The sequence below is a fragment of the Acinetobacter guerrae genome, from assembly GCF_009372255.1.
GTDB lineage: Bacteria > Pseudomonadota > Gammaproteobacteria > Pseudomonadales > Moraxellaceae > Acinetobacter > Acinetobacter guerrae.
On sequence record NZ_LXGN01000009.1, the window covers coordinates 1 to 47652 of the forward strand.

Below are 47652 nucleotides of genomic sequence, written 5' to 3' on the forward strand. Positions count from 1 at the left end.
CTAAGCCTAGATGTTCTAATAATGGGGGTAGATTGTTTGACATCATGTTTCTTCATTTGTAATTTTATTGATATAAATCGCGTCTAAGTTTAAAAAATGAAGAAAGTACAGTCTTGTCAGATTTTTATATTTTTTTTAGCAAAAGAAACAAAAAAAGAGCCGAAGCTCTTTTCTCGATCAGGCATCAATCTAATTTGAAAATAAATTCAAATTAAAATGGTACACGCTTATAGGTTCGATATTCAGGTTGCCAGAATTCCTTTTCAATATTGATCTGAATTTGTTCATCACTTAAAGGAACAGCAACTCCATCTGCAATCGCAGCCTGAGCAACTTTTAATGCAATCACTCTGGACACTTTCTGAATATCTGAGAGTGGTGGAAGTAAATCCGCCTTAGCGTCCTGTAGCAATGGTGAACAATCAGCCAGTGCATTACTAGAAGCCATCAGCATATTATCAGTCACACGTTTAGCACCAGAAGCAATTACACCCAAACCAATTCCTGGAAAAATATAAGAGTTATTACATTGCGCAATATTATACAGTTGCCCCTTATAATTGACGGGGGTAAATGGACTACCCGTAGCAATCAATGCTTGACCATTAGTCCATTGAATAATATCAGCAGGCACTGCTTCTACGCGCGAAGTCGGATTTGATAGCGGCATTACAATCGGACGCTCACAGTTGGTATTGAGTGCTTCAATCACTTCCTGTGTAAATAAGCCCGGTTGACCAGAGACACCAATCAATACAGTGGGCTGAGCATGCTTGACGACATCGAGCAAAGAAATAACCTCTTCCACATTGCCCCAATCTGAAATCACCTCAGCTTTTTGTGCAAGTTTACGCTGGAAATCCAGTAAATTTGGCTGATTCTCTGTGATAAGTCCAAAGCGATCTACCATAAAGACTCGTGCACGGGCTTCGCTGTCACTTAGACCCTCCGCCACCATTTGTGCAACAATCTGCTCCGCAATACCACAACCCGCAGAACCTGCGCCCAGAAAAGCCACAATTTGATCTTTAAGTTGTTTACCCGCAGCACGACTTGCTGCAATTAGACTCCCCACCGACACCGCAGCTGTACCTTGAATATCATCGTTAAAACAGCAGAACTTATCGCGATATTTGGTCAATAAAGGCATCGCATTTTTTTGTGCAAAGTCTTCAAACTGAATTAAGGCATGTGGCCAACGACGACGAATCCCTGTTAATACCTGATCGATAAAATCATAGTATTCATCACCACTAATACGTGGCTGACGCCAACCCATATACAATGGATCATTGAGTAATTGTTGATTATTGGTTCCTACATCAATAGTAATAGGCAAAGTATAGGCAGGACTAATACCGCCACATGCCGTATAAAGCGAGAGCTTACCAATCGGAATTCCCATGCCACCGATGCCTTGATCGCCCAATCCCAAAATACGTTCGCCATCGGTAATCACAATCACTTTAACGTTACGTCGATTAATATTTTGCAGAATATCATCAATATGTTCACGGTCTGGATAAGATACAAACACACCGCGGTGACGACGATAAATATCAGAAAAACGCTGACATGCTTCGCCCACTGTCGGCGTATAAATAATCGGCATCATTTCTTCTAAGTGATCTTCGATTAAACGGTAAAACAGGGTTTCATTGGTATCCTGAATATTTCGTAAATAAATATGCTTATTGATGTCATCGTTAAATGCAGTGAACTGTTGATAAGATCGTTGACTTTGTTCTTCGATCGTTTCGATCACATGTGGTAGCAAGCCATGTAAATTAAAATAGCCTCGTTCTTGTTGAGAAAAAGCCGAGCCTTTGTTGAGCAGTGGGAGTTCTAGAAGAGTATAGCCAGCGTAGGGAATATAAAGTGGAAGTTTTTTGGTGGTATTTTCAGCAGTCATTGCCCATCTCATTGTTCAGCTTAAATGCTAAACGGTTATTCATTCAATTCATCGGTTCGATATAGCTTACGCCTTTTTTAAACAAATTTGGTATTTCTAAAATTGATAATGCTGTGGACAATATTTTATGTTCAAATATGATTATTTTTTAGCCTCTCTGTTTGTGCGTTTTTATCTGTTGCAACAAATGTTCTTAAAACTCTTGAAATACTGAACATTTAACATGAGACATCTAAAAAATGCGATTCTGAGTAATTTATATAGCGTCTCCAATTCTTATAACTTCTATTGCACTCAAAACTTGAGATATTAAAAAAAAGAGTTTGTCACCGCTTAGTTCACTAGGATTTATCATGAAGAATATTTATATCGTATTAAAAATCAACATGCTGAACGATTAAAAAATCGAGCTCTAAATCATGCGTCATTCAAAATAAATCATTCCATGATTGCCTTTGATGCTGTCATTTAAATTAAATCGGCTTGCAGCTAAAACAGCCTCACCTAAAGCGGACAAAATTTGCTATATTTAGCGTTTTTCCGCGAACATTCGTTTTAGATAGATATGAATACCGCCATACAAGCAGCTCTTGATCATGCCGTGCAATCTCTTCAACAAGCAGGGATTCTTCCTTCGGATTGGACTAACAACAGTGTGTTAACCCGAACCAAAGACCGAAGTCATGGTGACTTTGCTTCCAACATTGCAATGGTTGGTGCAAAAGCTGCGGGTATGAAACCACGCGATTTGGCTGAAAAAGTATTGGCTCATCTGCCAGAAGTCGCAGACATTACTAAAGCTGAAATTGCAGGTCCAGGGTTTATCAATTTCTTTTTAAATGCAGATCAGCGTTATGCCATATTAGATCAAATTCAGGCACAAAAAGACCAATTTGGCCGTAGTCAGGTCAATGGCGCACAAAAAATTCAAGTGGAATTTGTTTCTGCCAACCCAACTTCGAGCTTACATGTGGGACATGGTCGCGGTGCCGCTTATGGCATGACCGTAGCGAACTTATTAGAAGCAACAGGTGCCAAAGTCGATCGTGAATATTATGTCAATGATGCAGGTCGTCAAATGGATATTTTGGCGACTTCGACGTATTTACGTTATCTTGAATTACTTGGACAAAACCTTGTTTTTCCTAAAAATGCTTATCAAGGTGATTATGTCAAGGAAATTGCACAAAGCATTATCGACAAAGATGGTGATGCTTATGTTCGTGCTGTAACCAATGTTTATCAAGATGTACCAGAAGATGTGCAATATGCTGCTGAACTGGATGCAGAAGGCAATAAAGTTGTTCTTTCTGGTGATAAAGAAAAACATATTGATGGCCTGATTGCCAATTCACAGCAGTTACTCGTCGAAGGTTATCGTGTTTTTCATCAGGCGGCACTTAAAGCTATTTTAGATGATATTAAAGATGATCTTGCTGATTTCGGTGTCACCTTTGATCGTTGGTTTAGTGAAGCTTCACTGGCCGATAAAATCGAAGAAGCCTTACAAACACTGGATCAACGTGGTTTTCTCTATGAAAAAGACGGCAATATCTGGTTTAAATCGACTGAATTTGGTGATGAAAAAGACCGCGTGGTAAAACGTCGTAATGGGCAAACCACATATTTTGCTTCCGACATCGCCTATCATTTAGATAAATTACAACGTGGTTATACGCATATTGTAGATATCTGGGGGTCAGATCACCATGGTTATATCGCACGTGTAAAAGCTGCGATTGATGCGCTGGGTTATGACTCTGCGAAACTTACCGTACTTCTAGTTCAGTTTGTAAGTTTATGGCGTGGTGGTGAAATGGTACAAATGTCATCACGTTCAGGGCAATTTGTGACTTTACGTGAACTTCGTGAAGAAGTAGGCAACGATGCAGCACGTTTTTACTACGTGATGCGTAAATCTGAGCAACATATTGACTTCGATTTGGATCTTGCTGTATCACAAAGCAAGGACAATGCGGTGTATTACATTCAATATGCCCATGCCCGTATTTGTCGTATGCTAGAAAAAGCCGCGGCTAATAATATCAACTTTGACTCAGTTCAAGCACGTCAATATGCGTCACGTCTGGAACTTGATGCAGAAACAGAAGTTTTATCGAAACTTGCAGCTTATCCAGATATTATTGTACGTGCGGCAAATGCTTACGAACCGCATCAAATTGGTAATTATTTGAAAGAGTTAGCAGCATTATTTCACGGTTGGTACAATGAGCATAAAGTCTTGAATGATGATGCGACATTAACTCAAGCGCGTCTTTTGTTGTCAGTCAATGTACAACAAGTATTGCGTAATGGCTTAGAATTGCTTGGCGTATCTGCGCCAAAATCAATGTAAATCATCTATCGTTTGACTTACACCTCAGACCAATATCTTTTTGGTCTGATGACCTAATTTGAAGAGGATTTCACGTGTTTGGAAAAACGCAGCGCGGTGTATCTGAGCGACCAAATAAACCGAAGAAACCACTGATTCCAAAGTGGTTAGGAACATTGGTGGCTATTTTGGTTCTCATGTGCATCGCCGTAGTATTGATGCTGTGGAAGCCGTGGAAGCCTGTTTCAACCAAAAATGAAGTGACTTCTCCACATTATCAGGAAGAAGAAACTAATCATGACTACCGTTTCTATGATTTGCTACCACAGCAACAAGTCACTCCTATCCCTGAACAAGCGGTGCCAGAGACTAAGCCACAACAACCTGTGGTAATTGTAGAGGCTCCACGTGAAACCAGTGCACCCGTTAGCAGCGATCCTGCGGCTGCCGTAGCTGCTGAAGAAAGCGTACAACAACCGCACCAAACATCATATATCCTACAAGTCCGCAGCTATCCTGATCCAGACAGTGCTGATGCACGGCGTGCAGAAATCATTCTTAATGGTTTATCTGCCGATGTAGTGAAAAGTATAGAAAATGGAAAAACATGGTATCGCGTGGTTTCTGGACCTTATGATTCGCAAGAAGCAGCCGTTGCAGCTCAACAGACTTTGCAGCATAGTGGCATTGATTCTATTGTGGTGAAGCGTTAATACCTTCATAGCATCAAAAAAGAACGCTGATTGCGTTCTTTTTTATCTCAAATGTTTTGATCAAATGCTTACCAGCCCCAACATGTTCCCGTAGTCGGTTTACCGCATTCACGATAATGAACAGCATACCAGACACTGCCACCTGATCTTGGTGTTCCATCTTTTTTTACTTCATCCCGATTAAGCTCATCAAAAGTGCTTATCGCATTCGCTGTTACCGAACCTTTATCTGCATTTTTTTGCAAACTTAAACTACCCAGACTTTTTGCCGTCTGATTCTGATAAATCATAGTTTCTGGCGCTGCTGTTCCGATCAATAAGGCATAGTTGGCAACTGCCGCCGTATAACCTGTAGCACTACCCGACAAAGTTAAATCCTTTTTGATGGTGGTGCTTGCCAATACATCTGCCCCGCCATAAGTTTTTGGATCAAGATGATAAAAGCTTAAAGGCTGCACAATGCCTGATTTAACCTGAGCTTCTAACCAGTCTTGCCATAAAAATTCCAGAAAGTCAGTGGCATTGTCAGGTTTGCTATAACCAACATCTCGAATAAAATACATCAGTGAACGGTACTGATTTTCTTCCATGCCTGTTGGATTAGCTGTAGATTTTATTCCTAAATTTTTTGGTAATTGTTGATATGTAATGCTTTGGTTTTGTCCATTTCGCAACCATGCACGTCCATTGCTCACCATTTTTGCCCAGAACTCATCTGCAGTTTTAATATCACTGTAATTGTCCACAACACGTACCCAAACAGCTAAAGACTCTCCGCCATCGGGTAACTCACGTAATTGGGTCATGGTATGATGACCATCTGTCAAATATAAATGACCATCATAGCCAACGACCACTGTTTTCAAATCAGCGGTTTCTGTACCTGGTTTTTCGACACAGCCAAAACTATCTAGTTGTTTTAAATTTGCAGCTTTGAGTTGATCAAGACTATTAAAGTCATCACGACTTTTCGCCCCAATCGCTTCACAGTAATCACTGAATTTTTTGCCAATGGTTTTATTCAAATAACTAAGTTGATTAGTCGGATCTGCTTGCCATGTCTGACGATTCCAATCGCCTTGCCAACGACCCAATTTATAATAAATCTGGTCATAACCCACTGCGCCTTGAGTCGGAGTGAGATCGGCAATTTTCACCTGAAGAATATCGCCAGCTTTTGCATTTAAGAATCGTTGATCGCGCTGATCCGTTTGAGTCGATGCTGTATTCTGGCTTTGATCATCATTTGAATCATTACAAGCCGTTAATGCTAAAACTGCACAGATACCCAGTGACAAAAAAGTCATATTTCTAGTCAATAATTTCATAAAACATCAATTATCTAAAGCTTGCCCGAAAAGATGCATATTGACGAGAAATTATTCAAAACAAATGACAAATGCTATTTCTCATTGATGTTTTAAGGATTTAGACCAATATGGCAATTTTAAGATCCATTGAGGCTGACGAAATAAAATGAAATTTCCAAACAAAATTAGAATAACGCCAAATCCTGCACTCCATGTCCATTGATATCCCTCCCAAAATGTAGACAAAGTCAGCGCAACCAAAGGAAATAACAAAGTGGTATATGCCGCTTGACCTGCGCCTATACGTCCAACCAACAGAAAATAAGCGCTAAAACCAATTACTGATCCAACAACAGCCAGATATAATACAGCACTGATCGCAATCCCTGATGATGTCGCTAAGAAGCTTTCTCCGCGCAGTACAGCCACAATTGCCATAACAATAGCGCCATACAGCATGCCGTAGGCATTGGTACTGAGTACATCCAATTTATGTCGTTGATGACGAAGACTAATCATATTGCCCAAAGAAAAGCCATACGTCCCTAATACACATAATAAAATCGCAAAAACTGTCTGCGAATGAATATGCGTTACTGTCAAGTCATGCCAAAATAACGCCAACATTCCAAGCAATCCGCATATTACTGCGGGGATAAAATAAACTGAAATACGCTGCTTAAAAAATAAATAACTATTGATGGCATTAAAAATCACTGCCATCGAGAAAACCACCGATTCCAAGCCACTGTTTACATAAGCTACAGCGCTATAAAAACAAATAAAGTTAAGCCCAAAAATACATAAACCTTGTAATAGACAAAAGAAATGATCGATAAATGTGAGCTTCTTTAAACGTTTAGATAAGCATAGTCCAACAAATAAGATCAGTGCCGCGATACAAAACCGCCAGAACACCGCAATAACTGGCGTAATATGTCCATGCTGAGCACTAATCGCAATCCATGTTGTTCCAAAAATGAAGACTACAATTGTGTATAACGCCACGTTCATGACCAAACTCCTCTCATTTATAAGACAATTTTGGTTTAGATTAGCTTGAACTGCTTTTAGGACTTTGTCGTGACTTACATAATCTTGCGGTTTTTTGATGGTCTTATTTGGGTTATTACAAAGAAACTAGATAAACTCATCCTATGTTCTAAATACTCAAATAATTGATATCACCTAATGAAGTACCAGACCCTTGAGCAACTGCAACAGCATAAAACTCAACTGCTTGAAACGGCGCGATTAGGCTCGGGGATGCAAATTGCAGCTTGGAAAAACCAACACGATCTGGTCAGTGTTTGTAGTAATCATCATACCTTGAGTCTATATGTAAAAGGTGGGTATGAAAGTTATCGCAAAACACCTCATGGTTGGCGCAATGGTGGCGCACCAGATCGATTTTGTCTAATGCCACAAGGACTAGAGTCGACTTGGGATATTCGTGGTGATCTTAGTTTTGTACATTTGTACTATACAGATCAGCATTTGCGCAGTCTGGCGACAAAAATCTGGGACAGAGAACCCGCACAGATTCAGCTTCAAGAGCAAAGCTTTGTTGCAGATACCAAAATCAGTAGCTTGTATCGACACTTTTTATTGGGATGCGACTGGCAGGAACCGAGTAATCATTTACAACTCAGTAGCACTGCCAATTTATTGCTTAATCATCTATTACAACACTACAGCAATGTTCAATGGCAACTTCCACGTGTAACAGGCGGTCTTGCACCTTACCTGTTAAAACATCTGAAACAATGGATTGAACAACATCTCGATCAAGCCATTACTTTGGCAGATCTAGCAGCACAAACTCAATTGAGTGAATACCATTTTGCTCACATGTTTAAGCAGTCTATGCGCATTTCACCGCATCAATATGTGTTACAGCAACGTTTGCACAAAGCGCATACGCTTATTTTATCTAGCACAAATGATTTGACGGACATCGCCTTGCAATGTGGTTTTAGTTCCGCCAGTCATTTTAGTACTCGATTTAAACAGTATTATGGCTACCGCCCTTCACAACTTCGGCAAGGACGTGGCTAAGATTCGACTGAAGTTATTCAATGCCTTTTTGCTTGGCACGTTGATAAGCAGCACGGGCATAAATCCGAGCGAGCAAAGCCTGAATATTTGGATATTGACCTGTGGTACGAGTCAAAATAGCTTCTAGCGGAAAACTCATCTGAATATCAGCAAAACTAAAATCCCCTGCAAAATAGTCATGCCGAGATAAATAATCCTCTAAAAAAGCAATGTGGTCTTTTAAACGAGGACGAATAAATCCTGCTGTAATACCATCGGTAATTTTATTGGCAATAGGACGAATGATAAAAGGTACATTTTTACCCACATTGTTCATGACCAATTGAAATACCAACAACGGCATAAGCGAACCTTCGGCATAATGCATCCAATATAAATACTGAAATGCATCTTCATCATTTTGTGGTTTAAACTGATTTTGCAAATCGTATTTATTTTGCAGATATTCTAAAATCACCGCAGACTCTGCAATTGCACGATGATCATCCTGTAAAATTGGCGCTTTACCCAAAGGGTGAATCTGTTTCAGTTCAGGTGGCGCAGCTAAAGTGGGCAAGCGTTTATAGTGCTTAATCTGATAATCCTGCTGTAGCTCTTCCAAAGCCCATAGAATCCGAAAGGAACGTGATTGTTCCAGATGATGTAAAGTCAGCATTTTGTTCTCTATTTCTCGCCATGATTTTCAAATATGTTTATAGCATTAAGCCCATGGCAATAGCATGGGCTTAACTTTAAAATTATTTAATTACAACAGAACTAACCTAATGTAGTGTGAATTTCCAAACTGCGTAGCAAAGTTTTGGTCACAGGGGTTTTGCTACAAACATTTAGCACTTTTTCTTGCCATTCGGCAGATAAAGGATTTTTAAAAGTCACACGACGTTCGATCCACTCCTGCTGCTCTTTATTCATAAAAAAATCTACTTCGACGGTAAATTCACCGAAATCTATTTCCTTATGCTGTGCATACATACGCAAGGTAATCATGGTACATGAAGCCAGACTTGCCGTCAGAAAGTCATAAGGTGCAGGTCCAGTATCATGACCGCCAAAAGACTCAGGTTTGTCGGTGATAAAATGGTGTTTGCCACTGGTGATTTCACCTTTCCACGGTGCAGGATCTGTCTTTACTAAACTACGTGCAATCACACTCATTTGGATGCTCTCATTTGATCAGGAAATGTTGGGGCTTCAAGACGAGGGCCGTCATAATCAGGAATTTCGCCAAAGCGTGCATCATGATTGACCCATTGTTCACGTGCTTCACGTAGTCCTTCGGTGGTACGCCCCACCAAATTCCACCAAAGCAGAATTGGGGTTTCAAATGGCTTGCCGCCGATTAATAAAATACGATGCCCTTTCGGAATTTCGACTTCAATCTGTTCAAGACCTGGCTCTAACACCACCAGATTATCCTGATTTAGCTCATGTCCATTAACCCAGCCATGACCATCTAGCGCCAGAAAACCATATTCAAACTCAGGATTTAAAGGAATCAGCGTTTTACTATCTGCTTGCGCGGTCATATCGACACCCACCAGCGGCGTATGTACTGCCACAGGTGAATTTTGTCCCATAAACTCACCCACCAATACGGTAAATTCAACTTGATCCTGAACGGTTTTTGGTAATTCTGGATAATGGTCAAACTGTGGTGGCATATTGAGTTTGTCATCAGGCAAGGCTATCCACAACTGTGCTGCATGCATTTTAGTTTCACTATCAGGGGCGACTTCGGTATGCGAAATACCATGCCCCGCAGTCATCAAGTTGACCTGATACGGGCGGATAAGCTGCTTGGTTCCCAGACTATCGGTATGCATCATGGTACCTTCAATCATCCAAGTGAAGGTTTGTAAACCTGTATGTGGATGGGGTCCAACATCTAAACCATCACCTTGTGGGAAGGTCACTGGTCCTGCGTGATCCAAAAAACACCACGCACCAATCATGCGTTTTTGTCGACTTGGTAAAGCACGTTTGATGACAGTACCTTTACCAATTTCGGCACTCCGAATTTGAAAATCCTGAATAAATTGATTGATATAGCTTTCACAGTCCTGTGAGTCTGAGATTTCCGTATAATTGGTATTGGTCATTATCTTTGTCCTAATGTGTGCTTAAATCATATGAATGGCTAGCAAAATTTAGCGCTGCGATTGCTGATCAAAATGCTATTCACAACATGGATACGCGTTTAAATCAGAATAACGTGTCTCAGACCATTGTTCTTTTATCATTGCGTAAACAACATATTCTGAAGAAACCTTGCGCTTGCTTTCATATGTGGCTTATCTTACTCATTATCTTTATATTAACAAAATAAACCCAGCATTCTATGTCCAACTTTAAGACAGTGTAGTGCTATTTTTAAGACAATCCGTGTCACAGCACACCTCAAAGATTATTTTGACTGTGGAATCTGGCTTTTCATATGTTTCATAAAATCATGAAAATGCGGTGCGAACTCGGTAAATAACGGATGATTCCGATGTTCTAACATCACCTCACCAAATAGTTTTAGACCGACAGCGAAAGATTGTGTGGTCTGATCATTAAAAAATTCCGCAGTTTTCAATTTTTCCACAATTTTAAAAATATCATCATGATTGCCTGTATAAAACTCAAGTTTTTCAGCATAAGTTGATACTTCACCTTTCGCATCTTTGAGATGCTGAACAGTGACAAAATATTGATGTTGCTTCATAAATAAATTCCTACTCTATTTTAAATTAAGCACTTTCTTGAATCTCAAGTTGCATTAAGTTCACTTGAAATTGCTGAAAAACTGCTTGTAAGGATTGTAAAAACTGCGCTTGTTGAGTACTTGATAATGCTGAACATTGAATATGAAGTACCTGTTTTTTGCTCTGATCTGGCAGATTAAATTTTGCCTCTGCACGGTGAAATTGATAACTTGCAATTAAACCTGCATCCACCAAATCACTGACGACGCGATAAATTGTTGCCAGACTGAGTTGCTGATGCTGCACATGCAATTTCTGATAAATCTGTTTGATGGTTAAATCATCGCCTTGCTGTTCAAGTAATTTCAACACAGCCATTCTTGAATGTGTGACTCTTAAGCCAGCCTGCTTAAGTCGGTATTGTACGTCTAACACCATTATCCCTCCGCTATAAACGACTAATCTCAACAGCTGCCTGATCAATCTTTTCAGCAATTTGATGAATCTGTTCTAGCTTTAAATCGGCAGTATTCAGTTTAAGTCGCAAAGCCGTTTTCAGATTTTCCATCGCGCGGTGTATATCTATCAATTGGTCATTGCTATGAATCTCGCGGCGAAGGCGCAGCTTTTCCAACAGTGCAGTCAACAAGTCCTGTTGTTGCTTTAAATATGCTTCGCCTTCTTCTGTTACTTGATATTGTTTACGCTCAGCATCGAGCAATGAAATCAGATGCATTTCTTCCAGATTGGTCAATGTTGGATAAATGGTGCCAGCACTGGGACTATAATCCCCTCCAACTAAATCACTAATTTCTTTAATAATTTCATACCCATGTTTTGGGTTTTGTTGGATCAAATGAAGAACTAAAAGTTTCATTCGACCCGATTCAAATAAACGCCCACGACGACCTGAACGTTGAGACATTTCAGAAGCTGGAGCATGCTCAAAATAATGATCGCTTGCATGTTTCATACTTATTTTTCTCAAATTGATTAATTTATGCATATTAAGATATATCTTTTAATATCTTAAAACAATATTTTTATTTCTATATGAATTTAATATTTTGATAAATATTGTTTTTTAATAAAAAAGGCAAGGAATAAAGCATTACTTAAAGGGATTTTTCTGCTAAGAAAACTTATCAAAATAGGTAAATTACATGGATGAATGAGCTATTCGGAACAAAAAGATAAACTTGATTGCATGTAAGATCATTTTTTGAAGTCACATAAAGATCATAAAAATGGGTTCAATCTTTCCTATTTTTAGATTAAATTGAATGCCCAAAATTCTTGATTAGATTTATTTAATCAAATCCACTGTTTTCTCCTGAATCGCTAAGCACTATGATGACTCACCGAAATCTGTTCGTTCTATTCTTGGTGCTTGCCCCAGCTTTGGTCACGGGGGGCATCCTGTGTATTGCAGGAAATGCTTCTGATGGTATACGACTGGGTTTGTTGTCATTACCAGGTTCATGGCTGATGTATTTAGGTATTTCGCGCCCCGTACTCTACTGGAAAGTGGCTGCGATTGTTTGGTGGAGTATTTTTCTGGGCGATGCATGCATACGCTCACTCAGTTGGTTTATTTATCAAAGTGATACCGATGCCTATTTCATTGTACAGGCAATTGCCAATACCACACGGCAAGAAACCATTGAATTTTTTCAGTTCCATGCTAGGTCACTCGTACTATCAGCGCTAATATTTTTCTTCGGTTTGACAGCCTATTTCTGGTTCTGTTTCGGACAACCTATTCATAAGTTATGGTCACAGTTGTTTCAGGTTAAACTTAACCGCTATTTCTGCTCATTTTTAGGTGTTCTGACTTTAGCGAGCTATCTCATCGAACCTTCTCGCGCACAGCATCCTGTGGTGTATTGGTCAGATTATTATTCTAAAATTCAAAATTTTAAAAGCCAGATTTCGACACACAAACAACTTCATCATGTATGGTTAGATACCGCGCAACATAATCTGATCCTCGATCCACAACAACTGCTATCACAAACACATACATTAATGATCACAGACAGTGTGACCAGTAAAAATTTTGGCGTATGTGGCTACCCACGGAACACCACCCCAGAGCTTGAGAAATACAGCGCGTCATTTAAAATTTTCTGTAATGCATTTTCACCTGCTGCATCTACGATCGGTGCTCTCAAGATGAAACTCACAGAGCAACGCAGGTCGAGCAGCCAAACTACTCTACTGAAAGTTTGTTGGCATATGCCAAAGTGGCAGGATTTAAGGTGTACTGGATCAGTAACCAAAATGATAGCTATATTTCTTCATTATTTGGTTCATTCGTTGATGAACAAATCTATACCAATCATCGTTCAGGTCGAAGCAGCACATCCTTCGATGAAAATCTGTTACCAGTCTATCAGGAGATCTTGAAACGCCCTGAAGCTAAAAAGCTGATTATTGTACATATGATTGGGGCACATCCCAATTATCAACTGCGTTACCCTGAGCAGTTTAATCGTTTTTCATCAGACACATCAGATGTCGTTGAAACTCAACTTGAACAGAAAAATATTGGTATGCTCGTACAACAGCAGCGTAATTATTATGACAACAATATTTTGTATGAGGACTGGCTATTAAAGCGCTTCTTTCAAAGCTTACAAAAAAATGATCACGCAGAGCGGCGCTCCTTTGTATTTGTCTCAGATCATGGCAATGAGGTTGGTCATGAAATTAACTTTGCTGGACACAGTCCTAATACTCAGGCTGGCTATCAAGTTCCACTGGTTGTATGGTATGACGGCATTCAGGATACTGGGGTTAATTTGGACAAACAAATTAATACCGCAGATCTGGATACATTAATGATGGAACTGATGGGACTACATGAACGTAATGAGACATCCCACAGCTCTCTTTTATGTCACAATTATCTATTCAAACCTTCATCCAGTTGGCCGTACTGGAAGCCTGTACCTACCTCTTAAAAGATTAAAATTGATTGCAATAAAAAAGAGCGCTTGGAACGCGCTCTTTTTTGAAATCCCCTACTGCCGCGAGCACAGCGCTTGGCGTAATTCAGGCAAGAAGCTTCGCTTCGTTTAAAGCGGTGCTTTAAACTCGCTCATGCTTGAAATCCCTCTGCCGCGAGCACAGCGCTTGGCGTAATTCAGCCAAGAAGCTTCGCTTCTTGAAATCCCTGAATTACTCCCATTCAATTGTTGCAGGTGGTTTAGATGAAACATCATATACCACACGGGAAACATCTTTAATTTCGTTCATGATACGAGTTGAGATTTTATCAACCAAATCATAAGGAAGATGAGCAAAACGAGCTGTCATAAAGTCAACAGTTTCAACCGCACGAAGAGCAATGACCCATGCATAACGGCGACCATCACCAACCACACCCACTGATTTTACAGGCTGGAACACGGCAAAGGCTTGCGCAGTTTTGTCATACCAACCACTAGAACGAAGCTCCTGCATAAAGATGTCATCTGCCAGACGCAGAATATCAGCATATTCTTTTTTCACTTCACCCAAAATCCGCACGCCCAAACCAGGACCTGGGAATGGATGACGATAAATCATGCTATGTGGTAAGCCAAGCGTCGTACCTAGCTTACGCACTTCGTCTTTAAACAAGTCACGTAATGGTTCGACCAAATCAAATGCCAAATCTTCTGGTAAACCGCCTACGTTATGATGAGATTTAATCACATGCGCTTTGCCTTGTTTGCTGGCAGCAGATTCAATCACGTCAGGATAAATTGTTCCTTGTGCAAGAAATTTTACGCCATCAAGTTTACGGGCTTCCTCTGCAAAAACTTCGATAAATTCACGACCAATGATTTTACGTTTTTTCTCAGGATCAACTTCACCAACAAGCGCAGTTAAGAAACGCTCTTCTGCAGCTGCGCGAATAACACGTATGCCCATGTTATCTGCAAACATTTGCATCACTTGGTCGCCTTCATTTAAACGAAGTAACCCGTTATCTACAAATACACACGTTAATTGATCGCCAATGGCTTTATGCAAGAGCGCAGCAACGACAGATGAATCTACACCACCAGATAAACCAAGTAATACTTTTTCATCACCAATTTGCTGACGTAATTGTTCTACACGTAAATCGATAATGTGTTCTGGTGTCCAAAGACCACCACAACCACAAATTTTATGAACAAAGTTAGAAAGTAATTCTGCACCTTTTGCCGTATGCGTGACTTCAGGATGGAACTGAACACCATAAAAACGGCGGGTTTCATCCGATGCTGCCGCATATGGACAGCTTGGTGTACTCGCTGTGGTATGAAAACCTTCTGGTAAACGTCCAACTTTGTCACCATGACTCATCCAGACATGCAGTTGATCTTCACGATCCTGCAAATTACCAATCAGTTGATCACGTTGTTGAATATCAACTTCTGCATAGCCAAACTCATGCACAGTGCCCGGCTCAACTTTACCGCCCAACTGCTCAGACATGGTTTGAAAACCATAACAAATTCCCAATACAGGAACGCCCAGTTCGAACACCACTTGTGGCGCACGTGGACTACCCTCTTCATGAACACTTTCAGGACCACCTGACAAAATCACGCCATTTGGATTAAAAGCACGGATGTCTTCTTCAGACATATCAAAAGCATACATTTCAGAATATACACCTGCTTCACGCACACGGCGTGCAATCAGCTGGCTGTATTGAGAGCCGAAATCTAGAATCAAGATACGATCATCAGTAATGTGGGTATTGGTTGTCATGATTACGCAACTATGCAAGGCAACGAGAGAAGCGCAAAATTATAGCATTTTTCATAATGTCGCGCACGTTCTTTCAGTTGACACAAACTTGTGGAAAAACAGTATAAAAAAGGCACTGAATCAGTGCCCTTGTTTTAGTGGTGAATTTTCTCGATTTTCACGACCTCAATATCGGTCGGCTTATAACGATGGGTATCAACTTCGCCCACCAATCGCACGTGATCACCCACTTTTAAATCTGCTGTACGCCAAATATCATCATCAATTTCAAGACTTATCGTGCCAGAGTTATCTTTAAACTCATAATGATCACTTTTAATGTGTTTGGTAATTTGACCTGTCAATGTTACGCCCGTTTCATCTTTCATTTTTGCTACTTGCTGAACAGTCGCAATATTTTTTGCAGCTTCCTGAATAATCACATGATCATCTTTGCCTGCAAATGCATTGGAAGATAAAACAACGGCCGTTAGCATTGAAACTCTAAATATTAATTTTTTCATTATTCTCTCTAAGAAATTTAAACATCTTCAAAGTTATCTAAACAGAAAGAGAAAAAGATGTCGGCTAGAGTTTTGTAATATAAGGTAAAAGTTAATTTACCCTATATGTCTGAATAATTTATTTTTCAATCGCTGCATCTAGACTAAATTTGCCTGCACCATGTAACATCAGGAAGAATAAGCCTCCCGCCATAGTTAAGTTTTTCATAAAATTAATGGCTTGAGATTGGTCTGAACCTTCATGGAAAATCAGTGCAGTAATAATACTAAAAACGCCAAGTCCCAATGCCGCTAAACGAGCCTGAAAACCAAATAAAAGCGCTAACCCACCGCCGAATTCAACCAAAATTGTTAAAGGTAATAGTCCACCTGGCACACCCATCGATTCCATATAACCAACAGTTGCCGAATACGCTGTAATTTTTCCCCAACCTGCAACTATAAAAATATATGCCATGAGGATTCGTGCGATCAGCGATATAACAGAATCCGCACCAGATTGAGTGACGATGTTTTTTACGACTACATTTGGATTAAACATAACACTTGCCCTTTTCGATTAATTTCAAATTATGTTGTTTTGATAAAGCCATCATAGGCTTGTTTGTTTTTGCAATAAATATTCATTTTTTAGACGTATCGTTCCAAATAAAAGACAATAAAAGATGTAACTTTTTACCTATTGATACTGACTTTCAGGCAAGGCGCTGCTAGGATTTGATCACAATTTTGCGCTGTAGCCTGTCATGGAACTTATTGATTTTATTTTGCACGTTGATGATCACCTTCTTGAGTTTATTCGCAATTATGGCGTATGGATATATGCAATTTTGTTTCTGATTATTTTTGTGGAAACAGGATTGGTGGTGATGCCGTTCTTACCTGGCGACAGTTTACTGTTTGCAGCAGGTGCATTGGCAGCATCTACTGGTGCAATGGATCCATGGGTTCTGGGCATTCTTTTATTTATTGCAGCAGTATTGGGTGATACGCTAAATTATCATATTGGTCGTTTTATAGGGCCGCGTGTATTTGAAATTAATTCGCGTTTTATTAATAAGGCACATCTGACTAAAACTCATGCGTTTTTTGAGCGTCATGGTGGTAAAACCATCATTTTTGCCCGATTTATTCCCTTTGCACGCACTTTTGCTCCGTTTGTAGCAGGTGCTGGCAGTATGAATTATAAGTTTTTCCTCACTTATAATTTGATTGGGGCATTTTGTTGGGTGGCTTCTTTTATTACGTTAGGCTATTTGTTTGGGAATATGCCAATGGTCAAAGATAATTTTACCCATCTCATTTTTGGCATCATTATTTTAAGCGTATTACCTGGCGTTATTGCTTTCATTCGCCAAAAATTATCGAATAAACGCCACGTTCTCAATCCCAAAAAGTAAAATTAAAAGAATCGAAAAATCACGGGTAACATACATAATAACAGCAACATTGCCGATCCTTTATATAAACGATCGGCTTGTAAACCTTTAATATTTCCTGCCAATAGAGCACGACCAAAAACCATCCAGAACCATGCGGCAGGAAATAGAATTAGACTAAATACCCCTAAAACTAAAATTGCACTTTCAAGCGAATCCCATGTTTCAGGTGGAAAAATTCCCGCTGCAAACAAAAGCGCTTTAGGATTTTTTAATGTTGAAAAAAAGATCTGTTTGGGACGAATCGTTTTATGACTTTGACTATATTTCTGTAAATGTGAACTTTTCCATAATTTGAAAGCCAACCAAATCACATATAAAGCACTGACCAGATGCAAAATTGGAGTCAGGGCTGGCCAAATCGGTTGCCCTAAATGAATTAATAATGCCCAAATCGCAATACCATACAGATAGCCTAACCATTCCGCTGGAATAAAAGAAACGGTTTTTGTAATTCCCTGATGATGAGCAGCACTGGCAAACAACGCGTTGGTTGGACCAGGAATAAGAAGCACTGCAAGCATCGCCAATACAAAAAACCAGCTTTCAATCATAGAACATCCATCTTAAGGAAGGTGGGCACACCTTATATGAAATTGAATTTAACTGACAAGTTTTATTGACCGTTGACTTTTTGAATTGATTTAAAAATATCGATAATAAACAAATAATTATATGATTTAAGATAACTTTTTATGAAACATTTTGACAAAAACTTATTGAGTCCTGAACGCAAAAAATGTGTAACAGGACTCATTTTTTGATTTTAACTGACCTTTTTCTTGACAATAATAGGACAGTTTTTAAATTGTGCAGCCTGAACAATCGCTTCCTGTTGACCTAGAACTCGTGAAAGTTCTGTATTTTTCGTATCTGAAGATTGACCCATATTGACTGAGACAGTTGGACCAAAGCCCCATCCGCCACGTCCCCATCCACCACCAAGCCCAACACCTACACCCACACCTGTCCGTTTTGGTGTTTGTACGCCATTTTCGATATAGAGCTGAATACGATTATATTCACTTTGCAATTGTTGGCAGTTGAATGACTGATATTGGGCAGGAGACACATAGGTTGGTTTAACCGTTGTGGCACAGGCACTCAGCAAGATACTCAGTGCAGCAAGAGGAATAAAATATAAGCCTTTCATCGCTTTTCTCAAATTATGTCGGTTCAATTTCTGCAAACAGAGTCTGATACGCTTGTGTCAGTTTATGCTCTGGTGACAAATAAACCAATGGTAAATTTTTCTGATGTGATTCTTTCATTAAAATCGAAGGCGGCAACATGCTATTTAATACGGGCAAACCTTCATCTTTTAACTGTTGTACCACTTCTCTTGGCAATTTTGCCTGTGCCTGAAACTGATTGACCACAATGCCTTCAATTTCCAGACCATTATTATGATCATCTTGGGTTTCGATCACATTTTCAATCAAAGTTTGTAACGCACGTTTAGAAAAAACATCGCAGTCAAACGGAATCAATACACGATCGGCGGCAATGAGCGCCGACAAAGTAAAGAAATTAAATGCAGGCGGCGTATCAATATAAATTCGATCATACTGACTGCTAAGCTGTTGTAAAGAATCGCGTAATTTATAAATCTTATGTTTGGACTCGAGTGCATGTTCCAATGTACCAAGCGTTGGGCTAGCTGGAATCACATCCAATTTGGGAAACGCAGTACGATGCACATAACTATCCAAACCTTTAGACCGTGATTTTAAAATTGAACCAATAGCATTGCCAATTAAGCCTTTTTGCTGATGATTGCCTAGTACATCGTCAAAAAAGTTTTCAATATTCGGTTCTAAGGCATTTTTATCTGTAGAGTACGTTGCCTGTTCACCTAAAAGGTATTGACTAGAATTGGCCTGTGGATCTAAATCAATGACCAGTGTCCTTAAATTTTGCTGGGCACTGATTGCTGCCAGATTCACGGTGATACTTGATTTTCCTACACCACCTTTTTGGTTAAATACCACCCGTGTAAACATGCGTCCCTCATCGAATATTTTTTAAACTTGCTTACAGTTTAACCTAGCATATCGATATCAATGCAAAGAATGTCAAACAATTAACCAAAAACTGGTTTTATCATGACCAATCCTAATACTGCAACAAATGCCACACCACCAATGATCAAGCCCGCGCGACGCTGCACCAATAAAATAGATTGATCCTTTTTAAATGCTTTAACTAGGGATGAAAGCATCACTACAAATAGAATGATTTTGGCATAAAACCAAGGCTGTATTTGAAATTGATTGAAGTACAGCAGAACAACGCCTGAAATGACAAGCACAGTTAACCCTAGATGTTGCAGAGCGATCCATAATTTCTTTGTCGCAGGAGACTCAGACTGATCAGGCTTAGTCATCCATAAAGGCTTAGAGCGAATGAGCACTGCTATCGCTACCAGTGCTAACGCGATAAGGTGAATGGTAACGACGAATAAATGTTTATCCATTTAGCTAAATCTATCGGGTTAATTAATTTTTTGGTGCATGCGCACATTCAGGACTATCTGGTGCTTGTCCTTGCCATTCATCTGGCGTATAGGCATTAATTGCCAAAGCATGAATTTTACCAGGACTCATTAAGTCAGTTGCTACCGCATAGACTTTTTGGTGCCGTTGTACCAACCGTAGCCCCTCAAAAATCGGACTCACCACAGCCACTTTAAAATGACTTTCTTTACCTGGAAAGTAGCCTCCGTGACCCGAAGACTCATTGATTACTTCAAGATGCGTAGGTTGCAAGGTATTTAAACGTTCAACCAATTGTTGTTGCAAAGCCATGATCAGCCACCTATTCGCATAGAAAGATGGATAGAAGTATAACGTGCCTGCAGTCAAAACGTAGAAAAACACATCATAAAGTGACACAAACTGAGTAACTCAAACCCTAAGGCAACAAATATGATTTTATTTTATGCAATCAACAGCATTATTTGCATAAAGTGGTTGACCCTTGATTTGCTTAATGTATTATAAGCGGCACGCGGGAATAGCTCAGTTGGTAGAGCACAACCTTGCCAAGGTTGGGGTCGCGAGTTCGAGTCTCGTTTCCCGCTCCAGATTGTTTTTAGTGAAAGTTTTTTATAAAACTGCTCAAATATTTGCGGGAATAGCTCAGTTGGTAGAGCACAACCTTGCCAAGGTTGGGGTCGCGAGTTCGAGTCTCGTTTCCCGCTCCATATTTTGAAAAGCCTCAATCAAATGATTGGGGCTTTTTCTTTTTGATTTATATGGTTTTTTCTTATTATTAAGGTCACAACTATAGTTATAGCATCTACTTCATTAAACCATGCTAAAAAATATTTGTGACCAAGATGTGACCAAAACACTATTCAACAACATGATTTTCATTAATATTTTTAAAAACCAATAAATCTCCCACCTCTACGTTAAGAGCAATACAAATCTTATCAATAGTTTCAAAATCTATTCGAGCAGATTCATCAGACAATTGACAAGTTTTGATTTACTGGTCATTGATGAATACAGTCTTCATGATCGCCATGAGAAGCGTCTAGAAATGGTACACAAAGTTTTATACAGCCGTTATGATCAAATGAAATCGATCCTCCTCATTTCAAACTTTTCTCCCTTACAATTAGAAAAAGATTTAGGGGGCAGACTTTGGTCAAGGCTTCATGAAAGTGGTTTGATGATTGTACCGTGCTATTGGGATGATTATCGAAAACGTTAAAAAGATCACTCATAAATAGAAAGTGTCCGCTATCGTAGCTGTTAAGCGGACTTTCTAATCAGGGTTTACAATACTAACTCCTTATAAGCGGTATTATGTTAATTTTAGAAAAACTTTAAAGAACCAAAAATATGTGTAAATGCCAATCTGTAGGTAGCTTTTTTGTATGTCCTACTAGCTTTTCAGATATTTTCAGTCATAACTTCGATATGAAATATAAGTTTCCTCAGTACTTTATTGAGGAGTCTCCATGTGAGGAAGTCCAACCAGAGTTTTACTATGGTGAATTCTATTATGCTTGTACTGAGTGTAAGCAATCTTGGTATTTTGAGTGTTATCCAGAAACACCAACAGGCCCAATTTTTGGAATTAAAATTCCAGATATGAGCCAAGTATTAAGCCAAAATCAAATAAACAGTATTAAACAATTCTTAGTTGTTTTAGCTCATGAAGGCTTTTCAGAAAATAAGTGTATTCATAAAGGATGTATGGACTATTCACTTAATGGAATTAAAGTATGTCCAAATCATTTTGGTTATAAATTTAGTCCCAATTAAAAGATCCATTTAACATACTGGCGCTTATACGGAATCGCAACTAATTATAGTTGCAATTCTTATTTAAAAGTAACTATACTTAGTTGCAACAGTAGTAGAGCTAAAGTATGGGTAAAACGGAAAAGTTACTGGAAAAATTTGGAAATTCAAAAAATACATTTCCGTATAAAGATTTAGTCGTTTTACTGAATCAGCTCGGTTATGAAAAATTTGAAATGGCAGGCTCTCGTGTCCGTTTTTTAATACGAAAACTGAACACATGATTTTACTGCACAGACCACACCCTGAAAATGAAATCAAAGGTGGGGCTTTGAAAGCTGTAAAACAGGCACTCAAGCAGGAGGGATTTTTATGAGCTATTTAAAATACAAAGGCTATCTAGGTACAATTGAACCGGATCTTGAAACAGGTGAGTTATTTGGAAAGCTTGCATTTATCCGTGATCTCATCACCTATGAAGCAGAAACATTAAAAGTTCTTGAACAAGCTTTTCAGGCATCTGTCGATGGATATTTAGAGTCTTGTGCTGAATTAGGTAAAAAACCCGATCAGCCATTCAAAGGCACATTTAATGTCCGTATTAGTCCTGAGTTACACCGTAAAGCTGTTTTAGCATCAAGTGATAATTCTCTTAATGCTTTTGTAAGCGATGCGATTCAAGAAAAATTAATGCGTTTAGGTGTTTAATTTATTGAAGCCCAGATCGACACCGAAAATTGAAAAATTTAGTAAAAAAGGGAGCTTAAAACTCCCTTTTTTGTGTTATTCCCAAGTAGAAATGTCCTACCTAATAACTAAATAGAAATGTCCTATACAGGCATTTCCAAGTCAAGTACAGGATTTAGATTTCGTTGTTGAATAGCTGTTTTCTGTGCACGTCTTCTTGGCATAGATTGTGATCGATTTCGTTGGTTTTGCTGTTCTAATAATTCATGCTGTTGCTGAATATGTGCCAGTACAGAACCCAATCGTTTATTCTCAACAGGAGCAGTCCACACCATACAACCAAAATGAAATTTACCAATTAGTCAAAATAACATTCTTCAAAATATTTATGTCAGTTATTATTGAATATTGACGATTTTTAAAGTGACCCACTGTTTATTACATTACTCTACTTTGTATGCCACGCCTAAACATCAATATTATAACTACTTGTTTTAAATATATTTAATATCATATCATTTATGTCGGTGACTGTTACTAAGGTTTGGAGTTAATTAATCTTTCTTGTAAAAAATCAATAAAAACTCGAACTTTTGCTGGCAGTAAACGAGTTTCTGTTAAAGCATAGACAGGTAAAACATCACCTTGCCATTCAGACAGAATGGGCACCAAAACCCCATCTTTGAGGTCATCTTGCACCACCTCATAAGGGGTAAATAAAATGCCTTGACCAAGGATAGCTAACTTTCGTGTCATACCAACATTATTCAACATGAATCTTGCACCAATCTTTACTTCAACCATTTCTCCAGATCGATAGAGTTTCCAGTGCGTATTGTTTGCAAAGCTCAAACATTCATGATGAACGAGATCATTTGGATGTTCAGGAATACTATGTTGTTCAAGGTATTTTGGCGATGCAAAAAGTTGCCCTCTAAATTGCATTAATTTTTGTGCTATTAAATTGGAATCAGGCGGATTTCCCATACGAATTGCGACATCAATATTCTGAGCTACGAGATCTGCCAATTTGGGTGTGAGATCAATTTCAAAATTTATTCCTGAATAAAGCTCTGAAAACTCAACCAATAAGGAAGTTAAAAAGATCGTTCCAAAATCGACAGGCAATGAAACCCTTAATGTTCCACTTGGTTTAGAAAGCATTTCACCCAATTGTTCATGAGCGAGTTTAGCTTCACCAACAATTCGTTTACAGCGTTCAAAGTAAATCTGACCTGCCTCTGTTAATTCAACTTTTCTTGTTGTTCGGTGCAATAAACGTAAACCAATTGCTTTCTCTAAATGGCTGATTCTTCTTGAAAGTGTTGAGCTTGGCATATCCAAATTTTCTGCTGCTTGTCTAAAACTCATCACTTTACAAACTTCAACAAATAACGCCATGTCATTCAAAAGTTCCACTCTTTATTATTCCATTTATGCATTAATCATTTTCATTTTAACGTATTTATCCCTTTTTTAAATTAATTAATACTGTTCAACATCTAGCAGTTACTACAAAGCAGCCTTCATGTAATTGAAGCTGATTGTTAAAAATTAGAGGAAATGCAGAACATGAACAAAGTATTCGAATTAGCACAGCTTGGACGTTATACCTTAAGCAATCATCTTGTTATGGCTCCGATGACGCGCTCACGTGCCCAACAAGATGGTACACCAGGTGAACTTTCAGCAGAATATTATGCACAACGGGCAAGCGTTGGCTTAATTATTACAGAGGGCGCTCAACCCTCAGATGATGGCCAAGGTTATCTCACTACACCTGGAATTTATACCGATGCGCATATCCAAGGTTGGAAGAAAACCATTGATGCTGTTCATGCAAAAGGTGGACATATTTTCATCCAATTAATGCATGCAGGTCGTATGTCACATCCAGATAACACTCCTCATCATCGTTTAGGTGTTGCCCCATCGGCGATTCCACCGAAAACAGGAATGTTTACCGCTACAGGAATGCAAGATATTCCTACACCTAAAGCCTTAACCATTGAAGAAATTAAGCAAACAATTCAAGACTTTAAACATGCGGCTAAATCTGCAATTCAAGCTGGCGCAGATGGTATCGAGATTCATGGTGCAAATGCCTATTTAATTCAGCAGTTTCTAGCACCAAGTGCCAATACTCGTACCGATGAATATGGCGGTTCAATCGAAAATCGTGCTCGCTTTGCCATTGAAGTCGCAACGGCTATAGCCGAAGAAATTGGTGCAGATCGCACAGGTATTCGCCTATCACCAGGAACACATTTATGGGGAATTGACGAAGGTAAAGAAGGGCCAGAATTATATCGTTATTTAGTTAAGGAACTTAATACTTTAGGACTTGTTTATGTGCATGTAATGCATCAAGGCAATGAAGAACTTTTATCTGATATTCGCAATCTTTGGACGCAAACACTCATTGTTAACCGCCCAAATCATCCACGAGAAAATATTGGACATGATCTTGAAAGTGGTTTAGCCGATTTGGAAGCCTATGGACAAATGGTATTAGCCAATCCCGATTTTATAGAGCGTTTAAAAGTCAATGCTCCAATGAATGAAGCAGATCGCATGACGTTCTTTGGTGGCACAGAGAAAGGTTATACCGATTACCCAATGCTCAACCAAGCATAAAGTAATTCAACTGAATGGAGGGAATATCATGTTTGAAATCTTGTCACTTGAACGCATTAATATTGGTAGCCAATTTAGAGCGTATGGATTAAGAGGCAGCTACCACTCAACCAACCCTTTCATTGGTGTTGATCATGCTTGGATGAGTGGCCCTACCTTTGCGCCTCATTCACATCAAGGCTTTTCAGCAATTTCATATTTATTCCTCGATTCAGAAACAGGAATTAATAATCGTGACTCAATTGGAACCCGAAATCTGATCAAACCAGGAGGCTTACATTGGACCACAGCAGGTAAAGGAATCGTACATGAAGAGGTTCCAGCTGAAGCAGGAAAGACCGTACATTCTTTACAGATTTTTATTAACTTGCCATCACAATTAAGAGAAGCAGCACCAGATTATCTGCTTCTTGAAGCTGAAGATGTTCCTACAGTACATCGAGAAGGGGTCAAGGTTCGTGTGCCTTTAGGACATTTTGAAAATGTACAATCCCCTCTTCGCCCGCCCACTGAAGTCACCATGTTGGATATTAGCTTAGAACCCAAAACAGAACTTGTTTTAACTTTACCACCTGAACATTCTGGCTTTCTTTTAACGATCTATGGAGAAGTAACTATAGATGATCAACCCTTTAAGCTTGATGAGTTACATGTTCCTATTTTTAAAGAAAAAGCAGTCACTCAACATATCGCTTTAAAAGCTCTCGAACGAGGAGCCAAACTCGTTTTTTTTAGTGCTAAACCATTATCAAATTAATTAAGGACACTCAAATGACTTTTAAACGTTTTACAGGTGAAGATTCAGCTTTATTATTGATTGACCATCAAGTTGGAACAATGAGCTGGGTTAACTCAATTTCTCATGAAGATATGAAACGCCATGCAATTATGTTGGCTCAAACAGCAAAAATTCTGAATATTCCGACTGTACTTACTTCAAGCATGGAGGAATATGCTCAAGGCCCGCTGATAGATGAACTTAAAGATATTTTACCTGCTGAATTCGAAACTCGTATTAATCGTTTAGGTATTGTGAATGCCATGGACGATGAGCGTTTCGCAGCAGCAGTTACAGCAACAGGGCGTAAACGCATCATTATTGCGGGTGTAACCAATGACGTATGCACCGTATATCCTGCATTAACGCTGATCGATCAAGGTTATGAGGTTCAAGTGGTTGCTGATGCAGGTGGTTCACCAAGTAAAATGGCAGATGATATTGCTTTACAACGAATGTTAAAAGCTGGTGTTACCTTAACAAGTACAAATCAAGTAATTGCTGAATTGACTGGCAATTGGAGTACAACGGCAGGTATGCAAATTGTACAAGAAGTTATTATGCCTGCATTGCAAGGTTAATTATCAAGGCTGATTTATAAAAAGGGGATGAATTGATTCATACCCTTTTCCATACGAAGAATAACCGTGCACATTAATTGATAATAATTATCATTTATATATACTATTTAACTAATTATTTTACCGATTACTTTGAAGCCATGAAATTCGCTGGTTTTTTAATGAGCTTTTTGGGTGCTTTAAGTGTGTATTTAAGCCACACTCACCAGAATTTACTGCCTCAAAAGTTACCCTCTGTATTTTCGTTGATTGGTATTTTTGAACTCATGCTTGGTCTCATTTTCTTGATTGTGAGTATGCATCAACTAGCCGCCATTCTCAGTTGGGTCATTTTTATTATTTTTTTATGGTCATTTATCCCCTTCCTTGCATTATTTAAAAGGAATCTAAACCGATGAAAGACAAATCTCAAATTCAAGCAGATTGGTGGATTAAAAGTTTCACGGGTGCTGTTTTAGGATTAAGTCTTTCTATTGCACTAGGAAATCTGATTGTGGTTTTGGGTCAGCCTTTTATTGCAATGGATGTATTGGCACAAATTGGAATGTGGAGCATTGCATGGCTTTGGATGTCGATTCTATTTGCTAGCTTTTTTATAAAAACTGGAAAATTAGCTTTTATTATCTTTTTATTTGCAAACTTTATTGCCTATTTTTTACTGTTCTGGTTGCGGGAATCTATATGAAAGTTCGTTCTGATGTAATGAAAATCATGAAGAATATGCACACTTGGGTCGGTATTAGTGCAGGTATATTATTATTTATCTGTTTTTTTGCAGGTGGTTTAAGCATGTTCCAACACCACCTGACCCGATGGGCAACACCGCATCAACAAATTCTTACTCAGATTGAACCACATCAATATCAAGATCTAATTACAAAAGTTCAAGCTGAATTTCCAGTCACACAAAAAAGCTTTACCCTAAATTTAAGCTCTAACGAATTTCATTACGCCCCCATCAGTTGGAATGAAACAAATAGAGCGGAAGGTTTTAATGCATCACAAACTGCATGGATTGCAAGTTTAGATCAGCACGGTCAACTCATTGCCAAAAAAGAAAATCTTTCCAAAGCAGGCTGGCTAATTGAACAACTACATGAAACTGCGGGTATACCAGGTTTAATCGGTCATCATGGTGTCGGTGTGTATGTGATGGGCATCGTATCCATTTTATATTTTCTGGCGTTGCTCTCTGGACTGATTATTTTATTACCCACACTAGTGAAAGATTATTTTGTGATCCGACCAGGAAAAAATAAGAAACGCTTTTGGCTTGATACGCACAATGTGGTTGGTATTACCAGTCTCCCTTTTCATATTTTAATTAGTGTCACTGTGATTGTTTTTGCTTTTCATGATTTATTTTATGATTCAATTGGTCATCTGGCTTTAAAAGGTCAGCCTGTTTTTAATCCTCCCGTACGAGAAGTCATCCAACCCACTCGCCAAGATATTAATCTTGAAGAAATTTTATATAAAGTCAAACAAGTCGCACCAGAATATGACGTTAAATATATTCAATTTAACAACCTGAATAATCCACAAAAAGCGACCGCACGTATTGCATTGTATAGCCCAAATCAATTATTACGTGGCGCAAATAATGACTTTATGAGCATGAATCCTTATGCCGTAGATCACTTCAATTCATCTGGTATAAATACTCAAACCAATGCAGGAAATAAGTTAATTAATGCCATGTTTAGCCTTCATTTTGGCAGTTATGGCGGAGATACTGTTCGATGGATTTATTTCATACTCGGGATCGGGGGTGCATTTCTGTTTTATTCGGGCAACATTCTTTGGGTAGAAACACGTGCCCGTAAACAAAAACGTCCTCAAGACCCAATCCCTGTTCAACGTAAAGATGTGGTATTTCTGGCTAATTTAACCATTGGAACATGCCTTGGATGTATTCTGGCGATCATGGGAACATTGCTAGCAAGTCGTTGGTTATATTCAATAATTCAGATTGAAAGCATCAACCACCTGTTTATGTATAGCTATTACACAATTTTTATCGCAATCATTCTACTTACATTTTATCTGGGTTACGCCAAAGCCCTACCAAAACTTTTACTCAGTATTTCTCTGATTTTATTTCTCATCCCTCTGAGTTCTTTGTGTGCTTATGTTTTACCCCAAACTGGCTTATGGTTTCACTCAGGTGAAATCTTGATCATCGATGTTTTGGCGGTTATCTTTGGAATTGCGTTTCTACGTTTTTATCAGCAGGCTAAAGATCGAACTCGTATTGCACCACAAGGTTCTTTATGGGCAATTTCACAATCATTAAAGTAACAATCATTCAAAAATAGGCAAACCATTGTTTTTAATTACATTATTTGGTTGGGTAAAATCTAAAATAAACCCTCCTTGCACGTAAGGAGTTCCTCTTTTACCACCAAGTAAAAGAGGAATCATCTTTTATTCAAACATGACCGAGCTTAGGTTTAGCTCAAGGCGCATCATTTCTTGCAGCTTAAATTTTTGTGCCTTACCTGAAGCTGTAAGCGGAAATTCTGTTAAAAATTTAATGTAGCGCGGCACTTTATTATGCGAAATATGTTCCTTACAAAAACGGCGAATACTGTCTTCATCTGCTTGATGATGCTCATGCAAAATAATACAGGCGCATAATTCTTCTCCATAACGCAAATCAGGCAAGCCGATGACCTGAACATCGCTGACATCTGGATGAGTATATAAAAAGTCTTCAATTTCTTTGGGAAAAAGATTTTCTCCCCCACGAATCACGACATCTTTAATTCGACCCTTAATTTTGACAAAACCATTTTCATCCATTTCACCGATATCACCCGTATGCATCCAGCCAGCAGCATCAATGACCTCTTGGGTCTTTTCAACTTCATCCCAATAACCCGCCATAACCGAGTAACCACGTACACATAATTCTCCCAGTGTACCAATTGGAGTGATTTCACCTTCAAGATTTACAATCTTAATTTCGATGTGAGGATGAACATGACCTACCGTGCTTACTCGTTTATCAATAGAATCATTGATATAACTTTGCACGCTCACAGGCGAGGTTTCGGTCATACCATAACAAATGGTAATTTCAGACATATGCATATTTTCAATCACGCGCTGCATAATCTCGCGTGGGCAAGGGCTTCCTGCCATAATGCCAGTACGTAAACTTGTTAAATCAAATTCAGCAAATTGCTCATGTTCCAAAACAGCAATAAACATAGTAGGTACACCATAAGCTGCCGTACATTTTTCCTGATCAATGGCTTTTAAAGTTTCAAGTGGATTAAATGCAGCCGATGGATATACCATTGTTGCGCCATGCGTTATACAGGCCAAATTCCCCATCACCATCCCAAAACAATGAAATAAAGGAACAGAAATACAGACCCGATCTTGTGGGGTTAAACCAATCCCTTCCCCAACAAAATAGCCATTATTTAAAATATTATGATGCGTCAACATGGTGCCTTTCGGATTACCTGTTGTACCAGAAGTAAACTGAATATTGATAGGTTCATCAAATTGTAATTGTTGGGCTAAGCGCTGTAGTTCATCAAGCTGAGATTGGTTTGGAGTTTCAAGCAAATCACTAAAACGATAAATGCCCGTATGCTGCTGATCATCAATTTTGATGACAAATTTTAAATGCGGTAAGCGTTTGGAATTTAAAATTTTATCGTGACTATGTACCAACTCAGGCGCAATTTTAGTCAGTAATTCCAAATAATCTGTGGTTTTAAATGGTGCAGCAATAATCAGACCTTTGCATGACACCTTATTTAAAACATATTCCAGTTCATGACTTTTGTAGGCGGTATTCAGGTTCACCAAAATAATACCGACTTTCGAGGCGGCAAATTGTGCAATCGTCCATTCCACACAATTGGGTGACCAGATCGCCAGACGATCTCCTTTGTGTAGACCCAGTTGCAACAGACTACAGGCACAAGCATTCACTTCATCCTGTAACTGTTGATAGCTCAAACGCCTATTCTGATGCAAACTGATGATTGCTTCTTGCTCTGCATATTGCAAACAAACCTGATCAAATTTTTCTCCAATCGTCATCCCCATGAGGGGCTGTGAACTGGTTCCAGAGGCGTAGCTTAACCGTACATGTTGCATTGAATCATTCTCCTTGATTCTTTGTAATTCTGTTCTTGGTTCATCTAATTGTTGTTGCTGCAACTACTTTTCAAAACACTGTTATTAAGATTTTAGTCGGTGCGATCTGCCCTACTTTTTCTTCTGTACTGCATCCACACAAAAATCTGCAACCTGTTTAGAAAAATAGTCTTTGTGTTGCTGATCAAACTTAGTATTTTGGGCGGGGTCTAAAGGTTCAACCACCACATAAGTCATGGCTGCAACGACACACAATGCTGTAGTATTTAAATCATCCAATACAAATTCACCACTTGCATTTCCGTCTGCAAGGATTTTTTTAATACTTTGTTTGACCAATTGTTTTACGCGAAAACGCTCGTGTTCCACCATCGAATCTACAGGCTCAAACATGAGTGAATAGGCCAACTGAGGGCTATTCAATGCCCGTTTTACAAAGGTCGCAACCGCCTTATGCAATTTTTGTTGTGCCGATAGATCTGTTTCTATGATCGCATCAATCACCAATAATTCAGTGTTGATGGCTTCTGACAAAACCTCAATCAACACCTGACTTTTATTGTCAAAGTAACGATAAACCAGACCACTTGAAACCCCTGCCTGTTCAGCAATGGTTTGTATTTGTGCGTCTTTGAATCCTCCTTCTGAAATTAATTTTCTGGCTGAAGTCAAAATCGCCTTACGATTTTGCTCCATCCGTTCCTGCATTAAAGATGATCGTTTATAGCTCATAAATTTTATTCTCTACCAAACAAAATGAATTGTAAATCAATTTATGAATTAGTATTCACTTTTTTAAAAATTCATTGTAAGGTACTTCATAAGCACATACAACAACGCTTATGGAACAACAACTATAACCAAAGGAATGACAACACAATGAACCTACGCAGCTTAAATTTTGGTCTAGATGAAACCTTGATTGCATTGCAAGATTCTGTTGCCGCATTTTGTGCAAAGGAAATCGCACCCATTGCCCAACAAGTTGATCAAGATAATCAATTTCCTGCCCATCTCTGGAAAAAGTTTGGCGATATGGGTTTATTGGGCTTAACCGTTTCTGAAAAATATGGCGGTACTCATCTTGGCTATCTGGCACATATTATTGTGATGCAGGAAATTTCCCGTGCATCGGCATCTATTGGTCTTTCTTACGGCGCACATTCTAATTTATGCATTAACCAAATTAATCGTAACGGTAGCGAACAGCAGAAACAGAAATACTTACCAAAACTGATTTCTGGCGACTTTGTAGGTGCTTTGGCAATGTCTGAACCAAATGCTGGATCGGACGTGGTCAGCATGAAACTTCGTGCTGAACAAAAAGGCGATCATTTTGTTTTAAACGGTTCAAAAATGTGGATCACCAATGGCGGTGATGCTGATGTATTGGTGGTGTACGCTAAAACTGACCCGCATGCAGGTGCTAAAGGTATGACCGCCTTTCTTATTGAAAAAAACATGAAAGGTTTTAGTCATGGTCAGCATTTAGACAAACTCGGTATGCGTGGCTCGAACACCTATCCGCTATTTTTTGACAATGTCGAAGTGCCTGCCGAAAACGTACTTGGAGGTGTGGGTAACGGTGCCAAAGTGCTCATGAGTGGTCTGGACTACGAGCGTGCTGTCTTAAGTGCAGGCCCACTCGGCATCATGGATGCTTGTCTGGATGTGGTGATTCCTTACCTACATGACCGTGAACAATTCGGTCAGGCTCTAGGTGAGTTTCAACTGATGCAAGGCAAACTGGCAGATATGTATTCTACTTGGCTCGCCTGTAAAGCACTGGTCTACGCGGTTGGCACTGCCTGCGACAAAGTCGATCATGACCGTAGCTTACGCAAAGATGCAGCAAGCGCCATTTTATATGCAGCAGAAAAAGCCACGTGGATGGCAGGTGAAACCATTCAAACATTGGGTGGAAATGGTTATATCAATGAATTTTCCGCAGGCCGTTTATGGCGTGACGCAAAACTATATGAAATTGGTGCGGGAACTTCTGAAATTCGCCGCATGCTGATTGGTCGTGAACTGTTTAATGAAACCAAATAATAACGATAAATCAGGATGCAGCTTATGAACCAATTACAAAGCAAAATTAATACGCGAAGTGAAGACTTCAAATTTAATCAACACACCATGCAAACATTGGTCAGCGATCTCAAACAGGTTGCACAAAAAGTAGCGCTAGGTGGTGGAGAAAATGCCCGCCAGAAACATCTGGCAAGAGGCAAACTTTTACCACGTGATCGAATTGATCAACTGATCGATATTGGCACGGCTTTTTTAGAAATTGGGCAATTGGCTGCTTACAAGGTTTATGAAGATGATATTCCTGCTGCGGGTGTGATTGCTGGTATTGGTCAAGTGAATGGTATCACCTGCATGATCATTGCCAATGATGCAACGGTAAAAGGAGGAACTTATTATCCACTCACCGTGAAAAAGCATTTGCGTGCGCAGGAAATCGCTGAACAAAATCATTTACCCTGTATTTATCTGGTGGACTCAGGTGGCGCTTTTTTACCCATGCAAGATGAGGTATTCCCAGATCGAGATCATTTCGGGCGTATTTTTTACAATCAAGCCCGTATGTCGAGCCAAGGTATTGCCCAGATTGCAGTCGTGATGGGTAGTTGTACCGCAGGCGGAGCCTATGTGCCTGCCATGTCAGATGAAACGATTATTGTACGTAATCAAGGCACGATTTTCTTGGGCGGACCGCCATTGGTTAAAGCCGCAACAGGTGAAGTGGTCACCAGTGAAGATTTGGGTGGTGGTGATGTACATACCCGCCTTTCTGGTGTGGCCGATCACTTGGCTGAAAATGATGAACATGCGATTGCGATTGCACGTCATATCGTTGCCAATCTGAATAAAAAGCCGAATGACTTAAATAAACAAATTGATGAGCCATTATTTGATGCAAACGAACTCTACGGTGTTGTGCCAAGCGATGCACGTAAACCGTTTGATGTGCGTGAAGTCATTGCACGAATTGTTGATGGTTCGCGCTTTGATGAATTTAAAGCCCGATTTGGATCAACCTTAATTACAGGCTTTGCTTCACTTTACGGCATACCTGTCGGCATCATTGCCAATAACGGGATTTTATTTTCAGAATCCGCACAAAAAGGTGCGCATTTTATTGAACTGTGTACCCAACGAAATATCCCTTTACTATTTATCCAAAATATCACGGGCTTTATGGTCGGTCGTCAGTACGAAAATGAAGGCATTGCCAAACATGGTGCCAAGTTAGTCATGGCGGTTGCCACAGCAAATGTACCCAAGTTAACTCTCATTATTGGTGGCTCTTTTGGTGCGGGAAACTACGGTATGTGCGGACGTGCCTATTCACCCCGTTTTTTATGGACTTGGCCAAACTCTCGTATTTCAGTCATGGGCGGTGAACAAGCAGCAAGCGTACTTTCAACCTTAAAACGTGATCAGATTGAACAAAAGGGTGCAGAGTGGTCAGCACAGGAAGAAGATCAATTTAAACAGCCAATTCGTGAACAATACGAACGCCAAGGTCATCCCTACTATGCTTCTGCCCGTCTTTGGGATGACGGTGTCATTGATCCTGCTCAAACCCGTCATGTGCTGGGTCTGAGTCTTGCTGCAACCATGAATGCCCCAATTCAACCGACCAAGTTCGGCGTGTTCCGCATGTAGGAGGTGTCTATGAGCTATCAATTTTTACAACTGGAACAGCAAGCTCAAGTCGCTTATGTTTGGTTAAATCGGCCAGAACTGCACAATGCTTTTAATACACTCGTGATTGAAGAATTACATGCCTGTTTTAACAGCCTCAATACTTGCAATGATATTCGGGTAGTGGTCTTGGCAGGACGCGGTAAAAGTTTTTCCGCAGGTGCCGATTTAAATTGGATGAAACAGGCAGGTCAAGCTTCTGCTGCGGAAAATGAGGCTGATGCCTTAAAGCTTGCGCAAATGTTACATGCACTCGCGACCTTGCAACAACCCACAATCGCACGTGTACAAGGTATTGCTTTTGGTGGCGGAATGGGCTTGGCATCAGCCTGTGATATTTGTATTGCCAGTACCGAAGCCAAATTTGCCACGTCAGAAGTTCGTCTGGGTCTTGCACCATCAACTATTAGCCCTTATGTCATTCGTGCAATTGGCGCTCGACAAGCCTCTCGCTATTTTTTAACTGCTGAACGTATTTCGGCACATGAGGCCAAGCAAATCGGCCTAGTACATGAAGTTGCAGATGCAGAAAACTTAGACCAAAAAGTCCAAGAGATGATCGATGCGTTATTACTTGGCGGCCCACAGGCTCAGGCTGCATCGAAACAACTGATTCACTTGGTTAGTCACCAAGTGATGAATGATGACTTGCTCAAACAGACTGCACAGCATATTGCTCAAGTTCGTCAAGGCAGTGAAGCCAAAGAAGGTTTGAATGCTTTTTTAAACAAACAACAACCTGCTTGGACTTCCACTTCCCAATAAAAACAATTCAGGACGATCACCATGTTTGAAAAGATTTTAATTGCGAACCGTGGCGAAATTGCCTGCCGCGTCATTCGGACTGCAAAAAAACTGGGTATTACAACGGTCGCAGTTTATTCAGATGCAGATGCCCATGCACAACATGTCAAACTGGCAGACGAAGCGATTTATATCGGTCAGTCGCCTGCGACTCAAAGTTATTTACAGGTTGATCGTATTATTCAAGCGGCTCTGGATACAGGTAGCCAAGCGATTCACCCAGGTTACGGTTTCTTGTCCGAAAATGACCAATTTGCTTTAGCTTGCCAACAACATCATATTTGTTTTATCGGCCCGCCAGTCGCTGCCATTTTAGCGATGGGGCTCAAAGCCACCTCAAAGGCACTGATGGAAAAAGCAGGAGTTCCTTTAACACCCGGTTATCACGGCACCAACCAAGATGCTGACTTTTTAAAGCAGCAAGCCGATGCAATTGGCTATCCTGTACTTATTAAAGCCAGTGCAGGCGGCGGTGGTAAAGGCATGAGTCTGGTCGAGCGTAGTGAAGACTTCTTACAGGCGCTTGCTTCGTGCAAACGTGAAGCCAAATCTAGCTTTGGTAACGATGATGTGTTGATTGAGCGCTATGTGATTCAACCGCGTCATATTGAGGTGCAAGTCTTTGGGGATACGCATGGTAATTATGTACATTTGTTTGAACGCGATTGCTCTGTACAACGTCGACATCAAAAAGTCTTAGAAGAAGCCCCTGCTCCACAAATGCCACCCGATAAACTAGATGCAATGCGTCAAGCGGCGATTGATGCAGCGCGTGCAGTTGCTTATGTCGGCGCAGGCACGGTTGAGTTTATTGTGGAACAGAATGGGACTGCCTACTTCATGGAAATGAATACCCGTCTGCAAGTTGAACATCCTGTCACGGAAATGATTACAGGAGAAGATCTGGTCGAGTGGCAACTACGCGTGGCAGACGGCGAGCCTTTGCCAAAACTACAGCATGAGTTAAAAATTCATGGGCATGCTCTAGAGGCGCGGATTTATGCAGAACAACCCGAAAAGGGCTTTTTGCCTGCAATTGGAAAAATTGACTATTTACATTACCCCACTCAGAACCAGCATGTTCGGGTCGACAGCGGGATTGTTGAAGGTGATGAAATCACCACTTATTATGACCCCATGATTGCCAAACTGATCGTCTGGGGTAAAAACCGTGAAGCCGCTTTGATCCAGATGCAACATGCCTTGAGTCAATTTCATGTAGATGGTTTAGGCAATAACATCGCGTTTTTACAACGAATCGTAGGCTGTGATTCATTTAAGCAAGCTAAACTTGATACCAATTTGATTCAACGTGAACACGACTTTTTATTTCGCCATGAAAGTATTCAGCCAGAACTTATCATTGCGACTGCTTTTATTGAGTTTTTAACTCAACTCGATAATAACCATGCTCACCAAAAACCACTTTGGCAAGCCCAACCGCTCTGGCGTTTAAATATTGCTTTTCAGCAAAAGATTAAACTGAACTATTTGAACCAACCGATTTACATACAGTTTGCTTCGGCAGAACAAGGTTTTTATGCCGAATATAAGGGTCAAAGCTATCAAATTTCAGGTCAACGATTAGATGCGCATAGCGCAAGTGTAAATATCAATGGTCATCAGCAAACATTTGCATTTAACCAAAGCCAACAAGGTATTACTCTATTTCATGGCGGGCAAAGCCATACTTTTGAATATATTCGCGTGGACTATACTCAAGCCGATCAACAGACTGAGCAAGGACATTTAAAAGCTCCTATGCCCGGTGTGATTACTCAAGTATTAGTGGCTGCCAACCAGAGCGTTAAAAAAGACGATATTTTGATGACACTGGAAGCGATGAAAATGGAATACAGCATTCGCGCACCTCAAGACGGCATGATTATCGATGCCTATTTTCAGGTCGGTGATCAGGTCAAAGCAGGCGATGAGCTAGTCGAATTCCAATCTGCTGAGGAGGAACTCGCATGACTGAGTTTGTCAAAATCGTAGAAGTCGGCCCCAGAGATGGCTTACAAAACGAAAAACTGACTTTGACTGTAGAACAGCGCTTAAACTTTATTTCTGATCTAGTGAATGCGGGTTTAAAATATATTGAAGTCGGTTCCTGTGTCTCAGCCAAGTGGGTACCACAAATGGCTCACAGTGATGAACTTTTTCAGCGGCTACCAAAACATTCAGATATACAATTCAGTTTACTTACGCCTAATCTCAAAGGGTTTGAAGCCGCTCAAGCGGTAGGTTGTAAGGAAGTTGCTGTCTTTACCGCAGCTTCTGAAAGTTTTACCCGTAAAAATATCAATTGCTCGATTGATGAAAGTTTTGAAAAATTTGCCGATGTCATGACTGCTGCCAAAGCACAAAATATTCGTGTTCGTGGTTATGTCTCCTGTGTCGTAGATTGTCCTTATGAAGGCGCGATTGCACCCGAACAAGTGGTTAAAGTCGTTAAACGGCTTTATGACATGGGCTGTTATGAAGTTTCTTTGGGAGAAACCATTGGTACAGCTACGCCTGACCGTGTTAAAACGCTTTGGCAAGCGTGTCTGGCTGAACTCAATAGCGATATATTGGCAGGACATTTTCATAATACCTATGGCATGGCGATTGTGAATATTTATCAATCCTTACAACAAGGCATTCGGGTATTTGATTCATCCTTAGCAGGACTTGGCGGCTGTCCATACGCCAAAGGCGCGTCGGGAAATGTTGCCACAGAAGATCTGTTTTACTTACTTTCACATATGGGTTTTGAAACAGGAATCGATCTGGAAAAGCTGATGCACGCCAGCCAGCGCATTAGCCAGACCTTACAACGACCAACATCATCACAATATGCTCAGGCTTATTTAGCTTAAAGACTGAAATGAGTCCAATAAAATCCTCCATCTACGCATCTTACTAACCTAAGACCTTATATTAAATCTAAAAATATAAAGACAGCTTTTATAATAAAGCTGTCTTTATATAGGCTATTCAGTCGCGTTTCATACATTCAAGCATACAATGACACAATTGATATCACTGATTTCTTCAATTAAGCAGCGATAAACTGCTGTAAAATTTGATTAAACTGCTCTGGTTGCTCAATATTCGAAATATGTGAAGCATTGATTTCGGCCAACTGAGCATTGGCAATGTGCTGTTGCATCCATTTTCCATCGGCAACCGTTGTGACAGGATCGTGTTGCCCTGCAATGATTAATACGGGAATACCGATTTTTACCAATTCATCACGTAAATCTGCCAGTGCCAAAGCTTCACAACAACGAGCATAACCATCCGCGCTACCCGCAGCCAGATCATCCGAGAGAGTAACCACAGTAGAAGAATGCTGCTGAATAAAGTCTTCTGTAAACCAACGTGAGGCGGCAGTTTCTGTAATAGGCTGTAAACCCTGTTCACGGACCAGTTTGGCACGATCTTGCCAAGCCTGTGCTTGTCCAATCTTGGCCGCAGTATTGGCAATCATTACATGCGAAAAACGCTCAGGATAATGAATGGCTAACCATTGTCCTGTTAGCCCACCCATCGAAATGCCACAAAAAATTGCTTTGGGAATATTGAGATGATCTAACAGTTGAATCACATCATTGCCCAATTGCGCTAAAGTATAGGCGCCTTGCGGCGTAGAAGATGCGCCATGACCACGCGTGTCATAACAAATCACAAAGAAGTTTTGCTTAAAATAATTAAACTGTTTTTGCCACATGCCCAGATTAGTTCCCAAAGAATTTGAGAAAATCAAAGCAGGTTTATGGGCATCACCAAAGGTTTGATAATGCAACATAACATCTTGCGAATTAATTTGATCTTTAAAATTAACTGTTGGCATTGTTCGCTCCTTAAACCCGCTCAATAATCAAGGCAATACCCTGACCTACTCCAATACACATTGAACATAACGCGTATTTACCACCCGTTTGTTCAAGCTGATTTAATGCTGTAGTGACCAAACGCGCGCCAGATGCGCCCAGTGGATGACCCAATGCAATCGCACCACCATTTGGATTCACCCGTGCATCGTCGTCTTGTAGACCTAAATCACGGGTACACGCCAAAGCTTGGGCTGCAAAGGCTTCATTTAGCTCAATCACGTCCAGTTGATCCAAGCTCATGTTGGCTTGTTTCAATAGTTTTTTAATCGCAGGCGCAGGTGCAAAACCCATAATGCGTGGTTCTACGCCCACTGTGGTCGCCGCAATGATTTTGGCACGTGGTTTTAGGTTGTATTGTGCAATCGCTTCATCCGATGCGATCAGTAATGCCGCTGCACCATCGTTAATACCGGATGCATTGCCTGCGGTGACACTGCCTTCTGCTTTGACCACACCTTTGAGTTTGGCTAAAGCTTCTAAAGTGGTCGAGGCACGTGGATGCTCATCGGTATCAACCACAACAGGATCACCTTTGCGCTGTGCAATGCTGACTGGCACGATTTCTTTGGCAAAGTAGCCTTTGGCTTGCGCTGCCGCAGTGCGTTGTTGACTGGTGTAGGCAAACTGGTCTTGATCTTCACGATTGATGTTGAATTGTTCTGCGACGTTTTCAGCCGTTTGTGGCATGGTGTCTACACCATACATGGCTTTAAGCTTTGGATTGATAAAACGCCAGCCCATGGTGGTGTCTTCAATCTTTTGGCTACGACCAAAAGCGCCTTCGGATTTACCCATCACATACGGGGCACGGCTCATGCTTTCTACGCCACCTGCAATGATCAGATGGGCTTCACCCGCTTTAATCGCTCGTGCTGCCATCGCAATCGCATCTAGTGATGATCCACATAAGCGGTTGACGGTGGTCGCAGGGACTTCTACGGGTAAGCCTGCAAGCAGTGCGGACATTCGTCCTACGTTGCGGTTGTCTTCCCCTGCCTGATTGGCACAGCCATAGATTACGTCATCGACGTGTTGCCAGTTCACGCTTGGGTTGCGTTCGATGAGTGCTCTAATGGGTACCGCACCTAAATCATCGGCACGTACTGGGGAAAGCCCACCTGCATAACGACCAAATGGGGTACGAATCGCATCGACTATATAAGCATTTTTCATTCTTACATTTCCATTTTGAAATCTATTGCAATCACTGCCACAAATGATGGGTTTGTCCATTCTTACTTTGTGTAGGCAATACCTCACTTTTGACAGGGCAAAAGTGACAAAACCCTTTGTTACTCAGACACAACATCCTTGTTGTGCTGAGCAACGGGCGACATCCTTGTCGCCACCGAATAGCAAATCTTGGAAACAGTTAAAATCTTTTTTCACGCATAAGCATTAGCTAAAAGGACCTTTGAACGGCATTTACTATCGCGATAGGTGACATGGATGTCATCCGTTGGACAGAGATGTAAGAAAGCCACCTCTGTCCAACATAGATTTTTGTTACTTTTCATCTCTGAAAAGTAAGGTGTCGCCTATACAAAAAACTTTTGCTTTAACAGCTCATTTGAGGCAGTAAACTATTGATTAACTGGCGTGACGACAACACCTGATCACTTAGAAATTTAATTCGTTGCATCAATCAAAGTTGCACCCGTTAAGCTCTGTAATTCTTCAAAGCTTAAACCTTCAACTTTTTCAGTGACTTTTAAACCTTCTGGTGTCACATCGATAATGCATAAATCGGTGTAGATGCGATCTACACATTTTTGCCCTGTAGCAGGGTAAGTTAGTTCAGCAACGATCTTCGGTTCGCCTTTTTTGGTCACATGGTCAGTCGTCACAAAGACTTTTTTTGCACCAACGGCCAAGTCCATTGCCCCACCCACAGATGGAATGGCATCGGGTGCACCCGTATGCCAGTTGGCAAGGTCGCCATTGGCAGCGATCTGGAAAGCACCCAGTACACAAATGTCTAAATGTCCGCCACGCATCATCGCGAATGAATCGCCATGGTGGAAGAAGCAGCCTCCTTTGAGCATGGTGACGTATTCTTTGCCTGCATTGATCAGTTCTGGATCTTCTTCACCTTTTGCCGGTGGTGGGCCAAAAGCCAGTAAGCCATTTTCTGAATGTAGGAAGACGTCTTTGTCAGCAGGCAGGTAGCTGGCAATCTTGGTCGGTAATCCAATCCCAAGATTGACATAAGCACCTTCTGGAATGTCCTGTGCCACACGCTGTGCAATTTGGTCACGGCTTAGTTTTTGGTAACTCATGTCGTTCTCCTTATGCTGTGGCAGGTGTTGCTGCAGGTTGTACCTGTACCACGTGTTGAACAAAGATGCCTGGGGTCACGACGACTTCTGGATCAAGTTCACCCAGTTCAACCACTTCTCTGACTTGGGCAATGGTCACATCGGCTGCCATCGCCATAATTGGGCCAAAGTTACGTGCAGATTTGCGATAGACCAGATTGCCCCAGCGATCGCCTTTGTGGGCTTTAATCAGGGCGAAGTCAGCTTTGATGGGATTTTCTAAAACGTAGTCTTTGCCGTCATATTGAAGGGTGGTTTTACCCTCAGCCAACAATGTACCAAAACCTGTTGGGGTGTAGATTGGGCCAAGTCCCATGCCTGCGGCTTGCATACGGCAAGCCAGATTGCCTTGCGGTACGATTTCAAGTTCGATTTTGCCCGCACGATAAAGTTCATCAAATACGTATGAGTCTGCCTGACGTGGGAATGAACAGATGATTTTTTTAACTGCGCCTGTTTTAAGCAGTTTGGCAAGACCGTAGTCGCCATTGCCTGCATTGTTACTCACGATGGTCAGGTCTTTGAGTCCAAGTTCGATTAAACCATCAATCAGTTCAGCGGGTTGCCCTGCTGTACCAAAGCCGCCAATTAAAATGGTGGCACCGTCTTTAATTTGGGAGAGCGCTTCCGTTAGGGTCGCTGCACTTTTATCTATCATGTCATCAACCTTGATGTAAAAATGGCAAATAAAGAAAATCTATCAAAAAAGGCTGAATATCCTTTTGGTATTCAGCCTCGATCATTCATTAACTGTCATCTTCACGAATCGATGATGGATGACGATTCAGTGGCATCACCTCAATATTCATGTAAGGATAAAGTGGTAAGCCCTGCAAAATATTATGCAACTCTTCATTACTTTCCACATCGAAAATACTAATGTTGGAATATTGACCTGTAATTCGCCAAATATGACGCCATTTACCTTGACGCTGTAGATCTTGTGAATAGGCTTTTTCTACCGATTTAATTTGGTTCGCCTGTTCTACTGGCATATCAACAGGTAAATGCACATCCATCCGTACTTGAAATAACATGTCTAAAGTCCTCTTGCTTAATGACGGCGTAACTGCTCAATCTTATCTTCGTCTATGTCGATTCCTAAACCAGAGGTCTGAGGTACAACCAATTCGAAGTTTTCATACTGCAATGGTGTTTTGAGAATATTTTCAGTCAACAATAACGGCCCAAATAATTCAGTACCAAACTCAAGTGTTTCAAAGGTACTAAATGCATGTGCTGACGCAATACTGCCAACGGGGCCTTCAAGCATCGTACCACCATATAGACTAATACCCGCCAAACGCGCAATTTTTGCAACTTCGCATGCTTCGATCAAACCACCAGACTGTTCTACTTTTACCGCAAACACATCTGCGCCATTCTGTTTCGCAATACGATAAGCACTATCAGGGCCTGTCAAAACTTCATCCGCCATAATTGCCACATCAAAACGAGCGGTAAGTCGTGCCAATGCGTCTATATTTTCAATGGCACAAGGTTGTTCGATCAAATCGATACCACCATCCTGCAACTGCTGAATGCCTTTTATGCATTCCAATTCTGACCAAGCACGATTTACATCAACACGTACACTAATCTCTGAACCTAATGCTTTTTTGATCGCAATCACATGGTCTACATCATGTTGTAAAGGATTAGAACCAATCTTGAGTTTAAAAGTATTGTGTCGTTTTAGCTCAATCATTTTTTTTGCCTCGGCGATATCTTTGTCGGTATCACCAGAAGCCAGTGTCCACAATACAGGCAAACGATCACGTAAACGCCCGCCCAATATTTCACTTAAGGGCAAATCTAAACGTTTAGATTGAATATCCAACAATGCCGTTTGAATAGCACACTTGGCAAAACGATTGCCATTGATGGCTTTGCGAATCAGTTTTAAAGTCTGTGCCACATTCAATGAATCTTGGATTGAAAGGAGCAAGGGTTTGAAATACGTCTCGATATTGGCTTTGACACTTTCTGGACTTTCTTCTCCATAGTTCAAGCCACCGATTGTCGTCGCTTCTCCCCAACCCACAATTCCATCTTTAGTGGTCACTTTGACCAATACCAGAGTTTGGGTCTGCATGGTCGTCACAGAAAGTTTGTGCGGACGAATAGTAGGAATATCGACTAAAATAGTTTCCACTGTTTTATACATCGTTCCATCTTCTTTCAATAAATACTATTAACATACCTTAAATTAATGCCATAATTAAAACGATAGACAATTCGGTATTTTTGCATACTAATAAGGTATATAAATGGAACTCAGGCACCTCAGATATTTTGTCACTGTCGTAGAAGAACAAAGTATTTCTAAAGCAGCCGAAAAATTATGCATTGCTCAACCACCGTTAAGTCGACAAATTCAAAAACTCGAAGAAGAGCTTGGCATTCAACTTTTTGAACGTGGCTCTCGTCCAGCCAAAGTCACAGAAGCGGGAATGTTCTTTTATCAACATGCCGTGCAGATTTTAACCCATACTGCACAAGCATCCTCAATGGCAAAAAGAATCGCAACGGTGAGCCATACTTTACGCATTGGCTATGTCAGTTCGTTACTTTATGGGTTATTACCTGAAATTATTTATCTTTTTAGACAACAAAATCCTGAAATTCATATTGAGTTGATCGAGTGCGGCACTAAGGATCAAATCAATGCATTAAAACAGGGAAAAATCGATTTAGGATTTGGAAGGCTCAAGATTACTGACCCTGCTATTCGGCGAATCGTTTTACATAAAGAACATTTAAAACTAGCCATCCACAGAAATCATCACCTGAATCAGTTTGTTGAAACAGGCATTCATCTGTCGCAGATTATCGATCAACCTATCCTGCTCTATCCTGTTTCACAAAAGCCAAACTTCGCAACTTTTATTCAATCTCTTTTTACTGAGCTCGGTTTAGTCCCCACCAATTTTACCGAAGTTCGTGAGATGCAATTGGCTTTAGGTCTGGTCGCGGCAGGAGAAGGAATTTGTATCGTGCCAGAATCCGCGATGGATATTGGCATGAAAAATCTGATGTATATTCCTATTTTGGATGAAGATGCTTATAGTCCAATTTCACTGGCAGTACGCAATATGGACCATAGTAACTATATCCCGAAAATTCTGTCGTGTGTTCAGGATGTTTTTGCATCGCAAAATATTATCCCACTGATTGAATAACTCTTTTGGCTATCCGCTTCAGTTGATTAAAAATGGGCTTTATTAGGCTATAGCATTCGAATACAACATCTGTTGAGATCGTCTGATATAGCAAAATGTCTTTCGTTCTCAAATTCAGATCAATCTTAATATTGACGTAAATCTGAGGCTAATCTATTCAAATCATGGCCCGAACTGATCATCACATTTTTTAATTGCTGAAGATCATGTTCAATGCTATTCAATTGTTTTTCACATTGGCTTGTGAGTTGTTCTATGTACTGTTTTATCGTTTCATTGGTTTGGCGACACAATTCAGCATATAAACGATCATGAACCACTAAATCTGAAATCAACTCATAACCAATATTGGGGTTTCGTTCGAGTGTAATCTGATCGGGCATCTGTAAACGATAATCTGCCAATGGTTGCTGAATGTGTTGGGTAAATGCATCTGCCAACCATTGTCTAAGCGTGACATAAACTTGATCAATCGCCTGTGTAGGCGCATGCAGTTCAAGTAACTGCGGTAGTTCAGGTAATACATTTTTCCAGACGTTTTCTGCAATATGACGCTGCTGTTGCAACAAGGCTGTTTGCATATGATCAAGACAGGTTTGTAATTGATCCGAGGTAGGCTGTATTTCCTGAACCAATGTTTCGAGCACTTGCTCTTGTAAATGATGTAAAAACACCTCTGCGGGTTTACGTTGCTTATAGTGTAAAGCGGGTTGAATCATATCCAGAAGTGCGGCAAATAAACGTTCAAAACCCGCATCAGTCATGGCTTTTTGATCCAGATCTGCCTGACGTGCCATTTGGGTAGAAACCGATACAGGTGGTTTTAGTAAATGGACATCTACCGCCATTTCTCTTAATTTATCTTCAGCACGTGCTTTTACATCGGCTTCTTGTAACGCACGTTGTGACAAAGGTTTATTACATAATACGGTACAAATTTCGCCATCGACTTCGTCTTCTTCAATTTGATCACTTCGGGTGATAATTGGAAATAAAGGCTTATGTCGTTTTAATTCACGTGCCAATGCATGTAGCTCCTGCACTTGACCCGGTGACGTTGAGCTACTGAGCCATAACACGCCATCCGCGCTATCAATAAAACGCTGAGTCAAAGCCGCATTTTCGGCTGTGGCAGAATGCAAACCCGGTGTATCGAGCAGTACGAGTCGCTCGCCTAGACATACTCCCTGTAATTGTGCCGTAGTTTCCGTCGCACCTTCGCGCAAAAGAGTTTCGGTATAATGAATTTGGTCATTTTGTACATAGAAATAACGTACATCTTGCCCTTGTCGATAAAAACATTCTGCCAAAAGGTTACACAGCGAACTTTTACCTGCATTAAATTTGCCAAAGACCAGTAGCATGACTTTATCGCTAAAGGCATCTGCAACAGATTGCGCAGCAGCTAATTCAGACCATTTTACCTCCCAGAGCTGAATTTGTTCTGCAACTTGACCCTTGATGAGAGCAACCTGTTTTGCCAAAGTAGATGTCGGTTGCAAAGCATTAACATCAAAAGAAATGCCCGTTAATGCATAAGCTAGTTGTTGCCGCCATAGCTGCAAATGATTCAAAATAGAGCTCAGGTCACTTTGCGATGCCGTAATTTGATGTGTCTGTTCAATAAAATGCTGTAGTTGTCCGCCACTGGTCATGCTGCATCCTCCAACATTTTTAATGCCGTTTGTGCCTGTGCAATATCGCCAAGTTGCCTCTCAAGCTGTGTTAATTGTTCAACCAGAGCTGCACGCCCTGCTGATTTTTCAAAATAAAAAGCAAACTCGCGTTGCAATCGTGCTCGCTCGACATCGCTATAAAACAGTGTCCGCAAATGTTCCCGAAATTTCACTGAAATACCAAAGACAGCAACGATGACGGTATCCAGACTTTTGACATGCGTTTGCTGATCTTCAGGCAATCCCACCACACCATGACGAATAAGATGACTATTAATATCAATACAGGCACGCGAATAGGCAATCTGGACTTTGGCGCGTTGCTGTTTACCTGCGGTATTTTTAAACATGGTGGCAAATGAATCGGGTACAAGTGCATCATCCTGACCTGTAATATCCAGAATCGATGTAAATCTTCACGGATTTTATCTAAAATTTTAATCAGTCTCTCGTCAAAATCCTGACGTTGCTGTTGTTGTATATGTTGTAATTTTTGCTGTGTTTGCGCTAGCTCAGTTTGCAACTGAGTAAGTTGCTGTTGCATGCCAGAAAATAATTGATTCTTTTCATGGCGACGCGCATTTGGTACTTGGCTGATTGCAAGTTCAATTGCTTGTTGTAATCCCACAATACCACTTTTTTCAACCAATAATGGTTTTGAATTTTCGACACCCTGACGATGTCGTGTTGCAGATACGGACAAAGCATCTAAATCTGGAATTTGATCGCGAATCGACTGTTGTATATGTGCCAAAACTTGCTGATCTGGCATTTGATCAAGCTGAGTCAGTACCAATAAAGTCTGACGTTGACTTGTTTGAAAATCACTCACTAACTGTTGTAATAATTGATGCTCAATCGCATCGAGTTCACCCTCACGTATCGAATGTACAAAAAGACGAATATCTGCCTGCGTCCAGATCGCGTTAAATGCGTAATCATCGTCTACCGCTGCAACATCGGCATCTAACCCAGGCGCATCCAACCAACTGATATTTTGATGAATATGTTCTGCAAGATGAATGGTTTCACGCTTATCTGCAACCGAAAAAATATCATGCCCAATGAGTTCATTGAGCAATCGACTTTTTCCATGATTATATTTTCCAATCACAGTAATGGTTGGATAAGCTGCTGCCGTGATTAATCTAACTAATCTCGCCAAATCAGTTTCACGATTGGGGAGGACCGCTAATATAGCGTTTACAGCACCTTCAAAATTTTGCATATCCATCTTGCCTTTTCTCCATGCTTCCCTACAAACGAATCAGGCCAGTGATTTTCCCACTAGCCTGAACTTTATT

General features: G+C 40.4%; 47 protein-coding genes, 2 tRNA genes and 4 pseudogenes. 22 read left to right on the forward strand and 31 right to left on the reverse strand.

Features of this window, described 5'->3' with window-relative positions; all coding sequences use genetic code 11:
• Positions 1–211 precede the first annotated feature (211 nt).
• Complete coding sequence (locus A7A69_RS07175; protein WP_120371398.1) at positions 212–1912, reverse strand: NAD-dependent malic enzyme; 1701 nt, start codon at positions 1910–1912, stop codon at positions 212–214.
• 565 nt (positions 1913–2477) lie between these two features.
• On the opposite strand from A7A69_RS07175, the gene argS reads away from it, so the two are divergent.
• A complete protein-coding gene (gene argS, locus A7A69_RS07180; RefSeq protein ID WP_152876748.1) occupies positions 2478–4268 on the forward strand; it encodes an arginine--tRNA ligase in 1791 nt (596 codons plus the stop codon).
• A gap of 74 nt (positions 4269–4342) precedes the next feature.
• Positions 4343–4960 (forward strand): SPOR domain-containing protein, encoded by a 618-nt coding sequence (locus A7A69_RS07185; RefSeq protein ID WP_151982538.1) that lies wholly within the window; start codon positions 4343–4345, stop codon positions 4958–4960.
• 68 nt (positions 4961–5028) lie between these two features.
• Here the strand turns inward: A7A69_RS07185 and A7A69_RS07190 are convergent, their stop codons facing one another.
• Positions 5029–6288: a ParB/Srx family N-terminal domain-containing protein gene (locus tag A7A69_RS07190; protein WP_152876749.1), complete on the reverse strand. Its 1260-nt coding sequence runs from the start codon at positions 6286–6288 to the stop codon at positions 5029–5031.
• Positions 6289–6369: 81 nt separating this feature from the next.
• Entirely contained in the window at positions 6370–7284 is a 915-nt protein-coding gene (locus tag A7A69_RS07195) for a DMT family transporter (protein WP_152876750.1), read from the reverse strand.
• Positions 7285–7461: 177 nt separating this feature from the next.
• Here A7A69_RS07195 and A7A69_RS07200 point away from each other — a divergent pair, with 177 nt between their 5' ends.
• Positions 7462–8328 carry a helix-turn-helix domain-containing protein gene (locus tag A7A69_RS07200; RefSeq protein WP_152876751.1) on the forward strand — a complete coding sequence of 289 codons (867 nt, stop codon included), beginning with the start codon at positions 7462–7464 and terminating at the stop codon, positions 8326–8328.
• A 13-nt stretch (positions 8329–8341) separates the two neighbouring features.
• Here the strand turns inward: A7A69_RS07200 and A7A69_RS07205 are convergent, their stop codons facing one another.
• The 6 genes from A7A69_RS07205 to A7A69_RS07230 all read right to left on the reverse strand — a co-directional run bounded on the left by A7A69_RS07205 (position 8342) and on the right by A7A69_RS07230 (position 11988).
• Positions 8342–8983, reverse strand: a complete 642-nt coding sequence (locus A7A69_RS07205) for a glutathione S-transferase (protein ID WP_152876752.1) — start codon at positions 8981–8983, stop codon at positions 8342–8344.
• Between the two features lie 101 nt (positions 8984–9084).
• Positions 9085–9483, reverse strand: coding sequence for an OsmC family protein (locus A7A69_RS07210; RefSeq protein ID WP_120371405.1), 399 nt, complete (start codon positions 9481–9483; stop codon positions 9085–9087).
• Positions 9480–10427 carry a pirin family protein gene (locus tag A7A69_RS07215; RefSeq protein ID WP_151982530.1) on the reverse strand — a complete coding sequence of 316 codons (948 nt, stop codon included), beginning with the start codon at positions 10425–10427 and terminating at the stop codon, positions 9480–9482. Before A7A69_RS07215 ends, A7A69_RS07210 begins: the two co-directional genes overlap by 4 nt.
• A gap of 305 nt (positions 10428–10732) precedes the next feature.
• Positions 10733–11035 carry a DUF3861 domain-containing protein gene (locus A7A69_RS07220; protein WP_151982528.1) on the reverse strand — a complete coding sequence of 101 codons (303 nt, stop codon included), beginning with the start codon at positions 11033–11035 and terminating at the stop codon, positions 10733–10735.
• 25 nt (positions 11036–11060) lie between these two features.
• Complete coding sequence (locus A7A69_RS07225; protein WP_187349194.1) at positions 11061–11450, reverse strand: transcriptional repressor; 390 nt, start codon at positions 11448–11450, stop codon at positions 11061–11063.
• 13 nt (positions 11451–11463) lie between these two features.
• On the reverse strand, positions 11464–11988 hold the full coding sequence (locus A7A69_RS07230; RefSeq protein ID WP_152876754.1) for a PadR family transcriptional regulator: 525 nt from the start codon (positions 11986–11988) through the stop codon (positions 11464–11466).
• Positions 11989–12368: 380 nt separating this feature from the next.
• Here A7A69_RS07230 and A7A69_RS07235 point away from each other — a divergent pair.
• Positions 12369–13981 (forward strand): annotated as a pseudogene (locus tag A7A69_RS07235) (phosphoethanolamine transferase).
• A gap of 217 nt (positions 13982–14198) precedes the next feature.
• Here A7A69_RS07235 and guaA read toward each other — a convergent pair.
• The 3 genes from guaA to A7A69_RS07250 form a co-directional block, all read right to left on the reverse strand.
• The gene (gene guaA, locus A7A69_RS07240; RefSeq protein WP_152876755.1) at positions 14199–15767 is read right to left on the reverse strand and encodes a glutamine-hydrolyzing GMP synthase; all 1569 of its coding nucleotides are present in this window, start codon (positions 15765–15767) and stop codon (positions 14199–14201) included.
• A 134-nt stretch (positions 15768–15901) separates the two neighbouring features.
• Positions 15902–16270: a NirD/YgiW/YdeI family stress tolerance protein gene (locus A7A69_RS07245; protein ID WP_120371467.1), complete on the reverse strand. Its 369-nt coding sequence runs from the start codon at positions 16268–16270 to the stop codon at positions 15902–15904.
• 118 nt (positions 16271–16388) lie between these two features.
• Positions 16389–16811 (reverse strand): DoxX family protein, encoded by a 423-nt coding sequence (locus A7A69_RS07250; protein WP_120371466.1) that lies wholly within the window; start codon positions 16809–16811, stop codon positions 16389–16391.
• A 205-nt stretch (positions 16812–17016) separates the two neighbouring features.
• Between A7A69_RS07250 and A7A69_RS07255 the strand changes: the two genes are divergently transcribed.
• Positions 17017–17670 carry a DedA family protein gene (locus tag A7A69_RS07255; RefSeq protein ID WP_120371465.1) on the forward strand — a complete coding sequence of 218 codons (654 nt, stop codon included), beginning with the start codon at positions 17017–17019 and terminating at the stop codon, positions 17668–17670.
• A 2-nt stretch (positions 17671–17672) separates the two neighbouring features.
• Here the strand turns inward: A7A69_RS07255 and A7A69_RS07260 are convergent, their stop codons facing one another.
• The 5 genes from A7A69_RS07260 to A7A69_RS07280 form a co-directional block, all read right to left on the reverse strand.
• A complete protein-coding gene (locus A7A69_RS07260) occupies positions 17673–18263 on the reverse strand; it encodes a LysE family translocator (RefSeq protein WP_120371464.1) in 591 nt (196 codons plus the stop codon).
• A 212-nt stretch (positions 18264–18475) separates the two neighbouring features.
• Positions 18476–18862, reverse strand: coding sequence for a hypothetical protein (locus tag A7A69_RS07265; RefSeq protein WP_152876756.1), 387 nt, complete (start codon positions 18860–18862; stop codon positions 18476–18478).
• Positions 18863–18875: 13 nt separating this feature from the next.
• A complete protein-coding gene (locus tag A7A69_RS07270; protein WP_120371462.1) occupies positions 18876–19712 on the reverse strand; it encodes a ParA family protein in 837 nt (278 codons plus the stop codon).
• 80 nt (positions 19713–19792) lie between these two features.
• Positions 19793–20185, reverse strand: coding sequence for a SirB2 family protein (locus tag A7A69_RS07275; protein WP_152876757.1), 393 nt, complete (start codon positions 20183–20185; stop codon positions 19793–19795).
• 22 nt (positions 20186–20207) lie between these two features.
• Complete coding sequence (locus A7A69_RS07280) at positions 20208–20516, reverse strand: BolA family protein (protein WP_152876758.1); 309 nt, start codon at positions 20514–20516, stop codon at positions 20208–20210.
• Positions 20517–20718: 202 nt separating this feature from the next.
• Between A7A69_RS07280 and A7A69_RS07285 the strand changes: the two genes are divergently transcribed.
• Positions 20719–20794 (forward strand) — tRNA-Gly (locus A7A69_RS07285).
• A 44-nt stretch (positions 20795–20838) separates the two neighbouring features.
• Positions 20839–20914: transfer RNA gene (locus A7A69_RS07290), tRNA-Gly, on the forward strand.
• Positions 20915–21063: 149 nt separating this feature from the next.
• Here A7A69_RS07290 and A7A69_RS16705 read toward each other — a convergent pair.
• Positions 21064–21183: pseudogene (locus A7A69_RS16705) on the reverse strand (helix-turn-helix domain-containing protein); the annotation flags it as partial.
• On the opposite strand from A7A69_RS16705, the pseudogene A7A69_RS07300 reads away from it, so the two are divergent.
• The 4 genes and pseudogenes from A7A69_RS07300 to A7A69_RS07315 form a co-directional block, all read left to right on the forward strand.
• A pseudogene (locus tag A7A69_RS07300) lies at positions 21178–21429 on the forward strand (ATP-binding protein); the annotation flags it as partial. The pseudogenes A7A69_RS16705 and A7A69_RS07300 overlap by 6 nt on opposite strands.
• Positions 21430–21560: 131 nt before the next feature.
• Entirely contained in the window at positions 21561–21986 is a 426-nt protein-coding gene (locus tag A7A69_RS07305; protein ID WP_152876761.1) for a hypothetical protein, read from the forward strand.
• A gap of 107 nt (positions 21987–22093) precedes the next feature.
• A complete protein-coding gene (locus A7A69_RS16805; RefSeq protein WP_241675230.1) occupies positions 22094–22249 on the forward strand; it encodes a hypothetical protein in 156 nt (51 codons plus the stop codon).
• An 88-nt stretch (positions 22250–22337) separates the two neighbouring features.
• Positions 22338–22673, forward strand: a complete 336-nt coding sequence (locus A7A69_RS07315; RefSeq protein WP_152876762.1) for a type II toxin-antitoxin system HicB family antitoxin — start codon at positions 22338–22340, stop codon at positions 22671–22673.
• A gap of 122 nt (positions 22674–22795) precedes the next feature.
• On the opposite strand, the pseudogene A7A69_RS07320 reads toward A7A69_RS07315, so the two are convergent.
• Positions 22796–22969: pseudogene (locus tag A7A69_RS07320) on the reverse strand (ISNCY family transposase); the annotation flags it as partial.
• Positions 22970–23189: 220 nt separating this feature from the next.
• The gene (locus A7A69_RS07325; RefSeq protein WP_187349193.1) at positions 23190–24071 is read right to left on the reverse strand and encodes a LysR substrate-binding domain-containing protein; all 882 of its coding nucleotides are present in this window, start codon (positions 24069–24071) and stop codon (positions 23190–23192) included.
• Positions 24072–24224: 153 nt separating this feature from the next.
• On the opposite strand from A7A69_RS07325, the gene A7A69_RS07330 reads away from it, so the two are divergent.
• From A7A69_RS07330 to A7A69_RS07355, 5 genes are all read left to right on the forward strand, one after another.
• The gene (locus tag A7A69_RS07330; protein ID WP_171500794.1) at positions 24225–25289 is read left to right on the forward strand and encodes an alkene reductase; all 1065 of its coding nucleotides are present in this window, start codon (positions 24225–24227) and stop codon (positions 25287–25289) included.
• Between the two features lie 28 nt (positions 25290–25317).
• A complete protein-coding gene (locus A7A69_RS07335; protein WP_152876764.1) occupies positions 25318–26046 on the forward strand; it encodes a pirin family protein in 729 nt (242 codons plus the stop codon).
• A 14-nt stretch (positions 26047–26060) separates the two neighbouring features.
• Positions 26061–26648 (forward strand): isochorismatase family protein, encoded by a 588-nt coding sequence (locus A7A69_RS07340; protein WP_152876765.1) that lies wholly within the window; start codon positions 26061–26063, stop codon positions 26646–26648.
• A 394-nt stretch (positions 26649–27042) separates the two neighbouring features.
• Positions 27043–27333 carry a hypothetical protein gene (locus A7A69_RS07350; protein ID WP_151982278.1) on the forward strand — a complete coding sequence of 97 codons (291 nt, stop codon included), beginning with the start codon at positions 27043–27045 and terminating at the stop codon, positions 27331–27333.
• Positions 27330–28949 carry a PepSY-associated TM helix domain-containing protein gene (locus A7A69_RS07355; protein ID WP_152876766.1) on the forward strand — a complete coding sequence of 540 codons (1620 nt, stop codon included), beginning with the start codon at positions 27330–27332 and terminating at the stop codon, positions 28947–28949. The genes A7A69_RS07350 and A7A69_RS07355 overlap by 4 nt, the downstream gene beginning before the upstream one ends.
• Before the next feature lie 126 nt (positions 28950–29075).
• Here the strand turns inward: A7A69_RS07355 and A7A69_RS07360 are convergent, their stop codons facing one another.
• On the reverse strand, positions 29076–30770 hold the full coding sequence (locus A7A69_RS07360) for an AMP-binding protein (RefSeq protein WP_120371360.1): 1695 nt from the start codon (positions 30768–30770) through the stop codon (positions 29076–29078).
• 111 nt (positions 30771–30881) lie between these two features.
• A complete protein-coding gene (locus tag A7A69_RS07365; protein ID WP_206669005.1) occupies positions 30882–31502 on the reverse strand; it encodes a TetR/AcrR family transcriptional regulator in 621 nt (206 codons plus the stop codon).
• A 147-nt stretch (positions 31503–31649) separates the two neighbouring features.
• Here A7A69_RS07365 and A7A69_RS07370 point away from each other — a divergent pair, with 147 nt between their 5' ends.
• Genes A7A69_RS07370 through A7A69_RS07390 form a run of 5 tightly spaced genes read left to right on the forward strand, consistent with a single transcriptional unit; the run spans position 31650 to position 38152 of the window.
• Positions 31650–32822, forward strand: a complete 1173-nt coding sequence (locus tag A7A69_RS07370) for an isovaleryl-CoA dehydrogenase (protein WP_120371362.1) — start codon at positions 31650–31652, stop codon at positions 32820–32822.
• A gap of 24 nt (positions 32823–32846) precedes the next feature.
• On the forward strand, positions 32847–34448 hold the full coding sequence (locus tag A7A69_RS07375) for a carboxyl transferase domain-containing protein (RefSeq protein WP_152876767.1): 1602 nt from the start codon (positions 32847–32849) through the stop codon (positions 34446–34448).
• Positions 34449–34457: 9 nt separating this feature from the next.
• Entirely contained in the window at positions 34458–35252 is a 795-nt protein-coding gene (locus tag A7A69_RS07380; RefSeq protein WP_152876768.1) for an enoyl-CoA hydratase/isomerase family protein, read from the forward strand.
• A gap of 21 nt (positions 35253–35273) precedes the next feature.
• A complete protein-coding gene (locus A7A69_RS07385) occupies positions 35274–37265 on the forward strand; it encodes an acetyl-CoA carboxylase biotin carboxylase subunit (RefSeq protein WP_152876769.1) in 1992 nt (663 codons plus the stop codon).
• Entirely contained in the window at positions 37262–38152 is an 891-nt protein-coding gene (locus A7A69_RS07390; RefSeq protein ID WP_152876770.1) for a hydroxymethylglutaryl-CoA lyase, read from the forward strand. The genes A7A69_RS07385 and A7A69_RS07390 overlap by 4 nt, the downstream gene beginning before the upstream one ends.
• Before the next feature lie 179 nt (positions 38153–38331).
• Here the strand turns inward: A7A69_RS07390 and pcaD are convergent, their stop codons facing one another.
• From pcaD to A7A69_RS07420, 6 genes are all read right to left on the reverse strand, one after another.
• The gene (gene pcaD, locus A7A69_RS07395; protein WP_152876771.1) at positions 38332–39129 is read right to left on the reverse strand and encodes a 3-oxoadipate enol-lactonase; all 798 of its coding nucleotides are present in this window, start codon (positions 39127–39129) and stop codon (positions 38332–38334) included.
• 10 nt (positions 39130–39139) lie between these two features.
• The gene (gene pcaF, locus A7A69_RS07400; RefSeq protein WP_152876772.1) at positions 39140–40345 is read right to left on the reverse strand and encodes a 3-oxoadipyl-CoA thiolase; all 1206 of its coding nucleotides are present in this window, start codon (positions 40343–40345) and stop codon (positions 39140–39142) included.
• Between the two features lie 455 nt (positions 40346–40800).
• Positions 40801–41451, reverse strand: coding sequence for a 3-oxoadipate CoA-transferase subunit B CatJ (gene catJ, locus A7A69_RS07405; RefSeq protein ID WP_120371515.1), 651 nt, complete (start codon positions 41449–41451; stop codon positions 40801–40803).
• 10 nt (positions 41452–41461) lie between these two features.
• Positions 41462–42148, reverse strand: a complete 687-nt coding sequence (locus tag A7A69_RS07410; RefSeq protein WP_152876773.1) for a 3-oxoacid CoA-transferase subunit A — start codon at positions 42146–42148, stop codon at positions 41462–41464.
• Positions 42149–42236: 88 nt separating this feature from the next.
• Positions 42237–42527: a muconolactone Delta-isomerase gene (catC, locus tag A7A69_RS07415; protein WP_120371488.1), complete on the reverse strand. Its 291-nt coding sequence runs from the start codon at positions 42525–42527 to the stop codon at positions 42237–42239.
• A 17-nt stretch (positions 42528–42544) separates the two neighbouring features.
• Entirely contained in the window at positions 42545–43657 is a 1113-nt protein-coding gene (locus A7A69_RS07420; protein ID WP_120371487.1) for a muconate/chloromuconate family cycloisomerase, read from the reverse strand.
• A gap of 103 nt (positions 43658–43760) precedes the next feature.
• On the opposite strand from A7A69_RS07420, the gene catM reads away from it, so the two are divergent.
• Positions 43761–44672 (forward strand): cis,cis-muconate-binding transcription regulator CatM, encoded by a 912-nt coding sequence (catM, locus tag A7A69_RS07425; protein WP_120371486.1) that lies wholly within the window; start codon positions 43761–43763, stop codon positions 44670–44672.
• A gap of 125 nt (positions 44673–44797) precedes the next feature.
• Here catM and A7A69_RS07430 read toward each other — a convergent pair whose 3' ends face one another.
• The 3 genes from A7A69_RS07430 to A7A69_RS07435 are packed head-to-tail and all read right to left on the reverse strand — an operon-like array spanning position 44798 to position 47582.
• The gene (locus A7A69_RS07430) at positions 44798–46327 is read right to left on the reverse strand and encodes a dynamin family protein (protein WP_152876774.1); all 1530 of its coding nucleotides are present in this window, start codon (positions 46325–46327) and stop codon (positions 44798–44800) included.
• Positions 46324–46521: a hypothetical protein gene (locus tag A7A69_RS17000; RefSeq protein WP_338325123.1), complete on the reverse strand. Its 198-nt coding sequence runs from the start codon at positions 46519–46521 to the stop codon at positions 46324–46326. The genes A7A69_RS07430 and A7A69_RS17000 overlap by 4 nt, the downstream gene beginning before the upstream one ends.
• Positions 46518–47582, reverse strand: coding sequence for a GTPase (locus tag A7A69_RS07435; RefSeq protein WP_338325124.1), 1065 nt, complete (start codon positions 47580–47582; stop codon positions 46518–46520). Before A7A69_RS07435 ends, A7A69_RS17000 begins: the two co-directional genes overlap by 4 nt.
• Positions 47583–47652 lie beyond the last annotated feature (70 nt).

Coding starts and splice junctions, on each gene's coding strand:
- A7A69_RS07175 (WP_120371398.1), bottom strand. CDS start 1,912: ATGACTGCTGAAAATACCACCAAAAAACTTCCACTTTATATTCCCTAC.
- argS (WP_152876748.1), top strand. CDS start 2,478: ATGAATACCGCCATACAAGCAGCTCTTGATCATGCCGTGCAATCTCTT.
- A7A69_RS07190 (WP_152876749.1), bottom strand. CDS start 6,288: ATGAAATTATTGACTAGAAATATGACTTTTTTGTCACTGGGTATCTGT.
- A7A69_RS07195 (WP_152876750.1), bottom strand. CDS start 7,284: ATGAACGTGGCGTTATACACAATTGTAGTCTTCATTTTTGGAACAACA.
- A7A69_RS07200 (WP_152876751.1), top strand. CDS start 7,462: ATGAAGTACCAGACCCTTGAGCAACTGCAACAGCATAAAACTCAACTG.
- A7A69_RS07205 (WP_152876752.1), bottom strand. CDS start 8,983: ATGCTGACTTTACATCATCTGGAACAATCACGTTCCTTTCGGATTCTA.
- A7A69_RS07210 (WP_120371405.1), bottom strand. CDS start 9,483: ATGAGTGTGATTGCACGTAGTTTAGTAAAGACAGATCCTGCACCGTGG.
- A7A69_RS07215 (WP_151982530.1), bottom strand. CDS start 10,427: ATGACCAATACCAATTATACGGAAATCTCAGACTCACAGGACTGTGAA.
- A7A69_RS07220 (WP_151982528.1), bottom strand. CDS start 11,035: ATGAAGCAACATCAATATTTTGTCACTGTTCAGCATCTCAAAGATGCG.
- A7A69_RS07230 (WP_152876754.1), bottom strand. CDS start 11,988: ATGAAACATGCAAGCGATCATTATTTTGAGCATGCTCCAGCTTCTGAA.
- guaA (WP_152876755.1), bottom strand. CDS start 15,767: ATGACAACCAATACCCACATTACTGATGATCGTATCTTGATTCTAGAT.
- A7A69_RS07245 (WP_120371467.1), bottom strand. CDS start 16,270: ATGAAAAAATTAATATTTAGAGTTTCAATGCTAACGGCCGTTGTTTTA.
- A7A69_RS07250 (WP_120371466.1), bottom strand. CDS start 16,811: ATGTTTAATCCAAATGTAGTCGTAAAAAACATCGTCACTCAATCTGGT.
- A7A69_RS07255 (WP_120371465.1), top strand. CDS start 17,017: ATGGAACTTATTGATTTTATTTTGCACGTTGATGATCACCTTCTTGAG.
- A7A69_RS07260 (WP_120371464.1), bottom strand. CDS start 18,263: ATGATTGAAAGCTGGTTTTTTGTATTGGCGATGCTTGCAGTGCTTCTT.
- A7A69_RS07265 (WP_152876756.1), bottom strand. CDS start 18,862: ATGAAAGGCTTATATTTTATTCCTCTTGCTGCACTGAGTATCTTGCTG.
- A7A69_RS07270 (WP_120371462.1), bottom strand. CDS start 19,712: ATGTTTACACGGGTGGTATTTAACCAAAAAGGTGGTGTAGGAAAATCA.
- A7A69_RS07275 (WP_152876757.1), bottom strand. CDS start 20,185: ATGGATAAACATTTATTCGTCGTTACCATTCACCTTATCGCGTTAGCA.
- A7A69_RS07280 (WP_152876758.1), bottom strand. CDS start 20,516: ATGGCTTTGCAACAACAATTGGTTGAACGTTTAAATACCTTGCAACCT.
- A7A69_RS07305 (WP_152876761.1), top strand. CDS start 21,561: ATGTGTAAATGCCAATCTGTAGGTAGCTTTTTTGTATGTCCTACTAGC.
- A7A69_RS16805 (WP_241675230.1), top strand. CDS start 22,094: ATGGGTAAAACGGAAAAGTTACTGGAAAAATTTGGAAATTCAAAAAAT.
- A7A69_RS07315 (WP_152876762.1), top strand. CDS start 22,338: ATGAGCTATTTAAAATACAAAGGCTATCTAGGTACAATTGAACCGGAT.
- A7A69_RS07330 (WP_171500794.1), top strand. CDS start 24,225: ATGAACAAAGTATTCGAATTAGCACAGCTTGGACGTTATACCTTAAGC.
- A7A69_RS07335 (WP_152876764.1), top strand. CDS start 25,318: ATGTTTGAAATCTTGTCACTTGAACGCATTAATATTGGTAGCCAATTT.
- A7A69_RS07340 (WP_152876765.1), top strand. CDS start 26,061: ATGACTTTTAAACGTTTTACAGGTGAAGATTCAGCTTTATTATTGATT.
- A7A69_RS07350 (WP_151982278.1), top strand. CDS start 27,043: ATGAAAGACAAATCTCAAATTCAAGCAGATTGGTGGATTAAAAGTTTC.
- A7A69_RS07355 (WP_152876766.1), top strand. CDS start 27,330: ATGAAAGTTCGTTCTGATGTAATGAAAATCATGAAGAATATGCACACT.
- A7A69_RS07360 (WP_120371360.1), bottom strand. CDS start 30,770: ATGCAACATGTACGGTTAAGCTACGCCTCTGGAACCAGTTCACAGCCC.
- A7A69_RS07365 (WP_206669005.1), bottom strand. CDS start 31,502: ATGAGCTATAAACGATCATCTTTAATGCAGGAACGGATGGAGCAAAAT.
- A7A69_RS07370 (WP_120371362.1), top strand. CDS start 31,650: ATGAACCTACGCAGCTTAAATTTTGGTCTAGATGAAACCTTGATTGCA.
- A7A69_RS07375 (WP_152876767.1), top strand. CDS start 32,847: ATGAACCAATTACAAAGCAAAATTAATACGCGAAGTGAAGACTTCAAA.
- A7A69_RS07380 (WP_152876768.1), top strand. CDS start 34,458: ATGAGCTATCAATTTTTACAACTGGAACAGCAAGCTCAAGTCGCTTAT.
- A7A69_RS07385 (WP_152876769.1), top strand. CDS start 35,274: ATGTTTGAAAAGATTTTAATTGCGAACCGTGGCGAAATTGCCTGCCGC.
- A7A69_RS07390 (WP_152876770.1), top strand. CDS start 37,262: ATGACTGAGTTTGTCAAAATCGTAGAAGTCGGCCCCAGAGATGGCTTA.
- pcaD (WP_152876771.1), bottom strand. CDS start 39,129: ATGCCAACAGTTAATTTTAAAGATCAAATTAATTCGCAAGATGTTATG.
- pcaF (WP_152876772.1), bottom strand. CDS start 40,345: ATGAAAAATGCTTATATAGTCGATGCGATTCGTACCCCATTTGGTCGT.
- catJ (WP_120371515.1), bottom strand. CDS start 41,451: ATGAGTTACCAAAAACTAAGCCGTGACCAAATTGCACAGCGTGTGGCA.
- A7A69_RS07410 (WP_152876773.1), bottom strand. CDS start 42,148: ATGATAGATAAAAGTGCAGCGACCCTAACGGAAGCGCTCTCCCAAATT.
- catC (WP_120371488.1), bottom strand. CDS start 42,527: ATGTTATTTCAAGTACGGATGGATGTGCATTTACCTGTTGATATGCCA.
- A7A69_RS07420 (WP_120371487.1), bottom strand. CDS start 43,657: ATGTATAAAACAGTGGAAACTATTTTAGTCGATATTCCTACTATTCGT.
- catM (WP_120371486.1), top strand. CDS start 43,761: ATGGAACTCAGGCACCTCAGATATTTTGTCACTGTCGTAGAAGAACAA.
- A7A69_RS07430 (WP_152876774.1), bottom strand. CDS start 46,327: ATGACCAGTGGCGGACAACTACAGCATTTTATTGAACAGACACATCAA.
- A7A69_RS07435 (WP_338325124.1), bottom strand. CDS start 47,582: ATGGATATGCAAAATTTTGAAGGTGCTGTAAACGCTATATTAGCGGTC.